Annotated in this window: 52 protein-coding genes and 1 tRNA gene (1 of these 53 running past the window's edge); 28 read left to right on the forward strand and 25 right to left on the reverse strand. The window is 69.8% G+C overall.

All coding sequences use genetic code 11. The features are described from left to right. The first annotated feature begins 77 nt into the window (after positions 1 to 77). Together FG385_RS09620 and FG385_RS09625 are read left to right on the forward strand one after the other, a co-directional pair. Positions 78 to 1,349: a GH1 family beta-glucosidase gene (locus FG385_RS09620; protein WP_139096292.1), complete on the forward strand. Its 1,272-nt coding sequence runs from the start codon at positions 78 to 80 to the stop codon at positions 1,347 to 1,349. Continuing rightward, complete coding sequence (locus FG385_RS09625) at positions 1,342 to 2,589, forward strand: MFS transporter (protein ID WP_139096293.1); 1,248 nt, start codon at positions 1,342 to 1,344, stop codon at positions 2,587 to 2,589. Before FG385_RS09620 ends, FG385_RS09625 begins: the two co-directional genes overlap by 8 nt. Here FG385_RS09625 and FG385_RS09630 read toward each other — a convergent pair. From FG385_RS09630 to FG385_RS09640, 3 genes are all read right to left on the reverse strand, one after another. After that, a complete protein-coding gene (locus tag FG385_RS09630) occupies positions 2,564 to 3,622 on the reverse strand; it encodes an alpha/beta fold hydrolase (protein ID WP_200834381.1) in 1,059 nt (352 codons plus the stop codon). The two genes, FG385_RS09625 and FG385_RS09630, sit on opposite strands and share 26 nt — an antisense overlap. A 314-nt stretch (positions 3,623 to 3,936) precedes the next feature. After that, complete coding sequence (locus FG385_RS09635) at positions 3,937 to 4,344, reverse strand: hypothetical protein (RefSeq protein ID WP_139096295.1); 408 nt, start codon at positions 4,342 to 4,344, stop codon at positions 3,937 to 3,939. Between the two features lie 11 nt (positions 4,345 to 4,355). Beyond that, complete coding sequence (locus FG385_RS09640) at positions 4,356 to 4,682, reverse strand: hypothetical protein (protein WP_139096296.1); 327 nt, start codon at positions 4,680 to 4,682, stop codon at positions 4,356 to 4,358. Between the two features lie 285 nt (positions 4,683 to 4,967). Here FG385_RS09640 and FG385_RS09645 point away from each other — a divergent pair, with 285 nt between their 5' ends. Continuing rightward, on the forward strand, positions 4,968 to 6,350 hold the full coding sequence (locus FG385_RS09645; protein ID WP_139096297.1) for a helix-turn-helix transcriptional regulator: 1,383 nt from the start codon (positions 4,968 to 4,970) through the stop codon (positions 6,348 to 6,350). A gap of 14 nt (positions 6,351 to 6,364) precedes the next feature. After that, positions 6,365 to 7,267, forward strand: coding sequence for a phosphotransferase enzyme family protein (locus tag FG385_RS09650; RefSeq protein WP_139096298.1), 903 nt, complete (start codon positions 6,365 to 6,367; stop codon positions 7,265 to 7,267). Between the two features lie 141 nt (positions 7,268 to 7,408). Here FG385_RS09650 and FG385_RS09655 read toward each other — a convergent pair whose 3' ends face one another. The 4 genes from FG385_RS09655 to FG385_RS09670 all read right to left on the reverse strand — a co-directional run bounded on the left by FG385_RS09655 (position 7,409) and on the right by FG385_RS09670 (position 10,246). After that, entirely contained in the window at positions 7,409 to 8,425 is a 1,017-nt protein-coding gene (locus FG385_RS09655; RefSeq protein ID WP_139096299.1) for a copper resistance D family protein, read from the reverse strand. Beyond that, the gene (locus FG385_RS09660; RefSeq protein WP_139096435.1) at positions 8,422 to 8,898 is read right to left on the reverse strand and encodes a copper resistance CopC family protein; all 477 of its coding nucleotides are present in this window, start codon (positions 8,896 to 8,898) and stop codon (positions 8,422 to 8,424) included. Before FG385_RS09660 ends, FG385_RS09655 begins: the two co-directional genes overlap by 4 nt. A gap of 41 nt (positions 8,899 to 8,939) precedes the next feature. Further along, on the reverse strand, positions 8,940 to 9,659 hold the full coding sequence (locus tag FG385_RS09665) for a YcnI family copper-binding membrane protein (RefSeq protein WP_139096300.1): 720 nt from the start codon (positions 9,657 to 9,659) through the stop codon (positions 8,940 to 8,942). A gap of 68 nt (positions 9,660 to 9,727) precedes the next feature. Continuing rightward, positions 9,728 to 10,246, reverse strand: coding sequence for a hypothetical protein (locus FG385_RS09670; RefSeq protein WP_235022477.1), 519 nt, complete (start codon positions 10,244 to 10,246; stop codon positions 9,728 to 9,730). 215 nt (positions 10,247 to 10,461) lie between these two features. On the opposite strand from FG385_RS09670, the gene FG385_RS09675 reads away from it, so the two are divergent. From FG385_RS09675 to FG385_RS09690, 4 genes are read left to right on the forward strand one after another with little or no spacing between them, the layout of a single operon-like run. Next, a complete protein-coding gene (locus FG385_RS09675; protein WP_139096301.1) occupies positions 10,462 to 11,109 on the forward strand; it encodes an ABC transporter permease in 648 nt (215 codons plus the stop codon). Next, positions 11,102 to 12,286 carry an ABC transporter ATP-binding protein gene (locus FG385_RS09680; protein WP_235022478.1) on the forward strand — a complete coding sequence of 395 codons (1,185 nt, stop codon included), beginning with the start codon at positions 11,102 to 11,104 and terminating at the stop codon, positions 12,284 to 12,286. Before FG385_RS09675 ends, FG385_RS09680 begins: the two co-directional genes overlap by 8 nt. Continuing rightward, a complete protein-coding gene (locus FG385_RS09685) occupies positions 12,283 to 13,062 on the forward strand; it encodes an ABC transporter permease (protein WP_139096302.1) in 780 nt (259 codons plus the stop codon). The genes FG385_RS09680 and FG385_RS09685 overlap by 4 nt, the downstream gene beginning before the upstream one ends. Then, entirely contained in the window at positions 13,059 to 14,021 is a 963-nt protein-coding gene (locus tag FG385_RS09690) for a glycine betaine ABC transporter substrate-binding protein (protein WP_139096303.1), read from the forward strand. Before FG385_RS09685 ends, FG385_RS09690 begins: the two co-directional genes overlap by 4 nt. 3 nt (positions 14,022 to 14,024) lie before the next feature. On the opposite strand, the gene FG385_RS09695 is transcribed toward FG385_RS09690, so the two are convergent. After that, positions 14,025 to 14,486 (reverse strand): DUF6474 family protein, encoded by a 462-nt coding sequence (locus tag FG385_RS09695; RefSeq protein ID WP_139096304.1) that lies wholly within the window; start codon positions 14,484 to 14,486, stop codon positions 14,025 to 14,027. Between the two features lie 84 nt (positions 14,487 to 14,570). On the opposite strand from FG385_RS09695, the gene FG385_RS09700 reads away from it, so the two are divergent. Beyond that, complete coding sequence (locus tag FG385_RS09700; protein WP_139096305.1) at positions 14,571 to 16,202, forward strand: TM0106 family RecB-like putative nuclease; 1,632 nt, start codon at positions 14,571 to 14,573, stop codon at positions 16,200 to 16,202. 32 nt (positions 16,203 to 16,234) lie between these two features. Here the strand turns inward: FG385_RS09700 and FG385_RS09705 are convergent, their stop codons facing one another. Next, entirely contained in the window at positions 16,235 to 16,993 is a 759-nt protein-coding gene (locus FG385_RS09705; protein WP_139096306.1) for an SDR family NAD(P)-dependent oxidoreductase, read from the reverse strand. Positions 16,994 to 17,140: 147 nt separating this feature from the next. Between FG385_RS09705 and FG385_RS09710 the strand changes: the two genes are divergently transcribed. Continuing rightward, the gene (locus tag FG385_RS09710) at positions 17,141 to 18,439 is read left to right on the forward strand and encodes a UDP-glucose dehydrogenase family protein (RefSeq protein ID WP_139096307.1); all 1,299 of its coding nucleotides are present in this window, start codon (positions 17,141 to 17,143) and stop codon (positions 18,437 to 18,439) included. On the opposite strand, the gene FG385_RS09715 is transcribed toward FG385_RS09710, so the two are convergent. Genes FG385_RS09715 through FG385_RS09725 form a run of 3 tightly spaced genes read right to left on the reverse strand, consistent with a single transcriptional unit; the run spans position 18,436 to position 21,273 of the window. Further along, positions 18,436 to 19,296, reverse strand: a complete 861-nt coding sequence (locus FG385_RS09715; RefSeq protein ID WP_139096308.1) for a VOC family protein — start codon at positions 19,294 to 19,296, stop codon at positions 18,436 to 18,438. The two genes, FG385_RS09710 and FG385_RS09715, sit on opposite strands and share 4 nt — an antisense overlap. Next, positions 19,289 to 19,807 carry an RNA polymerase sigma factor gene (locus FG385_RS09720; protein WP_139096309.1) on the reverse strand — a complete coding sequence of 173 codons (519 nt, stop codon included), beginning with the start codon at positions 19,805 to 19,807 and terminating at the stop codon, positions 19,289 to 19,291. The genes FG385_RS09715 and FG385_RS09720 overlap by 8 nt, the downstream gene beginning before the upstream one ends. A gap of 53 nt (positions 19,808 to 19,860) precedes the next feature. Next, positions 19,861 to 21,273 (reverse strand): MFS transporter, encoded by a 1,413-nt coding sequence (locus tag FG385_RS09725; protein WP_139096310.1) that lies wholly within the window; start codon positions 21,271 to 21,273, stop codon positions 19,861 to 19,863. Positions 21,274 to 21,374: 101 nt separating this feature from the next. Here FG385_RS09725 and FG385_RS09730 point away from each other — a divergent pair, with 101 nt between their 5' ends. The 3 genes from FG385_RS09730 (at position 21,375) to FG385_RS09740 (ending at position 24,043) form a co-directional block, all read left to right on the forward strand. Beyond that, complete coding sequence (locus FG385_RS09730) at positions 21,375 to 22,211, forward strand: helix-turn-helix transcriptional regulator (protein WP_139096311.1); 837 nt, start codon at positions 21,375 to 21,377, stop codon at positions 22,209 to 22,211. A 111-nt stretch (positions 22,212 to 22,322) separates the two neighbouring features. Next, the gene (locus FG385_RS09735; protein ID WP_139096438.1) at positions 22,323 to 23,381 is read left to right on the forward strand and encodes a sensor histidine kinase; all 1,059 of its coding nucleotides are present in this window, start codon (positions 22,323 to 22,325) and stop codon (positions 23,379 to 23,381) included. Then, positions 23,378 to 24,043: a response regulator gene (locus FG385_RS09740; protein ID WP_139096312.1), complete on the forward strand. Its 666-nt coding sequence runs from the start codon at positions 23,378 to 23,380 to the stop codon at positions 24,041 to 24,043. The genes FG385_RS09735 and FG385_RS09740 overlap by 4 nt, the downstream gene beginning before the upstream one ends. A gap of 258 nt (positions 24,044 to 24,301) precedes the next feature. Here FG385_RS09740 and FG385_RS09745 read toward each other — a convergent pair whose 3' ends face one another. The 10 genes from FG385_RS09745 to pdhA all read right to left on the reverse strand — a co-directional run bounded on the left by FG385_RS09745 (position 24,302) and on the right by pdhA (position 38,735). Then, the gene (locus FG385_RS09745; protein WP_139096313.1) at positions 24,302 to 25,630 is read right to left on the reverse strand and encodes an acyltransferase family protein; all 1,329 of its coding nucleotides are present in this window, start codon (positions 25,628 to 25,630) and stop codon (positions 24,302 to 24,304) included. Positions 25,631 to 25,706: 76 nt separating this feature from the next. After that, complete coding sequence (locus FG385_RS09750; protein ID WP_139096314.1) at positions 25,707 to 29,420, reverse strand: FkbM family methyltransferase; 3,714 nt, start codon at positions 29,418 to 29,420, stop codon at positions 25,707 to 25,709. Next, a complete protein-coding gene (locus FG385_RS09755) occupies positions 29,413 to 30,615 on the reverse strand; it encodes a flagellar basal body-associated FliL family protein (protein ID WP_139096315.1) in 1,203 nt (400 codons plus the stop codon). Before FG385_RS09755 ends, FG385_RS09750 begins: the two co-directional genes overlap by 8 nt. A 128-nt stretch (positions 30,616 to 30,743) precedes the next feature. Beyond that, the gene (locus FG385_RS09760) at positions 30,744 to 31,766 is read right to left on the reverse strand and encodes a hypothetical protein (protein WP_139096316.1); all 1,023 of its coding nucleotides are present in this window, start codon (positions 31,764 to 31,766) and stop codon (positions 30,744 to 30,746) included. A gap of 67 nt (positions 31,767 to 31,833) precedes the next feature. Next, the gene (locus tag FG385_RS09765) at positions 31,834 to 32,613 is read right to left on the reverse strand and encodes a DUF72 domain-containing protein (protein ID WP_407645481.1); all 780 of its coding nucleotides are present in this window, start codon (positions 32,611 to 32,613) and stop codon (positions 31,834 to 31,836) included. A gap of 34 nt (positions 32,614 to 32,647) precedes the next feature. Beyond that, the gene (locus FG385_RS09770; protein ID WP_235022479.1) at positions 32,648 to 34,582 is read right to left on the reverse strand and encodes an ABC transporter ATP-binding protein; all 1,935 of its coding nucleotides are present in this window, start codon (positions 34,580 to 34,582) and stop codon (positions 32,648 to 32,650) included. Positions 34,583 to 34,602: 20 nt separating this feature from the next. Next, entirely contained in the window at positions 34,603 to 35,151 is a 549-nt protein-coding gene (locus FG385_RS09775; protein ID WP_139096440.1) for a TetR/AcrR family transcriptional regulator, read from the reverse strand. A gap of 111 nt (positions 35,152 to 35,262) precedes the next feature. Beyond that, complete coding sequence (locus FG385_RS09780) at positions 35,263 to 36,495, reverse strand: dihydrolipoamide acetyltransferase family protein (protein WP_139096318.1); 1,233 nt, start codon at positions 36,493 to 36,495, stop codon at positions 35,263 to 35,265. A gap of 3 nt (positions 36,496 to 36,498) precedes the next feature. Beyond that, positions 36,499 to 37,527 carry an alpha-ketoacid dehydrogenase subunit beta gene (locus FG385_RS09785; protein WP_139096319.1) on the reverse strand — a complete coding sequence of 343 codons (1,029 nt, stop codon included), beginning with the start codon at positions 37,525 to 37,527 and terminating at the stop codon, positions 36,499 to 36,501. Next, entirely contained in the window at positions 37,527 to 38,735 is a 1,209-nt protein-coding gene (gene pdhA, locus FG385_RS09790) for a pyruvate dehydrogenase (acetyl-transferring) E1 component subunit alpha (protein ID WP_139096320.1), read from the reverse strand. Before pdhA ends, FG385_RS09785 begins: the two co-directional genes overlap by 1 nt. 367 nt (positions 38,736 to 39,102) lie before the next feature. Between pdhA and FG385_RS09795 the strand changes: the two genes are divergently transcribed. From FG385_RS09795 to FG385_RS09810, 4 genes are all read left to right on the forward strand, one after another. Further along, positions 39,103 to 40,521 (forward strand): M20/M25/M40 family metallo-hydrolase, encoded by a 1,419-nt coding sequence (locus FG385_RS09795; RefSeq protein WP_200834382.1) that lies wholly within the window; start codon positions 39,103 to 39,105, stop codon positions 40,519 to 40,521. A gap of 162 nt (positions 40,522 to 40,683) precedes the next feature. Further along, positions 40,684 to 41,616 (forward strand): ABC transporter substrate-binding protein, encoded by a 933-nt coding sequence (locus FG385_RS09800; protein WP_235022480.1) that lies wholly within the window; start codon positions 40,684 to 40,686, stop codon positions 41,614 to 41,616. After that, on the forward strand, positions 41,616 to 42,554 hold the full coding sequence (locus FG385_RS09805; RefSeq protein WP_139096323.1) for an amino acid ABC transporter permease: 939 nt from the start codon (positions 41,616 to 41,618) through the stop codon (positions 42,552 to 42,554). The genes FG385_RS09800 and FG385_RS09805 overlap by 1 nt, the downstream gene beginning before the upstream one ends. Next, positions 42,551 to 43,324 (forward strand): amino acid ABC transporter ATP-binding protein, encoded by a 774-nt coding sequence (locus FG385_RS09810; RefSeq protein ID WP_139096324.1) that lies wholly within the window; start codon positions 42,551 to 42,553, stop codon positions 43,322 to 43,324. The genes FG385_RS09805 and FG385_RS09810 overlap by 4 nt, the downstream gene beginning before the upstream one ends. Here FG385_RS09810 and FG385_RS09815 read toward each other — a convergent pair. Beyond that, on the reverse strand, positions 43,308 to 44,318 hold the full coding sequence (locus tag FG385_RS09815) for a hypothetical protein (RefSeq protein WP_139096325.1): 1,011 nt from the start codon (positions 44,316 to 44,318) through the stop codon (positions 43,308 to 43,310). The two genes, FG385_RS09810 and FG385_RS09815, sit on opposite strands and share 17 nt — an antisense overlap. A 106-nt stretch (positions 44,319 to 44,424) precedes the next feature. Between FG385_RS09815 and FG385_RS09820 the strand changes: the two genes are divergently transcribed. Then, positions 44,425 to 46,782 (forward strand): translocation/assembly module TamB domain-containing protein, encoded by a 2,358-nt coding sequence (locus FG385_RS09820; protein WP_235022481.1) that lies wholly within the window; start codon positions 44,425 to 44,427, stop codon positions 46,780 to 46,782. Positions 46,783 to 46,792: 10 nt separating this feature from the next. Here FG385_RS09820 and FG385_RS35295 read toward each other — a convergent pair whose 3' ends face one another. Then, a complete protein-coding gene (locus tag FG385_RS35295) occupies positions 46,793 to 46,915 on the reverse strand; it encodes a hypothetical protein (RefSeq protein ID WP_268815919.1) in 123 nt (40 codons plus the stop codon). Positions 46,916 to 47,128: 213 nt separating this feature from the next. Further along, a tRNA-Gly gene (locus FG385_RS09825) sits at positions 47,129 to 47,201 on the reverse strand. A 183-nt stretch (positions 47,202 to 47,384) separates the two neighbouring features. Here FG385_RS09825 and FG385_RS09830 point away from each other — a divergent pair. The 10 genes from FG385_RS09830 to FG385_RS09875 form a co-directional block, all read left to right on the forward strand. Beyond that, positions 47,385 to 48,869: a sigma-70 family RNA polymerase sigma factor gene (locus FG385_RS09830; RefSeq protein WP_139096326.1), complete on the forward strand. Its 1,485-nt coding sequence runs from the start codon at positions 47,385 to 47,387 to the stop codon at positions 48,867 to 48,869. A 90-nt stretch (positions 48,870 to 48,959) separates the two neighbouring features. Continuing rightward, a complete protein-coding gene (locus tag FG385_RS09835) occupies positions 48,960 to 49,400 on the forward strand; it encodes a DUF983 domain-containing protein (RefSeq protein WP_139096327.1) in 441 nt (146 codons plus the stop codon). Between the two features lie 3 nt (positions 49,401 to 49,403). Beyond that, positions 49,404 to 50,255, forward strand: a complete 852-nt coding sequence (locus tag FG385_RS09840) for an Fpg/Nei family DNA glycosylase (protein ID WP_139096328.1) — start codon at positions 49,404 to 49,406, stop codon at positions 50,253 to 50,255. A gap of 165 nt (positions 50,256 to 50,420) precedes the next feature. After that, positions 50,421 to 51,695 (forward strand): GAF domain-containing sensor histidine kinase, encoded by a 1,275-nt coding sequence (locus tag FG385_RS09845; RefSeq protein ID WP_139096442.1) that lies wholly within the window; start codon positions 50,421 to 50,423, stop codon positions 51,693 to 51,695. 9 nt (positions 51,696 to 51,704) lie between these two features. Continuing rightward, positions 51,705 to 52,547, forward strand: a complete 843-nt coding sequence (locus FG385_RS09850) for a S49 family peptidase (RefSeq protein ID WP_139096329.1) — start codon at positions 51,705 to 51,707, stop codon at positions 52,545 to 52,547. Between the two features lie 48 nt (positions 52,548 to 52,595). Beyond that, positions 52,596 to 53,423 (forward strand): LytR/AlgR family response regulator transcription factor, encoded by an 828-nt coding sequence (locus FG385_RS09855; RefSeq protein WP_139096330.1) that lies wholly within the window; start codon positions 52,596 to 52,598, stop codon positions 53,421 to 53,423. Next, entirely contained in the window at positions 53,420 to 53,926 is a 507-nt protein-coding gene (locus FG385_RS09860; protein ID WP_139096331.1) for a hypothetical protein, read from the forward strand. Before FG385_RS09855 ends, FG385_RS09860 begins: the two co-directional genes overlap by 4 nt. Positions 53,927 to 54,035: 109 nt before the next feature. Then, positions 54,036 to 55,817, forward strand: coding sequence for a sodium/solute symporter (locus FG385_RS09865; RefSeq protein WP_139096332.1), 1,782 nt, complete (start codon positions 54,036 to 54,038; stop codon positions 55,815 to 55,817). Between the two features lie 119 nt (positions 55,818 to 55,936). Next, positions 55,937 to 56,308 carry a DUF485 domain-containing protein gene (locus tag FG385_RS09870; protein WP_139096333.1) on the forward strand — a complete coding sequence of 124 codons (372 nt, stop codon included), beginning with the start codon at positions 55,937 to 55,939 and terminating at the stop codon, positions 56,306 to 56,308. Continuing rightward, on the forward strand, positions 56,305 to 57,044 hold the start of the coding sequence (locus tag FG385_RS09875) for a solute symporter family protein (protein ID WP_139096334.1). It continues 877 nt past the right edge of the window; only the first 740 of its 1,617 coding nucleotides appear in the window; the start codon lies at positions 56,305 to 56,307; the stop codon falls past the right edge of the window. The genes FG385_RS09870 and FG385_RS09875 overlap by 4 nt, the downstream gene beginning before the upstream one ends.

A 57,044-nucleotide genomic window follows, 5' to 3' on the forward strand; every position in this document is an offset into this window, starting at 1 on the left:
GAGGCTTCCCCCCGGTCGAGGGAACGGCTATTGTATGAGAACTTTTCATGTTTCCTCGGCGAAAGGCTGTCAGCGCCATGGAAAACTTGATCTTTCCGCCGGAGTTCCTGTGGGGCGTGTCGACGTCAGCCTTCCAGATCGAGGGCGCGCCCCGCGAGGGTGGCCGCGGACTGTCCGTTTGGGACGAATTCGGTGCGGTGCACGCCGGCGCCGCGACCGACCACTACCACCGCTACGCCGAGGACGTTGCGCTGATGGCCGAACTCGGCGTCGGGGCCTACCGCATGTCGTTCGCCTGGCCGCGGATCCAGCCCGAGGGCACCGGCAGACCGAACCAGGACGGGCTCGATTTCTACGATCGCCTGCTCGACGAGGTCTGCGCGGCGGGGATCATGCCGGTCGCGACCGCCTACCACTGGGACACGCCGCTCGCGATCGAGGACGCGGGCGGCTGGCTGGCGCGCGACACCGCGTTCCGGTTCGCCGAGTACGCTGCGATCCTCGGCGAGCATTTCGCCGACCGGGTGCGGATGTGGATCCCGCTCAACGAGCCCATGGTCACCACCGTGTACGGCTACGCGATCGGCGAGTACGCGCCGGGCAAGGCGCTGTTGCTCGACGCGCTTCCGACGGCGCACCACCAGAATCTCGCGCATGGTCTGGCCGTGCAGGAGTTGCGAGCTGCGGGCGCCGCGAGCGTTGGGACGGCGAACCACCATTCCCCGATCTGGCCGGCGAGCGACAGCGAAGCCGACCGGGCGGCGGCGGACTGGCTGGACGCACTGCTCAACGGCCTGTTCGCCGATCCCGGGCTGACCGGCCGCTACCCGCCGGAGCTGCTGCCGTACCTGCCCGCGAACTGCGCCGGGGACCTGCCGGTCATCGCCCAGCCGCTGGATTTCTACGGGGTCAACTACTACGAACCGCAGTGTGCCGCCGCGCCCGGCGAAGGCGGCCCGCTGCCGTTCGAACTGCGCCCGATCGAGGGATTTCCCCGCACCACCAACGATTCGCCGATCGTGCCCGACGGCCTGCGTGAGCTGCTCGTCCAATTCCACGAGCGCTACGACCTGCCGCCGGTGTACCTCACGGAAAACGGGTGCAGCTTCGACGGCGTGCACGATCCGGAACGGATCGATTTCCTGGCGCGCCACCTGTCGGCGCTGCGCGCGGCGATGGACGCGGGCGTGGACGTTCGTGGCTACTTCGTCTGGTCGCTGCTCGACAATTTCGAATGGTCGAAGGGTTACGCTCCCCGTTTCGGGCTCGTGCACGTCGACTACGAAACCCAGCGCCGCACGCCGAAGGACTCCTTCGCCTGGTACCGGAAACTGGTGAGCCATGACTGACACCGACCTCCCGGCGGCGATGGCCGAACCGGTCACCCGCGTGCGCGGCGGGTGGACGAGCCTGCTGTTCCTCGCGAACATCGGTCTCTGGCTGGGCATCTACGCGCCGATCCAGGTGCTGCTGCCGGAGCAGGCGGAACTGCTCGACTCGGCGAACAAGGAACTGGTGTTCGGCGTGGTCACCGGTGTCGGCGCGGTGGTCTCCCTGTTCGCGAACCCGTTGATCGGCCTGGCCTCGGACCGCACGCGCTCGCGGTTCGGCCGCCGCCATCCGTGGACGCTGCTGGGTGCGATGGTCGGCGCGCTCGGCCTGGTCATCCTGGCGCTGGCGCCCAGCGTCGTCGTGATGACGATCGGCTGGTGCGTCGTGCAGGCGGGCCTCAACGGCATGCTCGCGACGCTGACCTCCGCGGTCCCCGACCGGGTCCCGGTGGAGCAGCGAGCGCAGATCGGCGGTCTGGTCGGGATCAGCCAGATGCTGGGCACGGTCCTCGGTGCGGTCGTGGTGACCGTGCTGGTCACCAGCCTGCCCGGCGGCTACCTGGCCTGTGCGATCGTCGTTGTCCTGGGTGCGATGGCCTTCGTCCTGCGGACGCCGGACCTGCCGTTGCCGAGGGCGTGGCGGCCGTCGAACCGCTGGCGCGACGTCCTGGCGGAGTTGTGGGTATCGCCGCGCGAGCATCCCGACTTCGCGTGGGCGTGGTCCTGCCACTTCCTGATCAACCTGGGCAATGCCCTGGGCACCTTCTATCTGCTGTTCTTCCTGAAGGACTCGGTCCACTACCCGGATCCGGACACCGGGCTGTTGATCATGATGGGCCTTTACGGCGCGGCGCTGGTCGTCGGCGGCCTGACGGTGGGCCGGCTGTCCGACCGATCGGGCCGGCGGAAGCCCTACGTCTGGCTCGCGGTCATCGTCATGGCCGCGGCGGCGTTCATCCTGACCGCGTGGCAGACGTGGCCGGCCGCGCTGGCCGCCTCACCGCTGCTGGGCGTCGGTTTCGGCGCGTACTGGGCCGTGGCGCTCGCGATCCTCACCCAGGTGCTGCCCGCCGCACAGGACCGCGCCAAGGACCTCGGCGTCGTCAACATCGCGAACCTGCTGCCGCAGGTCATCGCCCCCTTCGCGGCAACGATCATCCTGGCGAACGTGGGCGGCTACCCGGGCCTCTTCGCCGCCGCGGGTATCGCCACGCTCGCCGCGGGCGCCATGATCACGGGAGTGAGGAAGGTGCGCTAGCCGTGAGGTGGTCGATCAGTGCGGCGCGGAAGGCCGCGGGCTGGTCGAGGTGCGGGGAGTGTCCCGAGTCGGAAATGGCGATCTCCCGGTAGTCGCCATACGTGCCGAGCACGGCGCGGGTCTGCGCGACCATCGGCTGCGGGGGACAGACTTCGTCGCCGGGCCAGCCGGGCACGACGCCGATCGAGCCGAGGTACGCCATGTCGTGCAGGGAAGTGTCGGAGACGATCACGTCGTCGGTGCCCCGGATCCACAGCAACGGCGGTTTGGGCTCCGCAGTGGACAGATCGGAGATGCGGAACCGTGTCGGTGCCATGGTGTTGAGTACCCCGCGGTCGCCGGGCGCGAGACCCGGCCAGGCGTCGGCGGCGGCACTCGTGCCGGGGTAGTGGTCCTCGCCGGTGCGGGTCGAGAGCATGGACTCGACGAGCATGTCGAGGTGCGCCGGCACGCAAGGCGGTTTGACGTAGTGGGCGAGCAGCACCTGGCGCGGAGACAGCGGGGAGTCGGCGCCGGTGTCGCCGTCGGCCAGGCGCTGGACGAACTCGGGGTTCGCCGCGCCAGCACCGGCCCCAGCGCCAGCCGGGTCGTTCAGCCGGCCATCGACACCACTGGTCCCGCCGAACCCGTAGGGCGAAACCGGGTTGACGAGCGTCAGCGACGCGATCGCTGACGGCTGGCCGAGCAGGTACCGCAGGAGCACACCGCCGCCCATGCTCCAGCCGACGAGGTGCACCGGTGCGAGATCGAGCGCCGTGATCAGGGCGGCGAGGTCGTCGACGTAATCGTCAAGCCCGCGCGTAGCGTCGACCGGCTCGGGATCGGTGTCGCCGAAGCCCCGCAGGTCCAGTGCGAGCGGCCGGAAGGACGGGGGCAGGGCGAGCATCGTCTCCTGCCAGAACAGGCTCGAGGACACGTTGCCGTGGACGAACAACACCGGCGTCCCGGTCCGGCCCACCGGCTCGAGCACATTCACCGTCAGCCGCTCGGTAGGCACGCGGCGCGCCGTCACGCCAGGCAGCAAGGTCGCCACCACCAAAGACTAGGTCGCCACGCTCCGCCCCACCATGTAGCCCGGCACCACAACCCGAGCGCGCGACCCCGTGCTGGTCACCACGAATCGGGCCCGGCAAACGAACAGGGGTGGGCCCGCGGACCGGCACCGGTCGGGGGAGGGGAGTGCAACGGTGCCGGTCCGCGGAGCTTCGGGGCCTCGTCATCGAGGGCGAGGTGGCCGCAAAGTGCGATCTGCAACATCACACCCAGCGACCATGTTGATCAACATACTGGCGAGCGGGCTCACTCGCTAGGGGGTCGGGTACGTTTTTTCGATTAATCGACGAGCGGTCAGTGCGTCGCGACCTGCGGGATAAGCGCGTGACGCCCCGTGGTCTCGCCATGCGCCGGCTTCGCCGCACGGCTCTGGCCCGGCACCGCCGACTTACCCCGGTGCCACGGGCGGCGCAGGTCCTGCTGCGGCGCGAGGCCACCGGCGACGAGGTGCTCGTGGGCGACCTGCCAGACCGAGCACGGCGCCTTGCACCGGTGCCAGCGGGTCGAGCAGGTGGGGCAGTCGCCGCGCTCGTCGGGCTCGTGCGCCTGCAGCATCGCGCGCCAGCCCTCGGTGAGGCGGGGCAGCTCGGACCGGGCGACCGAGACGAGCGAGTCGGTGTCGGCGCGGTTGGCGAGGTCAGCGAGCATGTCGAGGCGCTCCCATACCGCGTTGCGGAGCACCTGTCCAAGGATCTGGTCCACCGAAAACTCACTTACCTTTCCGTCAGCTTCGCAGCTTCGTTGAGCGCCGCCCGCAGCTGGCCGAGCTGGCCCGCGGTCAGTCGCGCCGTCTCCCCGGGTGGCCCCACCAGCACCACCTGGTCGTCCTGAACGAGCACCGTCACACAACGTTCCCGGTTGATCATGTCGCCGCACTGCACGCGCCACACCAGCTGGCCGCTCTCGTACCGGCGCACCTGTGCGGCACGCGGGTCCGTCACAGCCGGCACCGCCGAGCGGGCCACCGTCCTCATCGGCCCGAGGTGGTGATGGGCCTGGGCGGTCGTCCGTGCTGCCGGGATCGAGTCCATGAACTCCACGGCGTCAACTCCGCTCTGTCCGGGCTAGGTCTGTCGTGTTCGTCATTGCTCTGAGTGATCGCGGGGCGTACCCGCTTGCTCACGGAGAACTGAGAACTAGATTGCGATGAACCAGACCGGAAGAGAAGCCGAACCGCCGTCATAGCGGCGACCGGCCCGGGTTCCACGGTAAACGGTCGGGATAGTTCGGCCGGGCTGATCAGGCTCGGCAAAAGGCGTTTCGCGCGGTTGAATAGGAATGCCTACGCTGCGAATCGACGCCCGAGGTGATGGTGAGGGGGCGCAATGGACGCCAGTAGTGCTGCGGATGCCCGGCAGGGTCACCCGATCAGCCCTGAGGTCTGGGACAAGCGCGAGATGCGGGAAGCGCTGGCCGGGCGCGAGATCAGCGCGGTCTACCGCAACCTCCGGAAGGAGGGCATCTCCCAGCGCCAGATCGCCGCGCTCACCGGCCAGTCACAGTCCGAGGTCTCGGAGATCCTCAAGGGCAGGCAGGTCATGGCCTATGACGTGCTCGCCAGGATCGCCGACGGGCTGGGCGTCCCCCGTGGATACATGGGCCTCGCCTACGACGAGGCCACCGAGATTCAGGTCGTCGGCGCGGCCGACGAGCAGCAGGCTGAGGAGGACGAGTCCGTGAAACGGCGGAACTTCCTCGCGCATGCCGCCCAGGTCACGATGGGAGCGGCGGTCTTCGGATCGTCCCCGCAGGCCTGGGGGGCGAACCCCGCGAGGACGCCGGCACCGGGGCATATCGGGATGACCGACGTGCGCCAGGTGGAGGCAGCGACAAGGGCGCTGCGGGCACTCGATTACCAGTACGGCGGCGGGTTCTGCCGCGACGCCGTGGTCGCCCAGCTGTCCTGGGGGCAGCAGATGCTGGACTCGTCGGCGACGAGCCCGGTCAAGTCCAGACTGTTCGTCGCGCTCGCCGATCTGCACAGCCTGGCCGGCTGGACCTCGTTCGACACGGGGCTCATGGACTCCGCGCGCGGCCACTTCGCGAACGCGCTGGAGCTGGCCAAACAGGGCAACAACGATCCGCTGGTCGCGAACATCCTCTACCGGATGGGCCGCGTCTACCTGCACCAGGAAGCCCCGAACGACGCGCTGAAGCTGTTCCAGCTCGGCCAGATCGCGGCGCAGGAGTCCGGTTCGGAGCTCGCGATCGCCGTGCTCGCGGCCAACCAGGCGTGGGCCTACGCGATGATGGAGAACGAAGATCAGGCGCTGAAGCTGCTGGGCCTGGCCAAGGACGAGTTCGCCCGCGCCAACCTCGCCGAGGCCGAGGACTGGGTCAAGTTCTTCAACGAGACCGACGTCTACGCGATGATCGGCACCGTGCACACGGTGCTCGCGCGCAATGTGGACCTCAAGCACACCAAGTACGCGATCCCCGCGCTGACCAGGGCGGTCGACTCCTACGGCGAGGACATGCAGCGCAGCAAGACGTTCAACCTGAGCGCGCTGGCGACCAACCACCTGCTCGAGGGCGACATCGACCACGGTGCCCGGGTCGGGCGGGCCGCGCTCGACGCCGCGGACGGGCTGAAGTCGGCGCGGGTCAGGGACCGGATGGTGCCGTTGCGGGAAGAGGCGGACAGGCGCAGGAACAACCCGGACGCTCGTGACCTGGCCGACCGGCTGGGCACCTTCTTCGCGGCCTGACCTGCCCTGAACCGATGCGCGCCGCCACCCTCGACGGTCGTTTCACCCGGGAAAAGCTGGCCGAAGCGCTGACCGGAGCCGCCGCGCTGCTCGGGCTCGACCCGGGCGGCGCGCGGCTGCTGCGGTTCACCAACAACGCCGTCTACCGGCTCGTGAGCGCGCCGGTCGTGCTGCGCATCGTCGGATCCCGCACGCTGCGGCACCGGGCGGAGCGAGTGGTCGCCGTGGCCCGGCACTTCGAGCGGCACGACGTTCCGGCGATCCGCCTGCTGCCCGGGGTCGACCAGCCCATTCCCGTCGGCGAGCACCTCGTGACGGCGTGGGAGTACGTGCGGCCCGTCCGCCGCCGGGCCACCGCCAAGGACCTCGGGCCGCTGCTACGGCGCGTGCACGAACTGCCGTCGCCCGCCGGCGTCGGGGAGTGGGATCCGATGGCCGACGTCCGGGCGCGGATCGCGGACGCGGAGGAGCTCGAGACCGGTGACCGGCGGTTTCTCCTGCGCCGCTGCGCCGAGGTGGGCGCCGCGCTCGATGAGCTCGAGTTCCCGTTGCGCCGTGGCCTGATCCACGGCGACGCCCATCCTGGCAACATCATCGTGGGCCAGGACGGGCCGGTGCTGTGCGATTTCGACTCGTCGTGCGTGGGCCCGCCGGAATGGGATCTCACCCCGATGGCGGTCGGGCGCGAGCGGTTCGGCGATCCCGCCCGGCGGTACCGCATGCTGGCCGATCACTACGGCTTCGACGTCACCGCGTGGGACGGGTTTCCCGTGCTCAGGGCCGCGCGCGAGCTCAAGCTGACGACCAGCGTGCTGCCGATCCTGCGGAGCCACCCGCAGGTGCGGGCCGAGTTGCGGCGGCGGCTCACCGATCTGCGGGCCGGCCGCACCGGTCACCCATGGGCCCGCTACCGGTGACCACTGCCCGAGAGGCATTCGCCGCCTCCAGGTGACCGCTTGTCGCTTGTGCAGATGCACGTGCACTGAGTAGCAAATTCGGCTCGACTAGTCACCCTGAACGGTCTAAATGCCACTCGCCAGCTGCAATTTGCGATTACGTTAGGTGATCGGCGCGCGAGTCAGGACCACCGCGAGCCCGAACGCGAGCCCCATCGTGGTGAGTTCGAGGCTCGCCCAAGTGGCGAGCGCCGTCCGTTCATGCCGGACGATCCTCGGCAGCAGCCGCCACCTCAAGGTCGCGCCGAGCAGGCCGATCACGATCGCGCACAGCACCTTCAGCAGGACGAGCCATCCGTAGGCCGTGGTCAGCAGCGCGGTCCAGAATCCGGTCGCCGGATCGAGCAGGATCTCGGCGCCGGCGTTGACCAGGCCGGTCACCACGGACAGGGCCAGGCAGAGGGTGGCCAGCTTCGAGAACCGGGGCAGCGCGCGGGCGAGCAGCGTCCGGTTGCCGATGAGCAGCGCGGCCATCGCGCCGAGCCCGCCGGTCCAGGCGACCGCGCTCATCACGTGCAGTTCGATCGAGATCATCGTGTAGTCGCGGTGGGCCCAGTCCGAGGCGTGGCCGGTGACCGGCAGCGGCAGCAACGCGAACAGGCCCAGCCCGGCTCGTAGCTCCGCGGGCACCTTTTCGCCGTGACGCAGCGCGAGCATGCCGACCCCGGCGTGCGCCAGTGCGAGCACCGCTACGGCGAGCAGGGCTGTGCCCGCGCCGACGTGCACGACGTAGTCCCAGATGTCGCCGAAGCCGATCGTCCTCGCCCGGTACTCCGCCGTCTGCAGTACGAGAGTGGCCACCGCGGCGATCGCCCAGACGAGTGCGGCCGCGAAGGCGGCGAGCCGCGCCCTGGCGAGCACCGGTTCGGTCAGTTTCGGCCGGTCGTAGCCGACGAGCACCGGTAGCAGGCACAGCCCGACCGTGATCACGGCCGCGAGGTCGAGCAGCACCCGCACGACCGGGATGGCGACCGAGACCACCGCGCCCGCGTTCGCCACGCCCGGTACGGGGGCCGTCGTGGTCAGCGCGACCCCGATCAGCACTCCGGCCAGCGCCGCCGTGACCGTGGCCACGAGCGTCGAGTAGCGGACGGGCGCGGTGGCCCCGGCTCTGCTCATTTCGTTGTTTCCCTGCCCATCCGGAGCGCGATCGTCAAGCCGGCCGCCAGCAGGACGACCGCTCCCACGATCCACACCCACACCGGCACGCCGCCGCTGGAACCATCGCCGGACGAGGCCGCCGTGGCCGTGGCCGGGGTCCCGTTACCGGCCTTGGTCAGGGTGAACGTGTACTCGCCTTCGACGGGATGCCCGTCCGCGGACAGGATCCGGTAGCCGACCGTGTAGGTCCCGGCCGGACCGAGCGGCCGCACGGGCGCGGTGACCACGTTGCTGCTGATCTGCACCGGGCCCTCGGTCCACTGCGATCTGTCCGGTCCGAGGACGGAGACCTGGTTGAGGTCACCGCCCTGGACGGGCGCGTCGAAGGTGAGCGTGATCTTGGCCGGCCCGGTGTCCAGCGAGGCGCCCTTGGCGGGATCGGTCGAGATCAGCACGTTGTGCGCGAGCGCAGGAGCGGCCGTGCCGATCATCGCCGCGACCACCAGCGCCAGCACGGCGAGGGCCTTGCGTGTCACTTCGCCGCCTTACGGCCACGCAGCACCGCGCCGATCGCGGCGCCGAGGCCGAGCGCGCCGACGATCAGCCCGGCGCCACCGAGCCAGCGTGCGGTGCCGTCCGTCGACGTGGTCATGGACCCGGTCGTCATCGAGGCGCTCATCCCGTGCTCGTCACCGGTGGCGGCGGTCAGGTGCACGACCGGTGCCGGATGTTCCGGCTCCTCCGAGCCGGTCTGCATCTGGTCCCAGCGCACGACCTGACCGTTGTCGTAGGTCTGGATCGTGGGCAGCATCAGCTCGTCCACATTGGACGGCAGGGTCGATGCGGTGATCTCGAACTCCTGGAATTCGGTGGCGCCCTTCGCGATGCCCGAGCCCGGTTGTGCGGTGAAGATGATCTTCGTGACCGGATTGGTCACGTCGAGGTTCTTGCCGTTCTTCACCGGCGACGGCAGCGGTGTCTTCTCGACCTGGGCCGTCCAGCCCGGCACCGGCCGGTAGCGCACGCTGCTGATCGCGTACTCCGGTTTGAAGTCGATTTCCAGCTTGTTCGTGCCGGCGTCCTGTTCCTCGTTCGGCACGCGGAAGACGATCGCCGCGCTGCCGCCCTTCTGGGGTTCGCTGCCGTAGACGTTGGCGGTCACATGGGCGGACGCGACGCCCGCTCCGAGAAGCCCGGCGACAGCGAAGGTCGTCACCAGGACGGTCGCGCGCAGGGCGCGGTTGATCGACATGGACTATCTGCTCCTGAATATGACAGAGGGACCAGCGCCGGATCTGCCGCTGGCATGGTGCGGGAGGCTCAGGAGCACACGGGTGGACCGCGGCGGCGGTGCGCCAGGTTGAGCAGCACCGGCAGCGCGGGGATGTCCGGCGCGGCGGGCGCGAGGATCGGGGCGCCCGCGACCGGGGCCGCGTGCCAGACGATCGGCAGCAGCAGCCAAAGCCGGGCGACCGCGATCCCCATCATCGACTCGGCGTGCGAGAACAGGGCAGCGGTGCAGGCGGTGGCCACCGCGTGCGTGAGGTACATCCCGGGACCAGGCATCGCCATATGTCCCATCACCACGCACAGCAGCAGGTGCATCGCGACCTGCGCGACGCCGAGCACGGTCAGCACGCCGAGCAGGCCCGAGGTCTTTTCCGCGAGTGCCGCGCCGATCCATCCGATGAGGACAGTGAGGACCACGGTCAGCGCGGTGTCCGGCATTCCACCGTCGGCGAGCGCGTGCGCGGTGATCGCGAGCGCGGCCGAGCAGAGTGCGAGCAGCCCGCCACGCAGCGCGCGTGACACACCGTGCGGTCGCGCTGGTCTGCTCACTCGCTCAGGGTAGGAGACCGGACTTATGTGGTGTACGCAACCGTGAACGCAGAACGTGAAAATCTATGAAGAACGGTTATCTTCGCAGGTCAACTAGCTGATTGCCGGGGGAACGGAGGTGTTTATGGAACGTACCGGGAGTGTCAATGGTTGCTGTCTAACAAATAATGAGGAACGGTGGTCGGGCCATTGACCGGGAGGGAGGGCCGCCACGCGTGAACCTTTTCGACTACGTCGCGGACCGATGGAGCAAGCTGTCGCTGCAGGCCTGGCTCCACGTCAGCGAGGTCGTGCAGGCGACCGTCGTCGCCGCGATCATCGGGGTGCTGATCGGCGTCGCGGTATACCGCAGCCCCATCGGCTCGGCGCTGGCGACCGCGCTGGCCAGCACGATCCTCACCATCCCGTCGTTCGCGCTCATCGGGTTGCTGATCCCGCTCGTCGGACTCGGCGTCGCGCCCAGTTTCATCCCGCTCGTCGTGTACGCCCTGCTGCCGATCGTGCGGAACACGATCGTCGGACTGTCCGGGGTGGACCCGGCGGTGACGGACGCGGCCAAGGGGATCGGCATGCACCGGTTCGGGGTACTCACGCGTGTCGAACTCCGGCTGGCCTGGCCCGCCATTCTCGCCGGGATGCGCGTCGCCACCCAGATGCTGATGGGCATCGCGGTGATCGCCGCCTACGCGAAGGGGCCCGGCCTCGGTTCCGAGGTGTTCTCCGGGCTGACCCGCGCGGGCAGCGCGAACGCCACGAACCAGGCACTGACCGGCACGCTCGGCGTGGTCATCCTCGCGCTGATTCTCGACGCCATCTACGTTCTGATCGCCCGCTTCACCGTTCCAAGGGGTGTCCGTGTCTGAAACCATCGAAACGACGGCCAGCGTCGAGGGCGGCGGCAGCGCTGTCTCGGGCGTCGAGATCCAGCTCGAGCACGTGACGAAGCGGTACCCGGGCTCGCGGGAACCGGCGGTCGACGACGTCACGATGACCATCCCGGCCGGGAAGATCGTGATCCTGGTCGGCCCGTCCGGCTGCGGCAAGACGACGACCATGCGGATGATCAACCGGCTCATCGAGCCGACCTCCGGCAAGATCACGATCGGCGGGAAGGACGCACTGCGCCTCAACCCGGATCGCCTGCGCCGCACGGTCGGTTACGCGATCCAGCAGGCCGGGCTGTTCCCGCATTTCACCGTCGCGCAGAACATCGCCGTCGTGCCGGGGCTGCTCGGCTGGGACAAGAAGAAGATCAACGACCGGGTCGAGGAGATGATGGACCTGGTCGGGCTCGACCCGAAACAGTTCCACGGCCGCTACCCGCGCCAGCTCTCCGGCGGCCAGCAGCAGCGTGTCGGCGTCGCGCGGGCGCTCGCCGCGGACCCGCCGGTGCTGCTGATGGACGAACCGTTCGGCGCGGTCGACCCGATCACCCGTGGCAACCTGCAGGACGAGTTGCTGCGCCTGCAGTCCGACCTGCACAAGACGATCGTGTTCGTCACGCACGACTTCGACGAGGCCGTGAAGCTCGGCGACAAGATCGCGGTGCTGGGCAACCAGTCGAAGATCCTGCAGTACGACACCCCGGACGCGATCCTCGCCAATCCGGCCGACGACACGGTGGCCGGGTTCGTCGGCGCCGGTGCGTCGTTGAAGCAGCTGACCTTGCTGCGTGTCCGGGACGTCGAACTCGACCAGGCGCCGCTGACCGCGTCGATCAGCGAGTCCCCGGCCTCCGTGCGGCAGAAGCTCGCCGAGAAGAACGCCAAGTACGTGCTCGTGCTCGACGAGCGGCGGCGTCCCGTCCGGTGGGTGCACCTTCGTGAGCTCGGCGGCGCGTCCTCGCTGGGCACGGCCGGTAAACCGCTGTCCGATCTGGTGAGCCTGCAGTCGACGCTGCAGGACGCGCTCGAGGCGATGCTCGTCGAGGGCGGTGGGGTGCCGGTGACCGGTTCGCGTGGCGAGTATGTCGGGACGATCCACCTCGACACCGTGATGGCGACGATCCAGCGTCTCCGTGAGGAGCACGCCGAATCATGACGACCACCACCATCGAACGCGGTTTCTCGACCGAATCCGGTTCGCGGCGCGCCGACCGCGGCCGGTTCATCGCCCAGCCGCTCGCCGTGGTCGTCATCGTCGCCGCGGTGCTCATCTGGGCGCTGAACCGGGACAACGACGCGATCGAAGCGAAGAACCTGAACCTCCCCACGCTGCTGCATGCCACCTGGCAGCATCTGCTGATCACCGTCGCGGTGGCGGCGATCGTGGTGGTGGTCGCGGTGCCGCTGGGCATGCTGCTGACCCGTCCACGCGCGCGCCGTGTCGCACCGGTGTTCCTGGTCATCGCGAACATCGGCCAGGCCGCGCCCGCGCTCGGCATGATCGTGCTGTTCTTCCTGTGGACCAGCTGGGAAGGCTTCTGGTGCGCGGTGCTGCCGCTCGCCTTCTATTCGCTGCTTCCCGTGCTGCGCAACACGATCGTCGGTATCGAGGCGGTCGATCCGGCGCTCATCGACGCCGGTCGGGGGATCGGGATGTCGGGTGCTTCGGTGTTGCTGCGGATCGAAATGCCGCTGGCGGTACCGCTGATCCTGGCCGGTCTGCGGACTTCCCTCGTGCTGGCTGTCGGCACCGCGACACTCGCGTTCTTCGTCAACGGCGGTGGGCTCGGCGAGCTGATCGACACCGGGTACAAGCTCAACCGCGTGCCCGTCCTGATCACCGGCGCGGTACTCGCGGTGGGCCTGGCGCTGCTGGTCGACTGGATCGGCGCCGTGCTCGAGCAGGTATTCGGACCTAGGGGGCTCAAGTGAAGCATCGGCTCAAGGCGCTGTTCGGCACGGTACTGCTGGCTTCGTCGCTGACCGCCTGTGGTCTGGACGTCAACGCGGCCCTGCCGTACAACGTGCAACCGGGCTCGATCCGCCCGGTGCCGAGCCTGGAGGGGCTGAAGGTGACGGTGGGGTCGAAGGACTTCACCGAGAACATCATCCTCGGCTACCTGGCGGAACTCGCGTTGTCGGCGGCGGGCGCGCACGTGATCGACCTGACGAACATCTCCGGTTCCAACAGCGCGCGGCAGGCCTTGCTCAACGGGCAGATCAACCTGTCCTGGGAGTACACCGGCACCGGCTGGATCTCGTATCAGGGCAACACCACGCCGATCCCCGACGAGCAAGCCCAGTACGACGCGGTGAAAGCGGCTGACGAGAAAGAGTTCGGCATCACCTGGCTCCCCTACTCGCCGCTGAACGACACGTACGCGTTCGGCACCACCGAGGCCTACGCCGCCGCGCACAATCTCAAGACCAATTCGGACATGACGGCGTTCCTCAAGCAGCATCCCGACCAGGCGGTGTTCTGCGTGGAGACCGAGTTCGCGAGCCGGCAGGACGGGATGCCGGGCGTGCAGAAGACCTACGGGTTCCCGACCACGAACATCAAGACGTTCGGCACCGGCGCGGTCTACGCCGCGATCGCGAACGGCACCTGCAACTTCGGCGAGATCTTCACGACCGACGGCCGGATCGCCGGGCTGCACCTGCGCGTGTTGCAGGACGACAAGAAGTTCTTCCCGCAGTACAACGCCGCGGTGACGATGAAGAAGTCCTATCTGCAGGCGCACCCCGCGCTCGCCGGCGTGCTCGTCCCGGTGGGGAAGGCCATGGACAACGAGCAGATGATCGAACTCTGCAAGGAGGTCGACGTCGACGGCAAGGACCCCGGTGAGGTCGCCCGCGACTGGATGATCTCCAAGGGCTTCATCAAGTGACGGTCACACCCCGAGGCGTTTGAGGATTTGGGTTTCCAGGCGCTCCAGTTCGGTGGTCACGGCCTGGTGGGCGGCCTTGCGACGGGCGGCAGGCATGCGTTCCGCCGCGCGTACCGCGGCCGTCAGTTGTTCGAGCGTCGCCTGCGCGTCGGCGGCGAACTTCTGGTCGTCCTCGCTCGCGCGTTCGGACTTGCGCAGGTCCGCCACCGCCTCGGACACGCCGGCGATGCGGGCCAGCAGCCCCGCGCCGCGGCCGGTGAACTCGGGCAGCCGTTCGACGGGCACACCGAGCCGGCGCGCCTGGTACCGGTCGTAGGCGTCGCGCGCGGCGCCGGCCGCGCGTACCGCGAAAGGCGCGAGCACCGGCGCCACCGCCGGCACGATGATCTTGGCGACGGAGACGGCGTTGCGGGCCTTCTTCGGCGTCAGACCCTTGCTCGCCTCGCCGGACTTCTTGCGTGCCATGGCTAGAACTTACTGGTCGTCCTGCCCGCGGGCACGCCGGACGCAGGTCAATTCTTGTCGGTGGGTGCTTCTACAGTGGTGAACATGGAAACAGAGGTGCTGCTCGACGCCGGGGCGGTGACGCGCTGCCGGCGCCGGGTGCACCTCGAAGCCGATCCGTCGATGCGCGGCACCCCGCTCGCACCGCCCGATCCGGCCGGTGAGCAGCGCCGGGCCGACGCCGCCGCGCACCGGATGGAGATCCGGCGGCGGCTCGTCGAGGCCGTCCCGGGTGACTGGGTGACGGTGCCGCGCGAACTGCCCGCGCGCGAACGCGCCCGCATCACCGAGCAGGCGCTGGCCGACGGCGCCTCCCGTATCTGGGGCGCGTTGCTGCCGGCGGATCAGGTGGGGCATCGCCGCGGTGGTGCCGAGCTGCTGATCCGCGCCGGCGAGGGGTACCTGCCGCTGCTCGTCGTCCGGCACCGCATCACCGATCCCGGTGCGGGAGCGGTCACCGCGCCGCCCACCGAACTCGATCCGGCGCGCGCGGTCGTCGACGAGCAGCGCAAGGTCCGCTCCCAGCCGAGGGATCAGCTCCGGCTCGCGCACCTGCGCCGCATGCTCGAGGCGCTGGGCCTCGCCGCGCACCAGCCGCTCGGCGGGGTCATCGGGCTCGATGCCGACGTGGTGCTCTGGCACGACCTGGCCGCGCCCACCTGGCCAGGCGGCCGCAGCGCGCTGGCGGAGTACGACGCCCGCTTCGCCGACCGGGTGGCGGTCGCGCGGGCGGCGGCCACCGGTGCGCCCGCGCTCGCCGAGCCGTCGCGCATCCTCGAATGCCGCAGCTGCCCCTGGTGGCCGACGTGCGAGGCCGAGCTGCGCGCGGTCCGGGACGTGAGCCTGGTCGTGCGCGGCGAGGACGCGGTGGAGCTGCGCCGTGCCGGGGTGTCCACTGTGGACAAGCTGGCCGCGCTCGACCCGGCGGACGAGCCGCCCATCGTCTGGACCTCGGGCCCCTTCGCCGACGCGGTCGCGCTCGCGCGGGCGTGGCTCGCGGATCTGACGGTGGTGCGCCGGGTCCCCGAGGTCACGGTCCCGCGCGGCGACGTCGAGGTCGACGTGGACATGGAAAGCTTCGGCGAGTCGGGTGCGTACCTGTGGGGTTGCCTGCTGTCCGGGGCCGATATCGGGATGGCCAGGGGTTACCGCTCGTTCGTCACCTGGGATCCACTGCCCACAGTGGACGAAGCCAGGTCGTTCGCCGAGTTCTGGGCCTGGCTGCGGGAAGTGCGGGAGCGTACGGCCGCGGCGGGCCTGACGTTCCGCGCGTACTGCTACAACGCGATGGCCGAGAACCGCTGGCTGTTCGGCTCGGTGGACCGGTTCGCGGGTCTGGACGGCATCCCGGCCAAGCGCGAGGTCCAGTCGTTTGTGGACTCCGCAGAGTGGGTGGACCTGTTCCGCGCGGTGTCGGACCAGTTCCTGTGCTCGCGCGGTAAGGGGCTGAAGGTGGTCGCCCCGGTGGCCGGGTTCAGCTGGCGCGATCCGGAAGCGGGCGGCGAGGCCTCGATGCGCTGGTACCGCGATGCCGTCGGCATGGACGGCGCCGAACTCGACCAGGCGCAGCGCAAGCGCCTGCTGCGCTACAACGAGGACGACGTGCGCGCCACCCAGGTGCTACGCCACTGGATGTCCGGCCCCGCCAACGAAATCCCCTACATGAACGACCTATAACCCACGCGAATCCCCCGCGCCGCGCGGGTGCGCTACCGCGGTGCCATCCGGATCGCGCCGTCCATGCGGATGACCTCGCCGTTGAGGTAGTCGTGCTCGATGATGTCGACGGCCAGTTGCGCATATTCGCCCGGCCGCCCGAGCCGCTTCGGGAAAGGCACGCTCGCGGCGAGCCCCGCCCGGAACTCCTCGCTGATCGTCGCGAGCATCGGGGTTTCGACGATGCCGGGCGCGATGGTCACCACGCGGACGCCCTGCGAAGCGAGGTCACGCGCAGCAGGCAGGGTCATGCTCACGACCCCGCCCTTCGAGGCCGAATACGCGACCTGCCCGATCTGCCCGTCGAACGCCGCGACGGACGCGGTGTTGACGATGACCCCGCGAGCGTCGTCCTCGAGCGGCTCGGTCTTGGCGATCGCCTCGGCCGCGAGCGTGATGACGTTGAACGTGCCGATCAGGTTGATCTCGATGACCTTCCGGAACAGGTCGAGATCATGCGTGCCCCGCTTCGACAGGATGCGCGCCGACGGGCCGATGCCCGCGCAGTTGACGACGGTGCGCAGCGGCACCCCCGCCGAGGACGCCCGCTCGACGGCGGCCTGCACCTGATCGGGCACGGTCACGTCGGTCTCGACATAGGTCACGCCGGCCACCTCGGGCGCCTTCTCGATCCCACCCGCGAGGTCGAGCGCGAACACCCGCGCACCCTTGGCCGCCAGCGCCGTCGCGGTCGCCCCGCCGAGGCCGGAAGCGCCACCGGTGACGATCGCCGCCGTGTCCGTGATCCGCATGTCGTTCCTCTCCGAGTCCGCTGGAAACCTCAGGTTAACGTTCGTTCGCATACGCGCTGCGTGGCCCTCCTCACCCGTCGCGCTAAGTATTCGGGGCGGACCCCTGCAGTTAGCACGGTCGTCAACTCCGGATGCGACCTTCGCACCATGGGCTCAGCTCGGATCGTCGTCATCGGCACCGGATACGTCGGCCTGACCACCGGGGCGTGCCTCGCCAGCCTCGGGCACCAGGTCACCTGCGTGGACGTCGACGGGGCGAAGGTGGCCAGACTCGCGGCCGGGCAGGTCGACATCCTCGAACCCGGGCTCGAAGAACTCGTCGCCCGCGGGCTCGCGACCGGGCGGCTGCACTTCGTGCTCAGTTCCCGCAGCGCGGTCGTCGAGGCGGAGGGCGTGTTCCTGTGCGTGCCGACGCCGATGGGCGCGGGCGGCGCCGCCGACCTGCGCGCGGTCGAAGCCGTCATCGACGAGATCTCCGGCTCGCTGCCCGCCGGATGTGCCGTGATCACCAAGTCGACCGTCCCGGTCGGCACCGCGCAGCGTATCCGCGCGCTCCTCGGCCGCGGTGACGTGCCGGTCGTGGCGAACCCCGAGTTCCTGCGCGAGGGCACCGCGGTCAGCGACTTCCTCAACCCCGACCGGATCGTGGTCGGCTCGGACGAGGAGCACGCCGCCCGCTGGGTCGCCGAGCTGTACACCGATCTCGCCGCGCCGAGTGTGGTCACCGACGCGGCGAGCGCCGAACTCGTCAAGTACGCGGCGAACTGCTTCCTCGCGATGAAACTGTCCTATGTGAACGCCGTCGCCGAACTGTGCGAGCGCCTCGGCGCGGACATCGAGTCGGTCACCGAGGGCATGGGCTACGACCGGCGGATCGGCCGGTCCTTCCTCAAACCCGGTCCGGGCTGGGGCGGCTCCTGCCTGCCGAAGGACACGCACGCGCTCGTCCAGGTCGCGGAGTCGGTCGGCTTCGACTTCTCCCTGCTTTCGGCCGCGATCGGGGAGAACATCGCGCAGCGGGACCGGATCGTCGCGAAGATCGCCGGCACCGTCGGCGGCAGCCTCACCGGGGCCCGCGTCGGCGTGCTCGGCCTCGCGTTCAAGGCGGGCACCAACGACCTGCGTGATTCGCCGGCGCTGTCGGTGACCGCGATGCTTGCCGCACACGGCGCCGAAGTCACCGCCTACGACCCGGCGGTCGGCGGCGAGCTTCCCGGGATGCGTATCGTGGACGATCCGTACCAGACGGCGAAGGGCGCGGACGCGATCGTCGTGCTGACCGAGTGGGACGAATTCTGCCGGCTCGACTGGACCTACATCGCGGACCTCATGCACGGCGATTCCGTTGTGGACACTCGCAACCTCCTCGACCCGCAGGCAGTCCTCGGCGCCGGGCTCACCTGGCTCGGCCTCGGCCGCCCGCGCGCCCGCGTCCTGGCCCGCTAAGGCTGTTGGAGCAACCAGAACTCGATGCCCTGGTTGTCCACGCAGTCCGCCGTCAGGCCATAGGGATACTGCTCCGCGTCACCGGCTTGCCCGCCGAGTTCGCGTACACGGGCGAGAGCGGCTTCGAGGTCGTCGACGGCGTACATCAGCTTCCAGCCGACCTGCCGTCCCGGGCCGCCCCACAACCCGCCGAAGAGGCCGTTGCCCTGGACATTCCAGCCGCCTTCGACGGTGCCCGGCGAGAACTGCCAGCCCAGCACGCCGCGGTAGAACCGCTTGGCGGCCTCGTCATCCGGCACCTGGAACGTGAAGTACGCCGCTTCGCCGTGTCGCGGCCCGGTGCCGGCCGGTGTGCGGGGCGAGACCAGCCACCGCTGGCCGAACGGGTCGCGGAGGCGGCCGGTGCGCCCGTGCCCACGGTCCTCGACCGGACCGATCTGCTCCGCGCCCCGTGCCACCGCCCGCTCGACCACATCGTCCACATCGGACACCTCAACCCGGATGGACGCGCCACCGGGCGAGGCGACATGGCCGATCTCCGGGGACTCGTCCGCCAGCATCAGCACCGCGTCGCCGATCGCCAGTTCCGCGTGGCCGATCCGGCCGTCGTGCATCACGATCGGCTCGCCGCGCCGGGTCGCGCCGAACACCTCGACGTAGAACTCGATCGCCCGCCGCGTGTCGGACACCGCCAGGTACGGGGTCAGGGAATGCAGTTGCGCCGGTGCTTCGGTCGTCGTCATCTCTCCTCCATCCAGGATCGCGTGCTGCAACCTCTCGCGTAGTTCGGCGGCGAACCGGGGTTCGGGATCGACCGGGCGCACCGGCGCGCGGAGGGCGTCGAACGGATCAGTCATCACGGCCCTCCTTCTCCAGGTAGGCGGCGCGGAACGCGGCCCGCGCCCGCACCAGCAAGGCTTCCGTCGCGTGCACCGTCCGGCCCAGCAGGTGCGCCACCTCCGGCACGCCGAGCCCGTCGAGATACCGCAACGTCAAGGCGGCCCGGTGGTGCGCACCGAGTTCGGCGAGCACCTCCCGGGCCAGCAACGCGTCGAGTTCGGAATCCCACGGGTCCACGGTCTCGGCCTCCCGCACGAGACGCAGCCCGCGCTCCTCCCGCTCCCGCCGGCGCCAGTGGTCGACCAGTTTGTGCCGGGCGACGCCGATGAGCCACGGCGTGCTCACCGGCGGCGCGCCCGCCCTCCGGCAGGCGGTCACCGCGCCGAGGAACGTCTCCGAAGTCAGTTCCTCGGCCACGGCGCGATTCCCGCACCGGGACAGCAGGTACCCGTACACCTCCGGCAGCGCCGCCTCGTACACCTCGAGCAGCGCGAACGCCGGGTCCGGTCGCACCTGCGGTTCGCTCACATCCCCATCGTCGTCCGGGAGCGGGCTTCTCCGACGGGCCGAACCGGACTTTTTCAGCCGCGCGGGTCAGGCAGCCGCCGCGCGGCGACCGCGACGAGTGCGGTCATCGCCGCCTGCACGAGCGTGACCGTCACGAGAGCGTTCCCATAGCCGGAGACGCTGAGCGTCGCGAACAACGTGCCGAGTGTCGCGACCCCGAGTGCGAGGAAGGTCTGCTGGGTCGTGGTCAGCACCCCGCTGCCGGCCCCCGCGCTGCCCGCGGGCACCCGCGACAGGATCACCCGGAACATCGTCGGCGCGACCAGGCCCTGCCCGGCGCCGGTGATGAGCGTGCCGGGCGCGAGGTCGGCGACGTTGACGTGCGGCCAGGCCACGAGCACCGTCGCGACCAGCGTCAGCAACCCGAGCAGTTGCACGGACAGGCCGAGCACCACGACGCGGTGCCCGATCCGCGCGACCAGCCTGCTGCTGAGCAGCGAGGCCACCAGGAACGCGACCGCCATCGGGGTCAGCGCGAGCCCCGAGCCGAGCGGCCCGAGGTGCAGGCCGTCCTGCAGGGTCAGCGCGTAGACGAACAGGAACCCGCCGAACCCGGTGAAGAACGGCGCGGCGATGCCGAGTCCCCGTCGCATCGCCGGGGTGGACAGCAGCGACATCGGCAGCAGCGGGACCCCGCCCCTCGCTTCGAGCCGCCGCTCGACGGCGACGAACGCGGCCACGGCGAACGGGAAGACGCCGATCAGCACCCAGCACCAGACCGGCCAGCCGAGCGCGCGGCCTTCCATCAGCGGGATCAGCAGCGTGAGCAGGGCGAGCCCGAGCAGCGGGGTGCCGGCCCTGTCGATGCCGATCGGGTCGGTCGCCCTGGTCTCGGGCAGGGTTCTCATGGCGAGCAGCACACCGAGGATCCCGATCGGTACGTTGACCAGGAAGATCGGCCGCCAGCCTTCGCCGGCGACGTTCGCGGTGACGAGGACGCCGCCGAGCAACTGGCCGACGACCATCGCGATGCCCCCGGTGGCGCCGTAGTAGCCGAGCGTCCGCGCGCGGTGCTCACCGGTCGTGGTGGCCTGGATGATCGACAGCGCCTGCGGCACCATCATCGCGGCGGCGGCGCCCTGCGCCACGCGTGCGATGACGAGCGTGGTCACGCCCGGCGCGATCCCGCAGGCCAGCGAGGTGACGGTGAACGCGGACAGGCCCGCGACGAACAGGCGCCGCCGGCCGAACGCGTCGCCGAGCCGTCCGCCGACGACGAGCAGCAGGGCGAACGCGATGCCGTAACCGGCGACGATCCATTGGAGGGTGGCGGTGGAGGCGTGGAGGTCGGCGTCGATGGTGGGAAGCGCGACGTTGACGATGAACATGTCGATCGGGGCCAGCGCCGCACCGAGCAGCACGGTCCCCAGCCCGGCCCGGCTCAGCGACCGGGTCCCGGCCGCTGTGAGCGTGGTGGTGGTCGTCATGGATACCACGATCCAGCGAGATGGAACCTGGTACCAGGTGGAGGTTATCCAGGTATTGGGACTACCTGGTACCAGGAATCAGCTTGTGCGACAGTGGCAGCATGACCACCGCTTTACCTGCGCCCGACGTCATCCGCCGCCGTGAGCTGGCCGGGTTCCTGCGCAGCCGCCGCGAGCGGATCACGCCCGAGCAGGTCGGCCTGCCCGTGATCGGCCGGCGCCGGACGCCCGGTCTGCGGCGCGAGGAGGTCGCGCAACTCGCCGGGGTCGGCGTCACCTGGTACACGTGGCTCGAACAGGGCCGTGACATCAACGCCTCCGAGCAGGTGCTGCAGGCCATCGCGAGCACTCTGCGGCTGGACCCGTACGAGCGCGCGCACCTGTTCACCCTGGCCGGGGTGCCCGAGCCCGCGGTGGAGAAGGAATGCAAGGCGGTCACTCCGGTCGTGCACGCGATGCTGGAGAAGCTGGAGCCGTACCCGGCGGCGGTTTACAACGCGCGCACCGACATCCTCGCCCACAACGGGGCCTTCAACTGGCTGCACAAGATCGACGACCTGCCGTTCGAGGAGCGTAACTCGCTGTTGCAGGCCTTCACGAACCCGGCGTGGCGAGCGCGAATCGTGGACTGGGAAGAGAACGTGCCACGGGTCGTCGCGGAGTTCCGTGCGGCGATGGCCGAGCACGTCGGTGAACCGGCGTGGAAGCACCTGGTCAAGCGGCTGCGGCGGGAGTCGGCCGAGTTCGGGGACCTGTGGAACCGGCATGACGTGCGGCCGATGCTCAACCTCACCAAGCGGTTCAGGCACGACGAGGCGGGGCTGCTGCTGTTCGACTACACGCATATGTGGTTCGGCCGCAATTCGGAGACGCGGATGACGACCTACGTGCCGGCCGACGACGAGACCAGGGAAAAGCTCGACCGCTACTGGTCGTAGGCGCGAAAGCCGCTTTTCGACCGACGCGCGGCGAACGGGAGTGCCGTAGCTTCTCAAAGCGTGTGGCGAGGGAACCGGATCGCGGCCGCGATACTGCTGACGCTCGCGCCGATGGCGATCGTGCTCGGTGCGACGACGGCGGCCGGGCATTTCCAGACCACCGGCCACCCACTCGACGCGGCCGGGTACGGCTGGCTGGCCGGGGCCGCCCTCCCGCTGCTGCTCGTCCGCCGGTTCCCGTTGCCCGTGTTCGTCGTCGTGTACGGCGCGGTCCTCGCCTACTACTGGTCGGACTATCCGAACGGCCCGGCGCTGCTGCTGCCGACGGTCGCCCTGTTCGTGCTGACCCGGCGGCGTGGACCGCTGGTCGCGGGCATCGCCGGGATCGCGGTCCTGCTGGTCGCCGGCGGGATCTATCTGGCCGCAGGTGGCACGGTCGCGATGGACGCGAGCGCGGCCCTGGTCGTGGCGTGGCTCGCCGCGGTCATCGGCATCGGGACGGCCTCGCGGAACCGGTACGCGGCGATCCGCGCCGCGCGCGAGCGGGCCGCGGAGCAGCAGTACCGGATGGCCGAGAGCGAGCGGTTGCGGATCGCCCGCGAGGTGCACGACGTGGTCGCGCACAGCCTCGCGATGATCAACGTGCAGGCCGGGGTCGCCGCCCACGTCGCGGACCGGCGGCCCGAGCAGGCGGTCGAGGCGTTACGCGCGATCAAGGAAGCGAGCGCGTCGGCGCTGGCCGATCTGCGGGCGACGGTCGCCGTACTGCGATCCGGGCAGGGCCTCGGGCCCGCGCCGAGCCTGCGCCAGCTCGAAGAGCTCGTCGAACGTGCGCGAGCCGCGGGGCTGACTGTCCGGGTGCACGGATCGGCGGGCGAGCTGCCCGCGCCGGTCGACGGCGCCGCGTACCGGATCCTCCAGGAGTCGCTGACGAACGTCGTGCGGCACGCACGCGAACCCTCCGAAGTGGATATTTCGTTCGAAAGATCGGATGGGAGGCTGTCCGTGCGGATCCGGGACAACGGGCGCGAGGCCGTGGCGCCCGAACCGGGGAACGGCCTGCGTGGCATGTGTGAACGCGCCGCGGCGCTGGGCGGCCAGGTGCGGGCCGAGCCGGTGAATGGTGGTTTCGAAGTCCGGGCAGAGCTGCCGTTGAAGGAGCGACGATGACGATCCGTGTGGTGCTGGCCGACGACCAGGCGCTCGTGCGGGCGGGCTTCCGGGTGCTGCTGGAGACCGAGGACGGGTTCGAGGTCTGCGGCGAGGCGAACGACGGCGCCGAGGCGGTCGAGCTGGCGCGGCGGCACCGGCCGGACGTGGTCGTCATGGACATCCGCATGCCCGGGGTCGACGGGCTCGAAGCGACCCGCCGGATCACCGCCGACGAGGAGCTCGCGGCGGTGAAGGTGCTGGTGCTCACGACGTTCGACGTCGACGAGTACGTCTACGACGCGCTGCGTGCCGGGGCCAGCGGGTTCCTGCTGAAGGACACCGACCCGGTCGAACTGCTGCGGGCGCTGCGCGTCATCGCCGACGGGGAGTCCCTGCTGGCGCCGACCGTCACCCGGCGGCTGATCGCCGAGTTCGTCGGGCGCCCGGAGAACCGGCGCGTGGACGCCCGTGCGGTCGGGCAGATCACCGATCGCGAACGTGAGGTGCTGGCGCTCGTCGCCGGCGGTCTGTCCAACGACGAGATCGCGGAGCATCTGGTGATCTCGACGGCCACCGCCCGCACGCACGTCAGCCGCATCATGACCAAGGTCGGCGCGCGCGACCGCGCCCAGCTCGTCGTGCTCGCCTACGAATCCGGCCTCGTCACGCCTGGTCGCTGACTACTTACCCGGCGAGCGCAACCGGGCGACCAGCCGCACCAGGAACACGACGGCCACGGCGACGAGAATCACGATCTGAACCCACATCTGGCCCCCTTCCGACCCCGATGCTCACCCAGAAGGCGCATCGGGTGGGGAGGAGGTTGTGCGACACGGTGAATCTCACCTATTGGGCGTACTGCGCTGATCGTTACCAAGCCGACCGGCAGCCACGGCGATCGGCGAAACGTAGGTCGGCTACCGGTAGGTCAGTTCGGCCTACTTCTGGTCGGCTTGGTAAGCATGGTGCCGAGGCGCGGCATGACGTCCCTGCGCCACCCGGCGGACCGGCCGCATGATCGCCGTTTCCTCGGTTGCGTTGGGCCGTGGCTGGGGTTTCGGCGGCGCGGCACGCGGGGGCCTCGGCCGCGGCCGGGGCGGGACAGGCGGCAGTTCGATGGTGATCTCCGCGCTGACCGGGATCGGCTCCGGCTTCGGCTGCGAGCCGTGCGACAGGCGGCGTGCCAGTGTGTGGCTCGGCCGCTCGACGTAGCGGTAGCTCAGTTCGACCACGCCGAATACCGCGGCGATCGCGAGCACCAGCGCGATCGGGAGCGGGATCGCGGGGCGCATCAGGTCCAGCAGGACGAACGCGACCAGCGAATGCAGCAGGTAGATCGAGTAGCTCCGCTCCGACAGCGCCGTCCAGCCCCGGCGCTGCCTCAGCTTCGGCTCGGCGAACATGCCCAGCAGGAAGCACAGCACCGCGAAGGCCAGCGACAGGTTGTACGAACTGTCGATGCGGCCCACGTTGATGACGTCGCCGAGCACGTAGAGCGCCCACGCGGTACCGATGAAGATCCCGCCGGCCCACAGCGGGATCTTCTTGGCGGTGGCGGCCCAGATGATCTGCCCGATCAGCGGGATCGCCAGGTAGGACACGTTCACCGCGAACAGGAAATACGATGCGGAGAACTGCCGCGCGCTCATCAGCACCACGAAGACGAAGGTCAGTTCGACCGCGATGGTGAGCCACACCGACCGGCGCAGCAGCGGCAGCACGGCCAGCAGCACCAGGTAGAACAGCACTTCGACGATCATCGACCAGGCGACCGGGATCAGCACCACCTGCGGCACGATCAGGTAGTTCACCAGCAGGCTGTTGGTCAGCACCGTCAGCGGGTTCAGCGTCTGCGGCTGGCCCGTCGACGGAGGGTGCAGGTGCACGAGAATCACGACCGTGGTCAGCAGGACCACGAACACGATCGGCACGTACACCCGGATCAGCCGGTTGGCGGAGAACCGCCGGATGCCCTGCCGCAGCGCGATCGGGGTCACTACGAAGCCGCTGACCAGGAAGAAGAACGGCACCGCGACCTCGCCGATGCCCTGCTTGGCCATATGCATCGGGTTGCTGGTCAGCGCCTCGAGAAAGCTGATGTACGGCGCGTGCTCGCCCTTGGTCTCGACCCACTCGTGCGCGATATGGCTGTAGAACACGAGCAGCGCGCCCACGGCGCGGCCGATGTCGATGAAGACGATCCGGGTCTTCTTCGGTGCCTGCTTCTCCGCCGGTTTCGAGGGCGTGGACTCGGCCAGTGCCCTCACCCCCAGCTCGTTCGTGGCTTTCTACCCCTCAAGGAGTGTAACCATGAACCGGTGGGTGGTTTTCGTGCTCGGTGAATCAGGCGTTGGGTGATTCCCGTGGATCGAGCCAGAGTGTGAGGAATTCCTTCTCGTTCGCCCGTGCCGCCGCGATCAGTTCGGGGTCGCCGCGAAGGCGCTCGACCGGCCCTTTCTCACCCACCTCGATCAGCCGGTAGCCCAGCTCGCGGTACCCGGCGAGCACCGCGGCGGGATCGTCGCCGAGCTCCTCGATGGCACTGGGGCAGAATTCGCACACGACGTGCGGCCGGTCCCGGCGCAGGACGCCCGCGAGCCCGGCGAGCGCACGGTGATCACGGCCCTGCAGGTCCACCTTGACCAGCGTGACCGGCTGAGCGCCGACCTCGGGCAGGTCGTCGAGCCGCAGCGCGCGGACCTCGATGCCCGGCCCTTCGGCGCTGACCCGGTTGTCCCCGCTGTTGCCCGGCGAAGCCTGCGCCAGCCGGACCGTCGTCTCGGTGTCCCACGCCGCGGATTCCACGACGGTGACCAGTTCCGCGGTCTCGGCCGGGAGGTTGACCCGCAGGTTCCGCCGCAGGTACTCCGCGTTGACCGGATGCGCCTCGACGGCGATCGCACCGGTCACTTCGGGACACGAGCGCAGTAGGCGCAGCGTGTGGTAGCCGACGTGCGCGCCGATGTCGAGGATCGCGCCGGACCGGCCGGCGGCCAGGCGCGCCATCAGCTCGGCCTCGCTGTCCTCCCAGGACCGGTTGAACACGATCCACGGGAGCATGACCTCGTCGACCGGCATCAGCAGCGCGCCGACGTCACACGGCACGACGTCCGCGTCGCGCGGCACCGGGGCGTGCGCCATGCGGGCGGCGTCGCGGATCGCGACGAGGTCGATCGATACTCGCTGCAGCGCTTCTTCGTCGTTGTCGAGGCGCTTGTCGCGGGCCTCGAACATATGGTGCGTCGCGGCTGTCGCTGCCTGAAGCTCGGCGGTGAACCCGTCCGCCAGCTTCGCCACGTCGGCTTCCATGTTGTGCAGCGCCAGATCGGTTTCCGGCAGCTGGGCCCGCAGCGCGGCCAGCGAGGACTCGACCGCATTCAGCCGCCTGTCCACCACGCCCTTCACCGACTCGATCCGCTCGCTGACCCGGCGGCCGGTCTCGGCCGCGCGCCGCGCGTCGTCGAGCCGCGCCTCGATCGACTCCAGCCGGGCGAGCAGCCGCTGCGCGGTGTCCTCGGTGCCGCTGAGCAGGGCGCCCATCACCCGCCGCTGGTGCACGTCGTAATGGTCGATCGCGCGGAGTACGGCCTTGCGCATCGCCGGCGCCAGCGGGACGCGGGAGGCCGCGTCGGGTTCGGGCCGCCAGCGCAGCGCTTCGCTCGCCTGCCGGACCGGAGTAAGCGGATGTTCCGGCGCCGGGGCGACGTGGCGGGCCTGCCAGAGCCGGTACGCCGTCTCGAGTTCCGCGCGGATCCACTCGGCGGCCGTGTCCATCGACCGGGTCCGCAGGATGTGCTCGCGCGCCTGCCTGCCGCGCCGGCCCGCTTCGGCCGGATCGTCGGCGACCTGCCGCATGGCCGCCGCGGCGGCGTCGAGATCCGGTTCCGCCCAGCTCGACTCCGCCTCGTACGGCCCGCAGCCCTTGCCGACCTTGACCAGCTCGTACGGGATCGGCCAGCCGGTGTGCTCGTCGAGGAACTCCGTGGTGCTCGAATAATCCGTCGAGATGACCGGCATCGCGCGAGCCATCGCCTCGGCGACGGTGAGCCCGAAGCCCTCGCTGCGGTGCAGCGAAACGTAGCAGGAGCTGTCCTCGTACAGTTGGTGCAGCTCGTCGAGGCTCAGATAGTGCTCGATCAGCTCGATCCGGCCGTCCCCGGCGACCGCGGCGCGCAGGCGCTCGGCCTCGAGCGGATGCGACCTGCCGTTGATCGTCTTGATGGTCAGGCGCACGTCTTCCCGGCCGGGGAAGGCCTTCTGGAACGCCGCGACCGCGCCCCACGGGTTCTTCCGCTGCGCGACGCTGTTGAAGTCGAACGCGAAGAGGAACCGCACCGGATCACCCGGTGTACGCTCCGGCCGCGCGGGCTCACCCGGATCGCGGACCGGCACCGGGATCGTCTTGACCGGGATCGGGGCGTGTTTCGCGAACGCCGTCCGGCAGAAGTCGCTGACCGTCCACACCTCGTCGAGCAGCCCGAAGGCCTCGTGCATCCAGCCGGGAAAGTCCTCCAGCTCCCAGGCCCACAGCCCGATCCGGTACCGGTCGTGCCCGACCTCCCGGTGGGCGCCCAACAGCGGGCGGGTCATGTCCGCGTTGACGGCGAGCACGCTGATCGGGAACCGCGGTTCGCCCAGCGTCGCCGGACGCTCGACGCCGGTGCGGTTGAACACCGAACGCTCTTCGAGCACCGAGGCCATCGGGACACCGGCCGACTCGATCGCGTCGTGCACGATCCGGCCCATCTCGCCGACCCCGAGCTCGGCGGTCAGGTAGCCGAGCAGGTTGACGCCGAACTCGTCGCCGGGCGGGCGCGGCACGGGCGGGTGTTCCGGCACGGCCCAGCCGGCGAGCTCGCCCTCGCTGATCCCGGAGGTCAGGCACCAGGCGCGGAAGGCCTCCGCGTCGCCGCCCGTCGGGTCGGGAAAGGCGGTGCGCAGATCGGCACGCGCCGACCAGACCGCGAGCGCCATCCGGTTGAGCCCGGCGGCCGCCTGCGCCTCGTTGCCCGGCTCCGCGAGCCACTCCCGCAGCGCCTCACCGCCGTCCGTGCCGTACGCGTGCGGCGGCAGGCTCTTCTTCTTGCGTTCCGCCTTGATCCACGCCTCGCGGAACGCGCGGCGCGCGAGCCGGGGCAGCGGCAAACCGTCACCGAAGGCGAGGAACCCGTACGGCACGGCTTCGAGCGTCTCGGCGTACCCGGCGGCACGCAGGGCGGCGCCGTACTCGTCGCACAGCTCGCGCAGGTCAGGGTTCTCCGACAGCATGACCCGCGGTTTGCGGATGCAGTACATGGTCAGCAGCCACGGCTGCTCCGGCCGGTAGCCGCTGAAGTGGAAGAACCGGAGGCCGGCGCCGCCGGCGGTGAGCCGACCGTCGTCCGCACGCCGCAGGGGCCGCTCGTGCAGGTTCCAGTAGGCGACGTTGAACCCCGGATCACGGAGCACGTGATGACCGAACAGCGCGGGCACGTTGTCCACCCACCGCTGGTCGGTGAACAGTTGCCGCTCCGGTGCGACGATCGCGTCGTGGCGGAGGCGTTCGGCCCAGAAGTCGAGGAACTCGCCGGAGCCGGGGCCGACCCCGATGAAGCCGAGGTTGAAGATCCCGGAGCCCATGATGCCGGCCTCGTCCGGCTCGCAGCCGTCGCGCGGCAGCGGCGAAAGCACGTGCGGGGTGAGGACGATGCTGTGCGCCACCGCCAGTTCGGCGACCTCGGGCATCGGGGCGAACACCTGGATGTCGGGGTCGAGGTAGATCGCCACGTCGTACTCGCGGCGCAGTTCGCGCAGCAGGTACGGCTTGACCGACGTGGCCAGTTCGGTGACCGAGTAGGCGGTCGCCATCCGGAGGTAGTCGTCCTCCGCGATGCCGAAGGCCTCCCAGCCCACGACGCGGAATCCCTCCTGCGCCGCCGGTTCGTCATGCGCGTCGATGACGGCGATCACGAAGTCGTTGCCGGGGTGATGCGCCAGGTACGACCGGGCCAGCACCTTCGCCGCGGGCAGGTAGTTGCGTGCGACGATCGTGCACGCGGTGACTCGCCGGTCAGCCATTGGCGGGCAGGGCCTTCAGCTGCGAGTTCAGGATCGAGGTGAAATCGGCCTGCGCGGCCTGCGCGTCCTGGTTGTTGACCTCGATGCGGACCACCACGTTGTCGTGCGCGTAGTGCGCGCGGACCTGGGCCGGGTTGCCGTTCTTGCTGTCGATGGCCGAGGCGTACACGTTGTCGGGCACGTTCGAGTAGCGGGCGGCGCCGTTGCGGATCTGGATCTGCAGCAGGTCACTGGCCGCCCGGCCGGCGCTCTGCGGATCGCTCACCTGCGTGATGATCATCAGCAGGCGGCTGCCGTCGGCGAGCTGGCGGGCGACGAACTTCGTGTCCCCGGCACCCGCGGACGTGTAGACCGACGCCTCCGCCGAGGTCAGATAGTGCAGGTTGGGGATCTGCGAGAAGTTCTTGATCTGGTCGAAGTTCTGGGCCGTGCCCGGCAGGTCGGGGGCCACCGCGAGCGGGTCCGGCGGCGCGGTCGGGGACGGCGGAGGGGCCTGCGAGGTCTGCGCCTGGCCGCCGTCGGCCGACGTGCTGCTGCTCTTGCCCCACAGGAAGTACGCGCCGACCGCGATCCCGGCCAGCACCACGACGGCCGCGATGATCGCCCCGATCTTCGCGCCGTTGCCCTTCTTGGGCTTGTTGTCGAAGGACTCCGGGCCCTGCTGGACCCAGCCGGCTTCGCCACCGCCCGGGCTCAGCGGCGGCAGGTCACCGCCACCCCACGGCGGGCTCTGGTCGGTCTCCGGCGCGTGCCACGGCGCCTGCGGGAAACCGCCGGGCGGCGAGGAAGGAGTGGCCTGCGGGAAGCCGCCCGCGGGCGAGGCGGGACCGGCCTGCGGGAAGCCACCGGGCGGGGAGTAGGGCACCTGCGGTTGCTGGGGCGGCGCCACGTACTCGGTGCGACCCGGGTCCGCGGGTTGTTGCGGCTGTTGCTGCTGCCACTGCTGCGACACCGCTTGTGTGCGTTCGGCGCTGTTGTCCTGGGTCGGGGAAGGCGAGGGCGTGCCGGAAGGCGGGCTGATCGGCGCGATTACCTGGGTCGAGTCCGCGTTGCTCTCCGGCTGGCTTGGCTCCGAGTCGGGCTGCCCGACCGCGGACGACAGCACCTGGTCACGTCGTACCCGGTAGTCATCCGCGGAGAGTCGGCCGGACGCAAGCTCCTCGTCCAGCTTGCGCAGCTCCTCCTGCCAAGACACCAGGGGCCCCCTATCTGTCGGCGCATCGCCATGACCCGAGTGGATAGCGACCTTGCACATTGTGCACGGTTACGGCCCTGCGCGGCCTCGCGGGTCGTATTGTTATCTGCCAACCGCTACCTGGTGTTTCACGTCGCCGGGAAAGCGCCCGTGACCTGCGTCCGGATCTGTTCGAGGCGGGTGCGCAGCTGCGCCGGATCGCCGGTCGGCGACTGCGAAACGCCCATCCCGACAGCCAGCGTGCTCGAGGGGTACCACAAGGCGCCGACCCGGCCCTGCGCGTTGCTGCCCGTGTACATCAGATCGGCGCCGGCCGGCCCGAGCGGTGTGGCCACGAAACCGGTGCCGGCAAGGTTCTCGCGCAGCGCGTCGGCGAGTTTGGTGGCTTGGGCGGCCGACGACGCCGGGACCACGAGGAGCATCGCGCCGTTCGGGCTGTTCGCCGGATCGGAGGACGCGCGGTAGATGATCTCGCTCGCGCCCGCCGCCCGCATCAGGTCGGCGTCGGCCTGGGTGACCAGGTGGAGTTCGAGGGCCTTGTCGATGGACAAGGTCGCGTTCTCGGGGTTCGCGGCGCCGGGCAACGTCGGCAGCTTCGCCTCGGCGCGCTCGATGGCGTCGGACGGGCTCAGCGTCTGCGCCGGGCCGGTGACCGCCGAACCCGGTGCGTCCGGCTCGTTCCGCGAGCTGAAGAACAACGTCGCGCCGATGATCATGGCCAGCACCAGTACCACCCCGAGCGCGAGGATCGCCCAGGTCGGCTTGCGGCCGGTACGGCGTACCGGGTGGGTGGGCAACGGCGGGACCTGCCGCCGGGACCGCGGCGGCGTCAGGTCGGGCAGGGGGCCCAGGGCGCGCGTGACGATCGTCGGTGCTTCGTGGATCGTCGGGTAGCGCATCGACTCGGTGGCGCGTTCGTCGGCCGGGCTGGGTGCGGTCGTCTGCCGGTCGGTCGCGAGGAGCGCGGCGGAGCGGCTCACCGGCGGTTCGTCCACCGGGACGGGCTCGGTCGTGGCCGCCACGGGTGACGACGCGAAACCCCCGGAAGCGGCGGCGAGCAGCTCCTCGCGCTGCTTGCGATGCTCGCGCAGGCTGATCTCACCGCCGGCCAGCTGCACGTCCAGGCGGCGAAGATCTTCCTGCCAGGTCATGACGGCTCCTCGGGTCTCACGTCCGGCCCGGTCCTTACGTTAGCGCTATCGGGTGAGGCTTGGGCGGTCACCACAGGGTCAGCGGGCCGGTGGGGAGCGGCTCGAGCTGGGGCAGGCGGGCGCGCACCTCGTCGTGGAAGCGGCGGGCGAGCACCAGCGCGTGCGCGTTGTCCGGGGTGTGGACGAAAACCGTGGGAGAGCGGCCTTCGCGCAGCCAGCCGACGACGGTGTCGAGCCAGTGGTGCCAGCCCTCGACCGTCCGCGCGTCGTCGTCGCGCCCGATGTACCGGACGACAGGGTGCGCGCCGAGTGCTTGGGAGCGGCGAGGCAAGCGCGGCTTCTTCTGCCACGCCTCCTCTTCCGCGGGGCTGTTAGGCGCCGCATCGAACAGAACGGTGGTGTCGAACAGGACCCACTCGGCGCCGGCATCGCCGAGCACTCGCTCCAGCCGGCCCGGCTCGGCGAAGAACGCGGGATGCCGCACCTCCACGGCCGTCCGGTACTCGCGCGGCATCCGCCGCAGGAACGCGGCGAGCGCACCGAGATCGGGCGGGCCGAACGACGCCGGCAGCTGAACCCACAGCGCGTGCGCCCGCGCGCCGAGGGGTTCGATCGTGTCCAGGAAGCTCCGGACGAGCCCGGCGACGTCGCTCAGCCGGCGTTCGTGGGTGATCGTCTTCGGCAGTTTGAGCAGGAACCGGAAGTCCGGCGACGTCTGCCGCGCCCACGACGCCACCGTGCTCGCGGCCGGTGTCGCGTAGAAGGTCGTGTTGCCCTCGACCGCATTGCACCAGTCCGCGTATGAGCGCAACCCGTCGTGCACCGGCCAGGCCGGGTGGGTCCACATCGCGCAGCCGACGTGCATCTTCACGGCCGGGACGCTACTCACCCTCGTCCAGGTACGCCGCCGCTTGGAGGGTGAACAGGTCCGCGTAGTCGCCGCCGAGACGCATCAGTTCCTCGTGCGTGCCCTGTTCGGCGAGCTTGCCGTGGTCGAGCAGCACGATCTTCTCCGCCTGCCGGACCGTGGAGAACCGGTGCGAGATGTACAGCGTGGTCCGGCCCGAGGCCAGCGCGCGCAGGCGCGAGAACAGTTCGTGCTCCGCCTGGGCGTCCAGCGCCGAGGTCGGTTCGTCCAGGATCAGGATGGGCGCGTCCCGCATGAAGGCCCGCGCCAGCGCCACCTTCTGCCATTCGCCACCGGACAGGCTCACGCCCTGGTCGAACCAGCGCCCGAGCGGGCTGTCGTACCCCTTCGGCAGCCGTTCGATCCGCTCGGCCGCCCCCGCGCGATGAGCCGAGGCGGCGATCCGCTCGCGATCGTCCAGATCGGACAGCTGGCCGAGGCCGATGTTCTCCGCGGCCGTGCCCTGGTAGGTCACGTAGTCCTGGAACATCGCGCTGATCCGCGCCCGCAACTCGTCCGGGTCGAACTCCCTGACGTCCACGCCGTCGAGCAGGATCCGCCCGCCCGTCGGGTCGTACAGCCGGCACAGCAGCTTGATCAGGGTCGACTTCCCGGCGCCGTTGCGGCCGACGACGGCCACCGTCTCGCCCGGCCGGATCTCGAAGTTCACGCTGTCCAGCGCGGGCTCGTCGGCCCCGGGATAGGAGAACGAGACGTCCTGGAACTGGATATGCCCGCGCACCTTCTCCGGGAGCGGCCGCGGCTGCGCGGGAGCGGTGATCGCCGGCCGGGTGCCGAGGAACTGGTACAGCGTGTCGAGATAGAGATTGTTCTCGTACATCCCGGAAAACCCGGTGAACAGGCCCTGCACGGAGGTCTGCACCGCGGTCGCGGCGCTCGTGTACAGCGCGAGGTCGCCGATGGTCAGCCGGCCGTGCACCGCCTCGAGCGCGATGTACAGCGCGATCCCGGACCCGGCCGCCGTCGACAGGAAGCTCCACGCCGTCCCGACCAGGTTCCGCTTCGTGGTCAGCTTGCGTTCGCGGGCGTAGTAGGTCTGGCCGAGCCGCAGGAACCGGTCGGTCAGGTAGTTCCCGAGCCCGAAGAGCTTGGTCTCCTTCGCGTAGGTGTCGGTCGTGACCAGCGAGGACAGGTAGTCCATCCGCCGCCGGATCGGGGAGATGTACAGCGCCAGCATGAAGGCCCGCGAGCCGTATTTCGACTGCGAGATGAACGCGGGGATGGGCGCCAGCAACGCGATCAGCGCGAGCAGCGGGCTCACCGCGATCAGCAGTGCGACCATGCTCGCGAAGGTGATGCCCGTGCGCACCAGGCTCAGCGCCGAGGTCAGCATGGAAACCGGGCGCGCGGGCGCCTCCTGCGAGGCCTGCCGCAGCAGGTCGTAGGACTCGGAACCCTCGAAGAACGCGAGATCCAGCTTCGCCGCGTGCGACATCACCTGATGCCGGATGGACAGCGTCATCCGCTCCTGCAACAGGTTCTGCGCCACGTTCGTGATCGCGGTGGTGATCGCGGTCGCGGTGAACAGTGCCAGCTGGAAGCCGGTGATCTCGACGATCCGGCCGATCGACCCGCGCCCCTGAACCGCCGCGACGACGGAGTCCAGCAGCAGCTTCGCGACGTACGCGGTGATCGTCGGCGTCAACCCGCTGGCCACTGTGGACAGTACGATGAGGACGGTCATGACCGGGCTGGCCTGCCAGGTCAGCCGGAGCACCTTCGGCAGCCCGCGCACCGTGCCGCCGGCCGAGGTGCGCAACCGGTGCAGCCGGGCTCGCAGGTCCTTCGGCTCGCCGGACGGCGTCGGGTCGGGGATCTCGATGGGGCCGGTCAACCCGCTGTCCGGCACGGTGCTGCTCGCCTGCCGCAGCCGCCGTCTCAGCCCCATCGGCTGCCCGCCGCCGTGCATCACTGGGCCTTCACCGCCCCGTGCAGGAAGACGTCGATCAGCGCGCCGGTCCCCAGGCCGGCCTGGTCGTCGCGGGAACGGCTGAGCAGCAGCGATAGGAAGATCCCACCGAGTTGCCCCGGGGACAGTCGCAGCTTCTCGCGTTCCGGCTCGAACAACTCCGCGAGCGCCGCGCGCATCGCCTCGAACGAGGCCTTTCGGTCGCCCCGCTGGCCTCGCTTCCGCGTCCCCGAGCGGTGGATCGCACCCGCGATCGCGCCGAGCCGTTCGAGGTGCGCGGACAGCACGTCGGCGGCGTCCGCCAGCCGCTTCTCCAACGGTTCGTCGAGCGGGATCTCCGAAAGCAGTTCGAGCATCCCGTCCGGCCGTGTGGCCTCGAACACGCACGCCTCGACCAGTTCGTCCTTGTCCTTGAAAGCGCGGAAGATCGTGCCCTCGCCGATCCCGGCCGTGCGCGCGATCTGCGCTGTGGTCACCGCGGAGCCGTGCTCGGCGATCAGCGGCAGCACGGCTTGAATGATCATCTTCCGGCGGTCCTCGGGACTCATCCCCGGCGCGCGCCGCTTGGTCTCGGTCACGAGCCCAGTCTGCGGAGTGAGTGCTCACTCCGTCAAGCGGATAAAAGAAACCGGCCCTCACGGGAGGGCCGGTTTCCCTGGTCAGTACGTGATCGCGAGCGCCGGATCGGCCAGCAGCGCGCCGACGTCGGCGAGGAACTGCGAGCCCTGCTGCCCGTCGACCAGCCGGTGGTCGAAGCTCAGCGCGAGCTGCAGCACCTTGCGGACGGCGAGTTCACCGTCCACGACCCACGGCATGTCCTTGATCGCGCCGAAGGCCAGGATCGCCGCCTCGCCGGGGTTGATGATCGGCGTCCCGGTGTCGACGCCGAACACGCCGACGTTGGTGATCGTGATCGTGCCGTTCACCATGTCCTCGGGCGGCGTCCTGCCTTCGCGTGCGGTCGCCGTCAGCTGCTCGAGCGCGGCCGCGAGCTCCGGCAGTGACATGGCGTCCGCGTCGCGGATCTTCGGCACCATCAGCCCGCGCGGGGTCGCCGCGGCGATGCCGAGGTGCACGTAGTCCTGGTAGACGATCTCGCCCGCGGCCTCGTCCCAGGACGCGTTCACGTCCGGAGTCCGTTTCGCCGCAAGGCAAACGGCCTTCGCCGCGAACGCCAGCGGGGTGAGTTTCACGCTCGCGAAGGGCGGATGGTTCTTCAGCCGCTCACGCAGTTCCATCATCGGCGTCACGTCGATGGTCAGGAACTCCGTGACATGGGGTGCGGTGAACGCGCTCGCCACCATCGCCTGCGCGGTCGCCTTGCGGACGCCCTTGATCGGGACCCGCCGCTCGCGGGCGCCGGTCTGCGGAGGCTTCGCAGGGGCAGCCGCGCGCTGGACGTCCTCGCGCGTGATGACGCCGTCGGCCGAACCGGTCAGCGCGGTCAGGTCCACGCCGAGATCCTTCGCGAGCTTGCGCACGGGCGGTTTCGCCAGCGGGACGTAGCCCCCCTTGACGGCGACCGGCGCCGCCGGCGTCGCCTCACGGCGGGCACGGCGCTTCGCGGCGACCTTTTTCGAGCCGTAGCCGACGAGCGGTTTCATCTCCTCTTCGGCGGCGGCCCCGTTCGCCGACGAGGCGCCTGCAGGGTCCACGTCGATCGTCAGGATCGGTGCCCCGACCTCGACCGTCTGCCCGGGCTCCACGAGGATCTCGGTGACCTTGCCCGCCCACGGGATGGGCAGCTCGACCGCCGCCTTCGCCGTCTCGACCTCGACCACGATCTGGTTGACGGTCACCTCGTCGCCCGGTTTCACCCGCACCCCAAGGATTTCGGCCTCGGTGAGACCTTCGGCGGTGTCGGCGAGCAGGAACTGTTTGAAGTCCGGCACCGCTCACCACCCCAGCGATCGGTCGACGGCGTGCAGCACCCGGTCCAGGCCCGGCAGGTAGTGTTCCTCCAGTTTGGACGGTGGGTACGGCGTGTCGAAGCCGGTCACCCGCAGCACCGGCGCCTCCAGCGAGTAGAAGCACTCCTGCTGCACCCGCGCCGCGATCTCGGACGTGACCGAGGATTCCGACGGCGCCTCGGTGACCGCGATGAGCCGGCCGGTGCGGCGCACCGACTCGAACACCGGGCCGAGGTCCAGCGGCGAGATCGTGCGCAGGTCGATGACCTCCAGCGAGCGGCCTTCCTCCTGCGCCGCGGTGGCCGCGTCGAGGCAGACCTTCACCGAAGGCCCGTACGCGACGAGCGTCGCGTCCGTGCCCGTGCGCACGACCCGGGATGCGAACAGCGGGCCCGGCGGTGTTGTGGTGTCCACTTCGGACTTGAGCTGCCCGTTGTGGTACAGGCGCTTCGGCTCGAAGAAGAGCACCGGATCGTCCGACGCGATGGCCTGCTGGATCATCCAGTAGGCGTCGGCCGGGTTCGAGCACGAGACGACCTTCAGCCCGGCGATATGCGCGAACAGCGACTCGGGCGACTCCGAGTGGTGCTCGACGGCACCGATCCCGCCGCCGAAGGGCACCCGCACCACGACCGGCACCTTGATCTTGCCCTGCGTGCGGTAGTGCAGTTTGGCGAGCTGGCTGGAGATCTGGTCGAAACCGGGGAAGATGAACCCCTCGAACTGGATCTCGCACACCGGGCGGAACCCGCGTACGGCGAGGCCCACCGCGGTGCCGATGATGCCGGACTCGGCCAGCGGCGTGTCGAGCACGCGCTGCTCGCCGAAGTCCTTCTGCAGCCCGTCGGTGATCCGGAAGACGCCGCCGAGCTTGCCGACGTCCTCCCCGAGAATGATGACCTTGTCGTCCGCCTCCATCGCGGCTCGCAGGCCGAGGTTCAGGGCCTTGCCGATGGTCAGCGTCTGTACGGGGGACACGGTTTCGTCGATTCGCGATTTCACGGGGGCGGCCATCAGCCCTCACCCGCCCCGACGAAACCGGACAGGTACGCGAGGTACTCGTCGCGTTCGGCGTCCAGCACCGGCGACGGCTCCGCGTAGACGTTCGCGAAGACCCGTTCCGGCGGCGGTTCGGGCATGTTGAACGTGAACTCGCGCAACTCGGCGGCGAACGTGTCCGCGTCGGCCTGGACCTGGTCGAAGAACGACTGATCCGCGTGGCCGCCGCGGGCGAGGTACGCGCGCACGCGCTCGATCGGGTCCTTCAGCTTCCACGCCTCCAGTTCGTCCGAGAGGCGGTAGCGCGTCGGGTCGTCGGTCGTGGTGTGCGCGTCCATGCGGTAGGTGAAGGCCTCGATCAGCACGGGACCGTTGCCGTGGCGGCATTCGTCGAGCGCCCACCGGGTGACCGCGAGGCAGGCGAGCACGTCGTTGCCGTCGACGCGGATACCGGGGAAGCCGTAGCCGCGGGCGCGCTGGTACAGCGGCAGGCGCGACTGGCGTTCGGTCGGCTCCGAAATGGCCCACTGGTTGTTCTGGCAGAAGAAGACCAGCGGCGCGTCGTACACGGCGGACCAGACGAAGCCCTCGTGCACGTCGCCCTGCGAAGTGGCGCCGTCGCCGAAGTAGACGATGGTGGCTTCACCGTCGTCGTCACCGACTCTGCCCTCGAACTTCTGCCCCATCGCGTAACCGGCGGCGTTGAGGACCTGGTTGCCGATGACGATCGTGTACGGGTGGAAGCGGTGCTTCTGGTAATCCCAGCCGCCCTGGTCGGTGCAGCGGAAGATGCCCATCAGCTCGCGCATGTCCACGCCGCGCGCATACGCGACACCGTGCTCGCGATAGCTGGGAAAGGCCATGTCCTGTTTCCGCAGGGCTCTTCCGGAGCCGATCTGCGCGGCCTCCTGGCCCAGCAGCGGAACCCAGATGCCGAGCTGGCCCTGGCGCTGCATGGCGTTGGCCTCGCGGTCGGCGCGGCGGACCAGCACCATGTCGCGGTACAGCCCGCGCAATGCCTCGCTGTCGATATCGCCGATGTACCGGTCGAACCGGGGTGAGGCGACTCGCTCACCCTCCGGCGTGAGCAGCTGGGTCAGCTCAGCGCCACCTTCGGTCGTTGCTCGCAAACCCGCGATCACCTGCTCCGGGGACGGTTGCGCCGCTCGCGCGGCCGGTCCTTCACCGGGCTCCGGGTGCGTCCACTGTTCTGGGGACGACATGCGCGTCTCTCCTCGGTGTCGTGCCGCGAAGCCACTTGTGGCGGCTACGGCGGCGGCGCCGGCGGCCGCCTGCGCCTCGGGTCCGGAGCGCTCGGGCAGCCGTCGGCCGTGACGGCTTACGCGGCCATCCTGACACGAACGAGACCCGGCCGGTCAGTATCGACAGCTGATTTGTTGCCGAGAAAGATGCGCTGAGCTGCGAAAACCCTAGGACGCCCGATGATCAGAGCGCCGAAGGTCGGTCCCGCAACCGAGGGTTGAGCAGTACCTTGGCTCCGGCACCGCGCACCGATGCGGGCTCGGCGCCACAGCTTCGTGACTCGTTGTGACCTGCGTCACTGCCGAGAATGGCTGGCAGAATAGCCGCGTGGAGCAGACGAGCGTGCGTGAAACCGTGTCCAGGCTGTGGGAGACCGAGGTCGTGCCGAGCCTGTCGGAGCTGGTGAGGATTCCCGCCCTGTCGCAGGCGTTCGACGCGGACTGGGCAGCGAACGGGCATCTGGCCGCGGCTGTCGGGCATGTGCGCGGGTGGATCGCGGGGCGCGGGCTGCCCGGCGCAAAGCTCGATGTGGTGAGCATCGACGGCCGGAGCCCGGTGCTGCTGGTGGACGTGCCCGCGTCGCCCGGCGCGGAGGATCGCGGCACGGTGCTGCTCTACGGGCATCTCGACAAGCAGCCGCCGGTGGGCGGCTGGTCGGAGGGCCTCGGGCCGTGGAAGCCGGTGGTGCGCGGAGAAAAGCTGTTCGGCCGCGGCTCGGCGGACGACGGGTACGCGGGGTATGCGGCGACGACGGCGTTGGAGGCGGTGCACGCGGCGGGCGGGCAGCACGCGCGTGCCGTGGTGCTGCTGGAAACCGGTGAGGAGTCGGGCAGCCCGGACCTGCCGGCGTACCTGGAGCACCTGTCGGCCCGGCTCGGCGAGGTCTCGCTGGTGATCTGCCTGGACTCCGGCGGCAACGACTACGAGCGGCTGTGGCTGACCTCCAGCCTGCGCGGCCTGGTGCAGGTGCACGCGACCGTGCGGGTGCTGGAGTCCGCGCAGCACTCGGGTCTGGCGAGCGGGGTCGTGCCCAGCTCGTTCCGCGTACTGCGGCAGTTGCTGGACCGGATCGAGGACGCGGAGACCGGACAGCTCAAGCTGGCCGAGCTGAACGTGGAAATCCCGGCGAACCGGCTGGAGGAGACGCGCGCGAGCGCTGCCGTCGCGCCCGGCGCGATGCGCTCGGCGTTCCCCTTGGCCGACGGGATGCATCCGGTCTCGGACGACGAACTCGAGCTGATGCTGAACAACAGCTGGCGGCCGACGCTGTCCGTGATCGGCGGAGCGGGCTTCCCGGAACCCGCGAACGCGGGCAACGTGCTGCGCGAGTCGACGACGCTCGCATTGAGCTTCCGCCTGCCCCCGACGGCCGACTCGGCGGCGGCGCTGAACGCGGTGGAGAAGGCGCTGACCACCGGTGTCCCATATGGCGCGCACGTGGAGCTGTCGGGCGTCGAGCACGCGGGCGGCTGGAACGCCCCCGACGCGGCGCCGTGGCTGGCGGCCGTGCTGGACAAGGTGAGCACGGAGGTCTTCGGCGCGCCATGGCGCAGCGTCGGCCTCGGCGGGTCGATCCCGTTCATGGGGCTGCTGGCGGAGAAGTACCCGCAGGCGCAGTTCCTGGTCACCGGCGCACTCGGCCCGGACTCGAACGCCCACGTCCCGGACGAGTGGCTACACCTGGGCCAAGCGCGCCGCGTATCGGAGACGGTGGCCCACACGCTGGACGCGCACGCCCGCGGCTGAGGACGTGCACCCGGACTGACCGTCGTTGAATTAACCGGCTGTTACCTGCTCGTTGCCCGCGTCGTCGACATCACGCCGTGACCTCCCTGGTGCTGCGCACAGACCCATCCGGATGGCAGGATGCGTGGACTCACACGGTATGACCTACTAGGAGTGACCAACGTGGCGCGTGCAACACAAATCAAGGCGCTTGCCCTGCTGCCGGCCTTCGCGCTGGCCGGGCTGACCATGGCCTGCGGTGCGGGCGGCAACGGTTCCGGTGGCACGCAGCCCAGCAGCGGCGCCCCGGCCTCCTCGGCGATCCCCGCCGAGGCCAAGGACGCCAAGCTCGCCGCGCTGGTCCCGGCCGACATCGCCGGCGACGGCAAGATCGTCGTCGGGCAGGACCAGACCTATCCGCCGAACGAGTTCGTCGACTCCAACGGCAAGGTCGTCGGCTTCGACGTCGACCTCGGCAACGCGATCGGGCAGAAGCTCGGCCTGACCATGGAGTACCAGAACGCCGACTTCAGCGGCATCCTCGCGGGCCTCGCGGCGAGCAAGTACGAAATGGCGATGTCCTCGTTCACGGTCAACTCCGAGCGGGAGCAGACCGTCGACATGGTGACCTACTACTCGGCGGGCACCTCGCTGGGCGTGCTGAAGGGCAACCCCGAGAACCTCTCGCCGGACAACCTGTGCGGCAAGAACCTCGCCGTGCAGAAGGGCACCGTCCAGGTGGACGACGCGACCGCGCGCTCGCAGGACTGCACCAAGGCGGGCAAGCCCGCGATCAACATCCAGCAGTTCCAGGCGCAGACCGACGTGAACCTGCAGCTGACCACGAAGCGCAGCGACGCGATGCTGGCCGACTCGCCGGTCGTCGACTACGCGGTGACGCAGACCAACGGTGCGGTCGAGGTGGTCGGCCAGCCGTACGACACCGCGCCCTACGGGATCGCGCTCAAGAAGGGCTCGGGCCAGTTCGCGCAGGCCATCCAGGGCGCCGTGCAGGCGCTCATCGATGACGGCACCTACGCGAAGATCATCGCGAAGTGGAACCTGAGCACCGCGGGCGCCGTCCAGAAGTCGGAAATTAACCCGGCCGTGAGCTGATGACCGGAACGAACGAACGCACCGGCACCACCCCGGACGAGATCCGCGCGGTGCCGGTGCGGCACTACGGCCGGTGGGTCGCCGGCGTGGTCATCGTGTTCGCGGCGGTGCTCGTCCTGCGCAGTGTGGCGACCAACGCCAACATGGAATGGGGCGTGGTCGGCGACTACCTGTTCAACGACCGGGTCATCCGCGGGCTGCAGAACACCCTGATCCTGACCGCGATCTCGATGGTGATCGGGGTCGCCGGCGGGATCGTCCTCGCGGTGATGCGGATGTCGCCCAACCCGCTGACCTCGGGCGCCGCGGGGATCTACATCTGGCTGTTCCGCGGCACGCCGCTGATCACGCAGCTGGTCATCTGGAACTACCTCGCGCTGTTCTACCCCCGGCTGGGCATCGGGATCCCGTTCGGGCCCGAGTTCGCCGGGGCGAACACCAACTCGCTGATCACCCCGTTCATGGCGGCCCTGCTGGGACTCGGCCTGAACGAAGCCGCGTACATGGCCGAGATCGTGCGCGGCGGCATCCTGTCGGTCGACGCCGGCCAATTGGAGGCGGCGAGCGCGCTGGGCATGTCGCGCGGCAAGACGCTGCGGCGGATCATCCTGCCGCAGGCGATGCGCGTGATCATCCCGCCGACCGGCAACGAGACGATCGCGATGCTCAAGACCACCTCGCTCGTGGTCGTCATCGGGTACTTCGAGCTGATGACCGCGGTACAGCAGATCTACGCGCAGAACTACAAGATCGCCCCGCTGCTGATCGTCGCCGCGCTGTGGTACCTGTTCCTGACGTCGGTGCTGACGCTGATCCAGATGCAGATCGAGAAGCACTTCGCCCGCGGCACGTCGCGTGCCGAGGCGACACGCGTGACCTGGGCGAACCGCATGCTCGGCTTCCGGTTCGGCAACCGCGACCAGGGAGGGCAGCGGTGACGCCCATCGTGCAGGCGCAGGGCATCCACAAGCGGTTCGGCCGCCTGGAGGTGCTCAAGGGCATCGATTTCGAGGTGACCGAACGGGAGGTCGCCTGCCTGATCGGCCCGTCGGGGTCCGGCAAGTCGACGCTGCTGCGGTGCATCAACCACCTCGAGAAGATCAACGCCGGGCGGCTGTTCGTGAACGGCCATCTCGTCGGCTACCGGCAACGCGGGGACAAGCTCTACGAGCTGCGGGAAAAGGAGATCGCCGAGCAGCGCCGGGAAATCGGCATGGTGTTCCAGCGGTTCAACCTGTTCCCGCATATGACCGCGCTGGACAACGTCATCGAGGCGCCCGTGCAGGTCCGCGGCGAGAACAGGGCGCAGGCCCGGGCGCGCGGCCGTGCGCTGCTTGCGCAGGTCGGCTTGGCGGACAAGGAAAAGTCCTATCCCGGCCAGCTGTCGGGCGGTCAGCAGCAACGGGTCGCGATCGCGCGGGCGCTCGCCATGCAGCCGAAACTGATGCTGTTCGACGAGCCGACCTCGGCGCTGGACCCGGAGCTCGTCGGCGACGTGCTCGGCGTGATGCGGCAGCTCGCGGCGGACGGGATGACGATGATCGTGGTCACGCACGAGATGCAGTTCGCCCGCGAGGTCGCGGACAAGGTCCTGTTCATGGACGGCGGTGTCGTGGTCGAGGAGGGCCCGCCGGATCAGGTCGTCGGCGAGCCGCGGCATGAGCGGACACGGGCGTTCCTGTCCCGCGTGCTCAATCCGAACGCCTGACGTCGTAGGTCGACGGTGCCACGCGAACCAGGCGTGGTGACGCGTTGAGGGCGTTGCGCAGGCCTTCGCGGGTGATGGGCCTGGTGAGCTTGGCCCGGATCTCGTCGAGGTGCAGCGGCCTGCCGGCGCTCGTGATGAGGCGGACGGCGTTGTCCGTGCTCGACGTACTGGGTTCGGCGTACGGCTCCAGATGCCAGGATTCGAGCGCGAACGTGCTCGGCGCGACGCGCACGAACCGGCTGTCGGCGTTGAGCCGGTTGTACAGCGGGCCGCGGCTGTAGGGCCGGTCCATCCGGTGCAGCAGTTCGTCGAGATGCAGCGGTGCACCGGCCTGCGACAGCAGTTCGGCCGCCGTGTCGGTCGCGGTCGGGCCGCGTGCCGCGCGCCGGCCTGCTGAGACGCGTTCGACGATCCGGTGCAGTGCCCGCCGCGGTTGGCGCAGTTCCGCCGCCGAAATGCGGTACCCGCAGTGCGCGAGCCAGGCGACGAGTTCGTCGTCGGTGAGCATGAAACCGCGTGCGGCGAACAGTTCCGCCGGGGTTTCCGCGCGCAGCGCCTCGCCGAGCGCCGTCACCGCCTCCCTGGTCCTGGCGACCGCCGTCACCACATCCGGCACCGTCGCCCACCCGTGATCGACCTCGAACACCCCGCCGAACCGGGCGAGCACTCGCCAGGCGGCGACATTCGGGGCTATCACGGGATAGTCCAGCTCGGGATGGCGCTCGAGCAACCGCGCCAGCGGCAGTACGGGGGCGATCTCCGCGCGCAGCCGTTCGGCCCACTCGGTCAGCGCGCCGCCGCGCGCGAGCGCCACCCTGACCCGGTCGGCGAACTCGGCTTCGATCACGCTTCGCTGTTCCGGCGCGGGTAGGTACTGGCCGAACCAGCGGTAGGCGCCCTCCTCGTCCGCCCACAACCGGCGCCTCAGCGCGGCCAGCTCTCCGTAGGTCACCTTGTCGGTGACCTCCCTCAGCTGTCCGAGGGCCTCCTCCATCCCTTCGACGATAGCCGCGAAACCCAGTGACCTCAGCGAAACTGCCCTACCGGAGTAATGGGGCGACTAAGGTCGGTTCGGACCTCGAAAGAAGGAGAACGTGCGGATGGCGAATGGCCAGGCGGGACCGGCGGAACGCGAACTGCCACCGCTCGACCCGTTCGCCGGAGTGCCGGACGCGCGGTACCACCTGTCGGCGGAGGAGCTGCTCCGGCCGCTGCTGGAACCGGGCAGCGGCGGCCTGCTGCGATGGCGCAGGCAGGCCAGCAACGCGCCCATCGTGCCGGTCGAAAACGCCTACGTGACGGGCAGGCTGGACCTGCGCGGCGCGGATCTCGACTGCCTGTTCCGCTTCGAGAACTGCCGGTTCGACCAAGCGCCGGACGTGCGCGAGGCGAAGCTGCTGGGGCTCGTGTTCCGCCGGTGCTGGCTGCCCGGGCTCAAGGCCCGTAACCTCCGCAGCCGCAATGACGTCCGGCTCATCCGCAGTGTCGTGCAGCCGTTCCCCGGCGGTACGGACGACGGCGAAACGGCGGTACAGCGCGGGGACACGCGCGAACGCGGGGTGCCGGACGCGGCCATCAACCTGACCGACGCGGTCATCGAGGGTTCGCTCGTGCTGACCCGCACCCGGATCGCCTCCGCGTTCGGCCGCGCCATCCAGGCCGACCGGCTCCAGATCAACGGAGCGCTGCTCGCGTACCGGCTCAAAGCGGACGGGCAGGTGCGCGTCCCCGGCATGCGGACCGGCGGCAACGTCAACTTTTCCGGCGCCACGCTGAGAAATCCGGGCGGGTTCGCACTCGACGCGAACGGGGTGCAGGTCGGCGGCAGCCTGCTGTGCGAGGTCGACAACTTCGGCGCTGGTGACCAGCGGCAGGCCTTCAGCGCCCGCGGCATCCTGCACCTGCCGAGCGCCCGCGTCGACGGGGACATCGTGTTCCGCGGCGCGGATCTGGCGAGTCCCCAGCGCGGTGCGATCGCCGTGGAGGCCTGGGATTCCAGCGATCCCTACGTCGATCCGTGGCCTGCGGTGGTCGCCGACCGGATGCGGGTCGAGGGCAACGTCGAGCTGTCCGACGGGCTCTCGGCCGTCGGCACGCTGCGCATGATCAACGTGCGCATCGGCGGCACGCTGCGGCTCGCGCGGGCCCGGGTGAAGGTGACGCGCGGCAAGATCGAGCCGTTCTACGACCGTGCGTTACATCTCGACGGCAGCGAGATCGACGGGGACCTCGAAGCGACCGGGCTGGACGTGCCTTCGGGCCAGCTGCGCCTCGCGGACGTGCGCGTCGGCGGCAACGTGCTGGCCGCGCACGCGCAGCTGCGGCACGGCGGGCGGGACGTGCTGTCCGCGCGGCGGTTGAAGGTCGCCGGCAACCTGCAGCTCACCGACGCGACGATCGAGGGCACGCTGCGGTTGCAGGGCACGGAGGTCGGCGGCAGCGTCGAGCTGTACGGCACCGATGTCAGCGCGCCCAACGTGCGGGAGCAGACGAGCTACTCGGTGGACGTGCGGACGGTCCGGGCCGGGCGCAACGTCAGCCTCACCACCTCCGGGGACCGGCATTTCCGCGCGACCGGCGGGGTCAACATGGACGGGGCGAGGGTGGCCCGCCGGGTGGACCTGACCGGTGCGGAGCTGGATTCCGTGCCAGGGCACGACGTCGCGCTCGACGCGAGCGATCTCACCGCCGACGAGCTGCTGCTGAACCCAGGGACGATCCCGCGCGGCCGGATCGTGCTGCGGCACGCGCACTGCCGCACCCTCGACGACAACGACGAGTTCTGGGAGACCACGGGCGGGATCGAGCTCGAGGACTTCCAGTACGACATGCTCCGCCGGCCGATCGAGATGAAGAACGACCGCGCGGTGAACGTCCGGATCCGGCAGCTGCGCGCCGCGATGGCGGGCTACCGGCCCGGCCCGTACGACCAGCTGGCGGCGATGCTGCGGGCGAGCGGGAACGAGGAGCATGCGGACACGGTGCTGTTCCGCAAGCAGCAGTACCGGTACGAAGCGCTCGCGCAGGGCTATCGCGTGTTCGGGCCGGGTGTGCGGTTGTGGAGCTGGCTGCAGCGCTGGATGGTCGGCTACGGGTACCGGCCGGTGCGGGCGCTGGGCTGGCTGGTCGGCCTGCTGGCCGCCGGCAGCCTGTATTTCTGGTTGGGCAACGACTCGTGCGTGCACGACGTGCGGGAAGGGGTGAACCAGTTGCTCGTGCTGGGTCCCCGCTGCGCGATCAACTCACAGGACAGCGGTATGCAGTGGAACCCGGTGCTGTACACGCTGGACCTGCTGGTGCCGATCGTGGACTTCGGCAACAAGTCACGGTGGTACATGCATGGTCTGGACAAGTGGGTCAGTGGCGGGTTCATCGCGATGGGCTGGATCTTCGCGACCACGGTCGCGGCGGGCGCCGGCCGGATGATCCGGCGCGACGCCCCCAGCAACCCCCGCTGAAAGCGCTTTCTCACTGGGGCAGGTGCGGGCGGTTGCCCGGCTCCTGCGAGGGCGGGGTCTGCGTCGCGGGCAGGTTCGCCGCCTCGTAGCGGGACAGGGTGAGCGGGCCCGAGGTGTCCGGCAGCAGCGCCATCCTTGACCCGCCGCGCCCCCCGCTGAAAGCGCCAAGCATCGAAACGACGCCCCCGCGCGGGTCAACGCAACCAAACAACGCAACCGGCACCGAGTGTGGGGGGTCCAGGGGGGCGAAGCCCTCCCTGGCGGGGGGTTGGGGGTCCGACCCCCAAAGGCAATGGCGAGGGACGCTCGGCTCGCGCTTTCCGCGAGCACAGCTCACCCCGTCCCGAGCGGACGACGGGATTCGAACCCGCGACCCTCACCTTGGCAAGGTGATGCGCTACCAGCTGCGCTACGTCCGCATGCCCCGTTCGCGAGGCGTTGTTTACTCTATACCGTGGCCTTCAGGGGCGTGACAGGCACCCGGTCGGAGGTAACTCTGTCACTCCCGGAGTACAAGGGGTGACGGCAAGCGTTTCGCTCCGTATGGTGTCCCCATTCAACCGAACGGGTCAATCCCGCCCGGGGAGGAGGTGCCTGGCCGGATGACGGAAGAAGCAACGGTACCGGAGCAACGCACGGTATCGGCCGATGAACAGGCACTTCTGCGTCGCCTCCGGGCCGGGGAGGATCGGGCGTTCAGTGAGCTCTTCGAGCAGCACTCGGGCGCCGTGCGGCGGCTGGCTCGTGGGATAGCCAGCGACGCTTCCGAGGCGGAGGACATCACCGCCGAAACCTTCTTCCGGGTGCTCCAGGCGCTCCGGCGCGGGTCGGGCCCGCGTGATCACATCCGCGCTTACCTGCTCACCGTCGCCCGCCGGGTGTCCTGGGAGTGGCATGGGTCGCGCCGTGACGTTCCGGTCACCGACGACGAGTTGACGGTCCGCGTGGGCGCCGGTGTGGACGCGCATGCCCGCACCGCGGAGCACACGTTGATCGCGACCGCCTTCACGAGCCTTCCGGAGCGCTGGCGCACGGTCCTGTGGCAGACGGAGGTCGAAGGTGAGCAGCCGGCGGTCGTCGCCCCGCATTTCGGGTTGAGCGCGAACGCGACGGCGGCGCTCGCCCGCCGCGCCCGGCAGGGGTTGCGCGCGGCGTATCTGCAGGCCCATCTCGCGATGAACCGTACCTCGGACGTCAGCTGCCGCGGCGTGATCGAGAAGCTGGGCGGGTACACCGCGGGCAGCGTGACCGGGTCGGAGGCCGCCCGCATCCGCACCCACCTTCTCGGCTGCGCTTCGTGTCGCGCGATGCACGCCGAACTGCGGGACGTCTGCTCCTCCCTGCGGTCGCACGCCGGGGTGCTGGCGATGCTGGTGCCTTCGACTGCGGCGGTCGCCGCGTCGGGACATGGCGCGCTCGCCACGCTCAAGGGGCTCGTGCTCTCGAAGCTCAAGGTCGGGATCGCGCTCGTGTCCACGGCGGCGGCCGGGGTCGTCGGCGTCACCGTGGGCCCGGCGCTGATCAACCCCGACCACGCGCAGACCGTTGGCCTGCCGCAGAGCGGGATCGAACTGCGGATCGCGCCGACCGAGCCCTCGCTGCTGAGCCCGCCGCCGCAGCAGCCCGTGACGCCGGACGAAGCGACGCTGCGGCTGCCCGGGGCTCCGGTGATCGTGCAGCGGGAAGCCCAGGCGCCGCCCCCGGCCGGCGCGGTCGCGACGGCGCCGGCCGGGCCCAAGCAGGCACCGGCCGCGCCCAAGCAGGTGCCCGCCGCGCCGCCGCAGAGCCAGCAGGGGCGCAGCGATCCACCGGCCACGTCGTCGCCGTCCTCGTCGAGCGGCACCGCGCGCGACGACCTCGACTCGACGTCCAGCACCCCGCCCAGCAGCACGAAGCCGGGCAAAGCCCGTAACGGGAACAAGAACAACAACTCGCGGGCCGGCACCGCGCCGAACAACAACCTCCGTGCGGACCCGCCGCCGGCCGATGCCGACGTGACGGCGACCCAGGCGGCGAAGCCGTCCGGGGAACACAGCACGTTCTTCTGGTGGTTGTTCGGCCCTGGCGCGCGTAACGCCTCCGGTTGATCTTGGTGCGGATCTCGCGCCACGGGCCCGGGCCACGCTACCGTTGAGCACGCTCACGAACGACGGAGCGTGTCCAGGAGGCCACGAAGCATGAACCGCCGGGTGCAGGGGCTGGACGGCCGCGAATGGACGGTCCGGGCGCAGATGGAGTGGCGCCGCCCCGTGACCGTCGAGGATTTCGAGCATGACGTGGCGGGCAGCCCGGCGCCAGGCGTCGCGATGCTCTCGGTCACCCTGGTGCTCGCGGTTATCCTGGTCGCATGGCTACCCGAAGGGGTCGTCGTGCCGGCCTGGGTGATCTGGGGCCTGCTGCTGATCGCGCTGTTCTTCCCGCTGCGGTGGGTGCTGAACCGGCCGTGGGGCGTGGTCGCGGAGACCGACGGCGACGCGCTGGGCGATCACCCGCCCGAGCGCTGGGTCGGCGTGGTGTCCGGGATGTTCCGGGTGCGCGGCGAGGTGGCGAAGGTCGTCAAGGCCATCCGGACCGAGGGCCTGCCGGACTTCGACGGCCCCCTGCATCCCATGGAGTGACCGATGCCCGAGTTACCTGAGGTCGAGGCGCTCGCACACCACCTGCGCGAGCACGCGGTCGGCCGGACGGTGACGCGGGTGGACGTGGCGTCGTTCGGTGTGCTGAAGACCGTGAGCCCGCAGTGGACGGAACTGCACGGGCGCACCGTGACCGGCGCCGGCCGCTACGGCAAGCATCTCGATCTCGACTGCGACGGGATCCATCTCGTGATCCACCTGGCCCGCGCGGGCTGGCTGCGCTGGTCCGATCAGCTCTCGCCGACGCCACCCAAACCGGGTCGCGGTCCGCTGGCGCTGCGGGTCCACCTTGGGGGGCCGGGGTTCGACCTGACCGAGGCCGGCACGAAGAAGGGGCTCGCGGTGTGGATCGTGCACGATCCGAAGGACGTGCCGAGCGTCGCGCGGCTTGGGCCCGATGCCCTGGAGCTCACCCGCGAGAGGCTCGGCGAGTTGTTCACCGGCCGCACGGAACGGCTCAAGACCGCGCTGACCGACCAGCCGCTGATCGCCGGCATCGGCAACGCCTACTCCGACGAGATCATGCACGCCGCGAAGCTGTCGCCGTATGCGACGCCGGGCAAGCTCTCCGAGGAGGCGCTGGACCGGTTGTTCGACGCGATGCACGAGGTGCTCACGAACGCCGTAGAACGGTCGGTCGGCCAGGACGCGGCACGCCTGAAGGGCGAGAAGCGATCCGGCCTCAAGGTGCACGCGCGGGCGGGTCTGCCGTGCCCGGTCTGCGGGGACACGGTGCGCGAGATCTCGTTCGCGGACAAGGCGTTCCAGTACTGCCCGACCTGCCAGACAGGCGGCAAGCCGCTTGCGGACCGCAGAATGTCGCGGCTGCTGAAGTAGCAGACGGTAGGGGCGCCGTTCACCCGTTCATCGTCTAATTGCGACACTTGGCTGGCGGATACGGCGCCGTTCTCGCGTTGGGTAAGGTGCGCCCTGCCCCAGGGTGTCGGTATCTACACAGAAAGTGGGCCCGAAGCCTTGCACCCGGCTGACCGAGCGCAGAGCATTGACGCCGTGTCCGAGTTGCCGATCGCGCAGATCATCCCGTGGACTCTCGCGGGCTTGCTGCTGATCGTCGTGGTGGTACTCCTCGTCCGGTCCCGCAAACCGAGCAGTTTCGTGGACGACGCGGTGCTCGAAGCCGTGTACCACATGTCGAAGGCCACCCCGGACCTCCGCGAGGGCTTCGACCAGGTCGCGGCCGACAGGATCACCTCGCAGCTGCTCGAACTCCTCAAATGCGTCGCGGTCGGGATCACCGACCCCGAGGGCACCCTCGCGTCCTGGGACGGGGAGGCCAACGACCACTACGTCGACCTCACCACCGCCATCGGGATGGCGATCCGCAAGAGCCGGCGTGAGGTCGTCAACCACGACGACGTCCCCTGTGACCACCGCGGCACCTGCAAGATGAAGACCGCCGTGATCGTCCCCCTGATCGTCGACGGCGAGGTGGAGGCCGCGCTCGTCGTGGTCGGCCGCTCGAAGGGCAAGCGCCTGGTGCAGATGGCCGACGCGGTCGCCCAGTTCGTCTGCACCCAGTTCGAACTGGCCCGCCTCGACGAGTCGAAACTGCAGTTGCAGCAGGCCGAGATCAAGGCATTGCGCGCGCAGATCTCACCCCACTTCATCTACAACGCCCTCAACACGATCTCCTCGCTCATCCGCACCGATCCCGAAGAGGCGCGAGAGCTGCTGCAGGAGTTCGCCGACTTCACCCGGTACTCGTTCCGCACCTCGGGCATGTTCACGTCGCTCGCCGACGAGCTGCGCAATATCGACCGCTACCTCACCATCGAGCGCGCCCGGTTCGGCGGCCGGCTCGAGGTGCGGCTGAAGATCGCGCCTGAGGTGCTCTCGGTCGTGGTGCCGTTCCTGATCATCCAGCCGCTCGTGGAGAACGCCGTCCAGCACGGGCTCGCGAGCAAGCCGAGCGGCGGCATGGTCACCGTGACCGCGCAAGACTACGGCAGCGAGGCACTGATCAGCGTCGAGGACGACGGGATCGGCATGGACCCGGCGCGCCTAGCGGACCTGCGCAACTCCCACCGCACTGGCGCGCATGTCGGGCTCGGCAACATCAACGCCCGGATGCGGCAGCTGTTCGGCGACGAGTACGCGCTGATGGTCGAGACCGCGCCCGGTGCGGGGATGAAGGTGACCCTGCGCGTGCCGAAGTTCGCCCCCGGCGTACGCACCGAGCTGCCGGACTACTCGGCCGCGGTCCCCGCGCAGGCATCGCGCAACGGCTCACCTGCGCACGCGAAGAAAGGTCCGTAACCTGGCGGCATGCCATCCGTGACCGAGTTGACGAGCAGGATCCCACGAATCGGTGACCGGGGTGACCGCACCGACGTCGTCGCGGTCGTCAAGCTGCACGGTGTCATCACGCCGACCCCGTCGCCGCTTGCGCGGGGCACGATCAACCTCGCGGCCGTCGAGTCGGCGCTGACCAGGGCGTTCGATCACGACCGGCTCAAGGCCGTCGCGCTGCTGATCAACTCGCCCGGCGGCGCCCCCACCCAGTCGGGGCTGGTCGCGGAGCGTATCCGGCAGCTGGCCGCGAAGAAGAAGGACGTGCCGGTGCTGGCGTTCTGCGAGGACGTCACGGCGTCGGGCGGGTACTGGCTCGCATGCGCGGCGGACGAGATCTACGCGCACCGCACTTCGATCGTCGGGTCGATCGGCGTGATCAGCGGCGGGTTCGGGTTCACCGGGCTGCTGGAGCGGTTCGGCATCGAGCGGCGGCTGCACACCGCTGGCGCGAACAAGTCCCGGCTCGACCCGTTCAGCCCGGAGAAGCCCGAGGACGTCGAATGGCTCAAGAAAATGCATGCCCAGCTGCACGAACTGTTCGTGAGCTGGGTCCAGGAGCGCCGCGGCGACCGGCTCGCCCAGACCGAGGACCTGTTCACCGGTGACGTCTGGCTCGGCGCGAAGGCGAAGGAACTCGGCCTCATCGACGGGCTGGGCAACCTGCGCGAGACGATCGCGGAACGGTTCCCTGGCGCGGAGATCAAGATGGCCGAACCGAAGAAGCCGTTGCTCGCCCGGCTCGGCGTCGGGGCGCCGGCCGCGGCGATCTTGGAAGCGGTGTCACACAAAGCGATTTGGAGCCGGTACGGGTTGTAGCGTGTTCGCCCAAGCGCGGTATGGACAGTAAGGTCGGCTCTAGGCAGGATGCGAACCACTGTGAGTGCGCAAACTGACACACGGCGACTGGTCGTCCTCGCCGTGGACGACGAACCCCACGGGCTGAACCTGCTCGTCGAGGGCCTGCAGGCGAACCACCATATCGGCCGGGTCTTCGCCGCGGTCGACGCCGCGGAGGCGCTGCGCCTGCTCGCCTCCGACGACGACGAGTTGCGCAACCGCAAGGAACGCGGGCTCCCCGCGATCGACGCGGTGTTCGCGGACCTGCAGATGCCCGGGTTGTCGGGGATGGAGATGGCGCGGGTGTTCTCCGCGCTCAACCCGGCGCCGGTACTGGTGTTCGTCACCGGGCACGCCTCCGAAGCGGTGAACGCCTTCGATCTCGGCGCCGTGGACTACCTGCTCAAGCCGTGCAACCAGAACAGGCTGGACCGCGCCGTGGACCGGGTGCTGGACAAGCTCAGCAGCACGCCGGCCGCCAGCAGTCCCTCGGGCGCGGCGGCCCCGGCGAAAGCGGACGACGACGAGGTGATCCCAGTCGAGCTGGCCGGCACCACGAAGCTGGTCCCGCGCTCGACGGTGCGGTGGGTCGAGGCGCAGGGCGACTACGCGCGCCTGTTCACCACGGACGGAAACAGTCACCTGGTCCGGATCCCGTTGACACAGCTGGAAGAACGCTGGGAGAAGGCCGGGTTCGTGCGGATCCACCGGTCGTTCCTGGTCGCGCTCAGCCTGATCACCGAGCTGCGGATGGGGCAGGGCGGGTACCAGGTGGTGATCGGCAACGACGAGAAGCTCCTGCCGGTCTCGCGCCGGCACACCCGTGAACTCAAGGATCGCTTGACCGGGCGATGAACGAGGACTACTACCAGCAGGTCGACGGGGTACGGGAGCCCGATCCCACCCTCGGGAAGAACTTCGCGACGCACGAGCCCGCGACGGTGGAGCGCGTGCCGCCGGTCCCCGCCGAACAGCCGGCCGAGACCCCGGCGAAACCGCTCAAGCGGCAACGGGTGGTGCTGGCGGATCCGCACTCGCGGTCGTCGACGCCGACGCTGCGCGCGAGGGTCGAGCTCGAGGAGCAGACGAGCTGGGGTGCGCTGCTCGTCGACGACCTGGTCAAGCACCAGTTGCGCGCCGGGCTCATGCTCGCCGCGCTCGTGGTGGTCGTGCTCGGCGGGCTGCCGCTCGCGTTCTACCTCTCGCCCGCCTTCGCCGGGCTGCGCGTGATCGGCGTGCCGCTGGCCTGGCTCCTGCTGGCCATCCTGCCGTTTCCACTGCTCCTGCTGGCCGGTCTGCTGTACAACCGGCTGGCCGAAGGAAACGAACGCGACTTCGTCGACATGATCGAAAATTAGACAGTGAAGTGGTTTGCGTGGCGGTGCTGGCGGTGCAAGCTGACGGCCCACGGCAAGCGGCTGCCGCCGCTTATGAGCGCTGCCAAGCGGCAGTGCCACACTATCGACCGTGCAGCTGAACGCGTGGGTGCTGACCGGTGTCGTGCTGGTCGCCGCGATGACCTTCTACCTGGGCCATCGCTCCTCGCGGTTCGCCAGTTCCACCCATGACTTCCTGGTCGCCCGCCGCACGGTGCGTTCCCGCCGGAACGCGGCCGCCATCTCCGGTGAGTACCTCTCGGCCGCGTCGTTCCTCGGCGTCGCGGGGATCGTGCTCAAGGAGGGCGCCGACGGGCTGTGGTACCCGATCGGCTTCACCGCGGGCTACCTCGCGCTGATGCTGTTCGTCGCGGCACCGTTGCGGCGTTCGGGCGCGTACACCCTGCCCGACTTCATCGAGGCCCGGCTCGGTTCGGTCACGCTTCGCCGGTGCGCCACGGCCTTCGTGATCGTGATCGGCATCCTCTACCTGGTGCCGCAACTGCAGGGCGCGGGGCTCGCGTTGACCACCGTGCTGCCGGTGCCGCTGTGGGTCGGCGCGGTCGGGGTGACCGTGATCGTCGCCGGCAACGTACTCGCCGGCGGGATGCGCGCGATCACCGTGGTCCAGGCGTTCCAGTACTGGTTCAAGCTCTTCGCCCTCGCCGTGCCGGCGTTCGTGCTGTGCGCCGTCTTCGTGACCGGCGGGCACGGCGGGCCCGCCGGTGCGCTCGGCTCGTCGGCCGCGCCGAAGTTCACCGCGGACACCACCGTGACGATCAAGACCGACGTGAACCTGCGGGTCGACGCGCTGACCCCGGTTACCGTGCGCGATCCGGGCGCGACCGCGGAGCGGACGGCGGGCTGGGTCAAGGGCTCGACCGAGCACGTGCTGAAGGGCACCGTGCTGCGGTTCCCCGCGGGCACCCCGGTTCCGGTGGTCACGGATGCCGTCCCGGCCAACGGAGAGTGGCTCCGTCCCGGCAGTTCCGGGCTGCCGGATCTGCTGCAGACCTACTCGCTGATCCTCGCGCTGTTCCTCGGCACGATGGGCCTGCCGCATGTGCTGGTCCGCTTCTACACCAACCCCGACGGCAAGGCCGCCCGCCGCACGGCGGTGCACGTGCTGTTGCTGCTGGGCCTGTTCTACGTGTTCCCGACGGTGCTCGGCGCGATGTCCCGGATGTACGTGCCCGAACTGCTGGTCACGGGTCAGACCGACGCCGCCGTGCTGCTGCTGCCGCACGCGGTGCTGCCCGGCGTGGGCGGGGAGATCCTGACCGCGGTGGTCATGGCGGGCGCCTTCGCCGCGTTCCTGTCCACCTCGTCCGGGCTGCTGGTGAGCGTCGCCGGGGTGGTGTCGACCGACGTGTTCAAGGGACGGGTGCGTGATTTCCGGTGGGCGACGGTGATCGTCGGCATCGTGCCGGCGGCGCTCGCGCTCGCGATGCGCCCGACCGATCTCTCGCTCAGCGTCGGGATGTCCTTCGCGCTGGCGGCGTCGACCTTCGCGCCCGTGCTCGTGCTGGGTATCTGGTGGCGCGGGCTGACCTGGCCGGGCGCGATGGCCGGCATGATCGTCGGCGGCGGGCTGGTCGTCGCGGCGCTCGCGGTCCACACGGTCAGCGGGTACACCGGCAACTGGGCGCCGTGGCTGGCCGATCAGCCTGCGCTGGTCACCGTCCCGGCCGCGTTCGCGGTGACCGTGCTGGTCAGCCTCGGCACCCGCGCGGGCCGCCCGGCCGACGTCAACGCCGTGATGCTGCGGCTGCACGCGCCCGATCCGCTGGGTTTCATGCGGGACCGTGCGGTCGCCCGGTTCGGCCAGGTCGACAGCCGCCACCGCTCTGGCCGCGGCCGGCACCGCAAGTAGCACCTGCTTCTTTCGCTCATCTGGCGACTGAACTCGTCAATCGGTCAAAGTACTTGTACCCGGATAAAATCCTGCTCTACTGTCAGTGCTTCCGTTCACTCGAAAGGGAATGACTACCCGTGAGTACTACCGAACAGGGCCTGACGGGATCGGGTCCCGGCGGCGACTGGAAAAAGGTGCAGGCCAGTCCCGAGTTCGCCCAGTTGCGACGGCGGTTGCGCACCTTCGTCTTCCCGATGACCGCCCTCTTCCTGGCCTGGTATCTGGTCTACGTCCTGCTCGCCGACTACGCGCACGCCTTCATGGCGACGAAGATCGCCGGGAACTTCAACGTCGGTCTGCTCATCGGCCTGCTGCAGTTCGTGTCCACGTTCCTGATCACCTGGCTGTACGTCCGATACGCGAACCGGAGGCTCGACCCCATCTCGGACAAGATCCGTGACGAGGTGGAGAGCGAGAAGCTCGAGACCGTCGAAGGAGACGCCGAGTGAAGACACTTGCGGCGGGCGTCGAGGGCAGCAACCCCACGCTCAACATCGTCATCTTCGCGGTCTTCGTCGCGATCACCCTGGTGATCGTGTTCTGGGCGAGCCGGAACACCAGGACGGCCTCCGACTACTACGCGGCGGGGCGGGCGTTCACCGGTCCGCAGAACGGAGTCGCGATCTCCGGTGACTACCTGTCCGCGGCCTCGTTCCTCGGGATCGCCGGGGCGATCGCGGTCTACGGCTACGACGGCTTCCTGTACTCGATCGGCTTCCTGGTCGCGTGGCTGGTCGCGCTGCTGCTAGTCGCCGAACTGCTGCGCAACACGGGCAAGTTCACCATGGGCGACGTGCTCGCGTTCCGGATGAAGCAGCGTCCGGTCCGGGCGGCGGCCGCGGTGTCCACGCTGATCGTGTCGCTGTTCTACCTGCTCGCGCAGATGACCGGCGCCGGTGGCCTGGTCAACCTGCTGCTCGGCGTCGAGGGCAACGTCGGCCAGGACCTCGTGATCGCCGTCGTCGGCGTGATCATGGTGCTGTACGTGCTGATCGGCGGGATGAAGGGCACCACCTGGGTGCAGATCGTCAAGGCGGCGCTGCTGATCGTCGGCGCGCTCGCGATGACGCTGTGGGTGCTCGGCAAGTACGGGTTCAACTTCTCCAGCCTGCTGCAGCACGCGGTGGACCGCGCCGGCGGCGGGGCGAAGGGTGAGGCGCTGCTCGGGCCTGGCAAGCAGTACGG

This window comes from Amycolatopsis alkalitolerans (genome assembly GCF_006152065.1).
Lineage (GTDB): Bacteria > Actinomycetota > Actinomycetes > Mycobacteriales > Pseudonocardiaceae > Amycolatopsis_E > Amycolatopsis_E alkalitolerans.

Excerpts from the sequence above, each read along its gene's own strand:
- FG385_RS09860 (WP_139096331.1), top strand. The coding sequence starts at position 53,420 with ATGAACGAGGACTACTACCAGCAGGTCGACGGGGTACGGGAGCCCGAT.
- FG385_RS09705 (WP_139096306.1), bottom strand. The coding sequence starts at position 16,993 with ATGCGGATCACGGACACGGCGGCGATCGTCACCGGTGGCGCTTCCGGC.
- FG385_RS09735 (WP_139096438.1), top strand. The coding sequence starts at position 22,323 with ATGGCGATCGTGCTCGGTGCGACGACGGCGGCCGGGCATTTCCAGACC.
- FG385_RS09665 (WP_139096300.1), bottom strand. The coding sequence starts at position 9,659 with ATGTCGATCAACCGCGCCCTGCGCGCGACCGTCCTGGTGACGACCTTC.
- FG385_RS09620 (WP_139096292.1), top strand. The coding sequence starts at position 78 with ATGGAAAACTTGATCTTTCCGCCGGAGTTCCTGTGGGGCGTGTCGACG.
- FG385_RS09655 (WP_139096299.1), bottom strand. The coding sequence starts at position 8,425 with ATGAGCAGAGCCGGGGCCACCGCGCCCGTCCGCTACTCGACGCTCGTG.
- FG385_RS09625 (WP_139096293.1), top strand. The coding sequence starts at position 1,342 with ATGACTGACACCGACCTCCCGGCGGCGATGGCCGAACCGGTCACCCGC.
- FG385_RS09805 (WP_139096323.1), top strand. The coding sequence starts at position 41,616 with ATGACCGGAACGAACGAACGCACCGGCACCACCCCGGACGAGATCCGC.
- FG385_RS09730 (WP_139096311.1), top strand. The coding sequence starts at position 21,375 with ATGACCACCGCTTTACCTGCGCCCGACGTCATCCGCCGCCGTGAGCTG.
- FG385_RS09855 (WP_139096330.1), top strand. The coding sequence starts at position 52,596 with ATGCGAACCACTGTGAGTGCGCAAACTGACACACGGCGACTGGTCGTC.
- FG385_RS09645 (WP_139096297.1), top strand. The coding sequence starts at position 4,968 with ATGGACGCCAGTAGTGCTGCGGATGCCCGGCAGGGTCACCCGATCAGC.
- FG385_RS09660 (WP_139096435.1), bottom strand. The coding sequence starts at position 8,898 with ATGATCGGCACGGCCGCTCCTGCGCTCGCGCACAACGTGCTGATCTCG.
- FG385_RS09765 (WP_407645481.1), bottom strand. The coding sequence starts at position 32,613 with ATGTGGACCCACCCGGCCTGGCCGGTGCACGACGGGTTGCGCTCATAC.
- FG385_RS35295 (WP_268815919.1), bottom strand. The coding sequence starts at position 46,915 with ATGGCGCTGCTGCCGGACACCTCGGGCCCGCTCACCCTGTCCCGCTAC.
- FG385_RS09850 (WP_139096329.1), top strand. The coding sequence starts at position 51,705 with ATGCCATCCGTGACCGAGTTGACGAGCAGGATCCCACGAATCGGTGAC.
- pdhA (WP_139096320.1), bottom strand. The coding sequence starts at position 38,735 with ATGTCGTCCCCAGAACAGTGGACGCACCCGGAGCCCGGTGAAGGACCG.
- FG385_RS09760 (WP_139096316.1), bottom strand. The coding sequence starts at position 31,766 with ATGACCTGGCAGGAAGATCTTCGCCGCCTGGACGTGCAGCTGGCCGGC.
- FG385_RS09820 (WP_235022481.1), top strand. The coding sequence starts at position 44,425 with ATGGCGAATGGCCAGGCGGGACCGGCGGAACGCGAACTGCCACCGCTC.
- FG385_RS09770 (WP_235022479.1), bottom strand. The coding sequence starts at position 34,582 with ATGGGGCTGAGACGGCGGCTGCGGCAGGCGAGCAGCACCGTGCCGGAC.
- FG385_RS09775 (WP_139096440.1), bottom strand. The coding sequence starts at position 35,151 with ATGAGTCCCGAGGACCGCCGGAAGATGATCATTCAAGCCGTGCTGCCG.
- FG385_RS09710 (WP_139096307.1), top strand. The coding sequence starts at position 17,141 with ATGGGCTCAGCTCGGATCGTCGTCATCGGCACCGGATACGTCGGCCTG.
- FG385_RS09835 (WP_139096327.1), top strand. The coding sequence starts at position 48,960 with ATGAACCGCCGGGTGCAGGGGCTGGACGGCCGCGAATGGACGGTCCGG.
- FG385_RS09685 (WP_139096302.1), top strand. The coding sequence starts at position 12,283 with ATGACGACCACCACCATCGAACGCGGTTTCTCGACCGAATCCGGTTCG.
- FG385_RS09695 (WP_139096304.1), bottom strand. The coding sequence starts at position 14,486 with ATGGCACGCAAGAAGTCCGGCGAGGCGAGCAAGGGTCTGACGCCGAAG.
- FG385_RS09740 (WP_139096312.1), top strand. The coding sequence starts at position 23,378 with ATGACGATCCGTGTGGTGCTGGCCGACGACCAGGCGCTCGTGCGGGCG.
- FG385_RS09830 (WP_139096326.1), top strand. The coding sequence starts at position 47,385 with ATGACGGAAGAAGCAACGGTACCGGAGCAACGCACGGTATCGGCCGAT.
- FG385_RS09700 (WP_139096305.1), top strand. The coding sequence starts at position 14,571 with ATGGAAACAGAGGTGCTGCTCGACGCCGGGGCGGTGACGCGCTGCCGG.
- FG385_RS09725 (WP_139096310.1), bottom strand. The coding sequence starts at position 21,273 with ATGACGACCACCACCACGCTCACAGCGGCCGGGACCCGGTCGCTGAGC.
- FG385_RS09650 (WP_139096298.1), top strand. The coding sequence starts at position 6,365 with ATGCGCGCCGCCACCCTCGACGGTCGTTTCACCCGGGAAAAGCTGGCC.
- FG385_RS09715 (WP_139096308.1), bottom strand. The coding sequence starts at position 19,296 with ATGACTGATCCGTTCGACGCCCTCCGCGCGCCGGTGCGCCCGGTCGAT.
- FG385_RS09785 (WP_139096319.1), bottom strand. The coding sequence starts at position 37,527 with ATGGCCGCCCCCGTGAAATCGCGAATCGACGAAACCGTGTCCCCCGTA.
- FG385_RS09840 (WP_139096328.1), top strand. The coding sequence starts at position 49,404 with ATGCCCGAGTTACCTGAGGTCGAGGCGCTCGCACACCACCTGCGCGAG.
- FG385_RS09815 (WP_139096325.1), bottom strand. The coding sequence starts at position 44,318 with ATGGAGGAGGCCCTCGGACAGCTGAGGGAGGTCACCGACAAGGTGACC.
- FG385_RS09750 (WP_139096314.1), bottom strand. The coding sequence starts at position 29,420 with ATGGCTGACCGGCGAGTCACCGCGTGCACGATCGTCGCACGCAACTAC.